The sequence below is a fragment of the Sneathia vaginalis genome (assembly GCF_000973085.1).
GTDB lineage: Bacteria > Fusobacteriota > Fusobacteriia > Fusobacteriales > Leptotrichiaceae > Sneathia > Sneathia vaginalis.
On record NZ_CP011280.1, the window covers coordinates 230,686 to 288,356 of the forward strand.

Below are 57,671 nucleotides of genomic sequence, written 5' to 3' on the forward strand. Positions count from 1 at the left end.
ATAGGGTTTGATGCTTCAAATGAAGAATATGTAGATATGATAGAAAAAGGTATATTAGATCCAGCCAAAGTAACAAGAGCAGCAATACAAAATGCCGTGTCTGCAGGTTCGGTATTCATAACTACAGAAGTAGCAATTGCAGATGTAAAAACTGAAGAAAAAAATAATGTAATGGGGTAGAACATGAAAATTTCAAGTAGAGTAAAAAATATGCAATATTCTCCAGTGAGAAAATTAGTTCCATTAGCAGATAAAGCTAGAAAAGAAGGTGTTACTGTATATGGATTTCATATAGGGCAGCCAGATGTAAAAACGCCTGATTCATTCTTTAATGGAGTAGCAAATTATCAAGAAAAAATAGTTAAATATACTAATTCACAAGGATTACCAGAACTATTAGATGCATTTTATGAATCTTATGCTAAAAGTGGTATTAATATACAAAGAGATGATATAGTAATAACTAATGGTGGGAGTGAAGCATTACAATTTGCAATAACTGTAATATGTAACGAGTCAGATGAAGTGCTAGTGCCTGAGCCATATTACTCAAATTATGATAGTTTCTTAAGAATAGCAGATGCTAAATTAGTTCCTATAGAAACTAAATTGGAAGATGGATATAGATTACCCAAAAAAGGTGAAATAACAAAGTTAATAAATTCAAAAACACGTGCTATACTTTTTTCTAATCCATGCAATCCAACAGGTGTAGTATTAAATGATGAAGAAATAGAAATGTTAAAGCAAATTGCTCTAGAATACGATTTATACTTGATATCTGATGAGGTATACAAGCAATTTATCTATGATAAATCATGTAAATTCACATCAATTATGAATGTAGAGGGGATAGAGGATAGAGCTATACTAGTAGATAGTATATCTAAACACTATAGTGCTTGTGGTGCTAGAATAGGTGTAGTTGCTTCAAGAAATAAGGAGTTTATGGCAGAAGTTCTAAAGTTATGCCAAGCAAGATTATCTGTTTCTACAATAGAACAGTATGCAACTACAAGTCTACTTAGTGGAATAGACTTATACATGAATGATGTTAGGAAGGAATATAGAAAAAGAAGGGATACCATGTGCTCTATTTTAAATAAAATAGAGGGTGTAAGTGTATGTAAACCAGATAGTGCTTTCTATGTTCTGGTAAAATTACCAGTTGATGATATAGAAAAGTTTGCTAAATGGTTACTAGAAGAGTTCAGATACAAAAATCAGACATTGATGTTTGCAACAGGGCCTGGATTTTATTCTAGAGAACATCACGATAAAGGTATACAAGAAGCAAGATTTTCATTTTGCTCATATAATCCAGATGAGATTATACGAGGAATTGATGTACTAAAACAAGCGTTAAAGGAATATAAAGGAAGAATATGAGAAGTAAAGCAAATAGTATAATAGAAAGTATAGAAATATCAAAAATAAGACAAATAGCATTGAAGATGAATAAATATTCAGACGGGATAAATTTAACCATAGGTGAACCATCACAAGATGTCCCAGATTTAGTTAAAGAAGAAATGGCAAATAGAGTATTACATGATAAGATAGGATACACACAAACAGGTGGTATGCCTGAATTAAAGCGTGCAATCGTCGCTTTCTATAACCAATACTTTGGTGGAGATTACAAGGAAGAAAATTGTCTAATAACAGTAGGATCAACAGAAGGTTTATCTACCTTTATTAGATCAATAGTAGATGAAGGCGATGAAGTAATTATGCCAACACCAACTTATCCAGGTTATGCACCAAATATTAAACTACAAAAAGGGATAGAAGTGTATCTTGATACTAGTAAGGACGATTTTAAATTAACAGCAAAGAATTTAGAAAGTGCTATAACTCCTAAAACAAGAGCAATAATATTAACTTATCCTAACAATCCATCAGGAGTTTGTATAGATGAAGATGAAATGGATAAGATAGCAGATGTAATAAGAAGACATGATGTTTTTGTCTTAAGTGATGAAATATATGCATCACTTGCATTTGAAAAGTATCATTCATTAGCAAAGTATCATGATTTAATAGATAAAGTTGTTGTAATAAATGGCTTTTCAAAATCACACTCTATGACAGGTTATAGAGTAGGATATATGTTAGCATCTAAGTACTTTATTGATAATTTCATAAAAGTAAGTCAATATACAACAACAGGTATAGCTACAATCTCACAATATGGAGGAATAAAGGCATTAGAAGTTTATCCTACAAGAGAAGAAATAGTAAAAGAAAATAGAGAAAGAATGGAATTTTTTGCAAAAGGTTTAGAAAAAATAGGTTTTCGGGTTATAAAACCAGAAGGAGCATTCTACTTATTCGCTGACTACAGAAAATTGTCAAATAAAAAATCAATAGATTTTGTTAATGAAGTAGTTGAGAATTTACATATAGGAATTGTTCCAGGAGAATGCTTTATGGTAGAAGGTTATGTTAGATTTTCAGTAACAAAAGATATACCTGAATTGCAAAAGGCATTAGATAGAATGGAGAAATATTTTAAATGAGTAAGTATATATTGTTAATAATAATAGCGTTATTAAGCATATTTAGTAAGAATAAAATAATGCTTTATGCGACACTTACAGTTTTAATATTAGCACTACTTCCATATCATGAAAAAAATCTTAATATTGCAAAGACTATGGGTATACGAATAGGGCTATACGTCATAACGGTTGCAATATTAGCACCTATTGCACTTGGTATGATAAGTTTTGATCAGTTAGGTAAGACTTTAGTTGGATATAAAGGGATAATAGCAATAATAGCAGGTATTGGTACTTCTATACTATCAACTAAAGGTATACAACTACAAGTAATTAATCCACAAATAGTAATAGCAGTTAGTATAGGAACAATAGTAGGGTTAGTTGTGTTTAAAGGGACAGCATCTGGCCCTATTATCGCAAGTGGAGCAACTTATGCAATTTTTCAATTAATAGATAAGTTTAAATAAAGAGGTAAAATAAATGAAAATGGTTTTAATAATAGTAAGCAGTAGCATAGCTTGCTATAAGGCAGTTGATGTTTGTTCTAGCTTAAAAAAACTAGGGTATAACGTTAAGGTTATTATGACAAAGAATGCTACTAAGATGATAAGTCCATTAATATTTGAAACTTTAACTAAGAATAAGGTATATGTAGATATGTTTTGCGATAAGGACTCTAATTATGTATCGCATATACAATTAGTAAAAGAAGCAAGTAAAGTGATAGTATTGCCTGCAACAGCAAATTTGATAGCAAAAATGGCAAATGGAATAGCAGATGATTTTGCAAGCACAGCACTTTTGGTTGCAAAGCCTAAGGATATTATGGTGTTTCCTGCAATGAATACAAATATGTATGAAAATTGTATAACACAAAAAAATATATCTACATTAAGAAATTATGGAATGAGTATTATTGAACCAGTAACTGGTCATTTAGCCTGTGATGATATAGGGAAAGGGAAGTTACCTGGTGTAGACTTTGTACTAGATAATATTGTATTTTTCTTAGAAAAAACAAATGAATATATGAATAAAAATATATTAATTACAGCAGGTGGAACAAGAGAAAAAATTGATCCAGTTAGATATATTACTAATAACTCTAGTGGTAAAATGGGATATAGCTTAGCTAAGATGGCAAGTTTAATGGGAGCTAATGTTACATTAGTTTCAACAAGAAGAAATTTAAAGTTACCTGTAAATTTAAAAGAAGTAATATACTGTGACAGTGCACAAGAAATGTATGATATAGTAATGAGCAAGAAAAACAATATGGACTATATTATAAAATGTGCTGCTGTATCAGATTTTAAAGTGAAAAATGTATGCGATAAGAAGATAAAAAAAGATGATATGAAAGAATTTAAGATAGACTTAGAGTTAAATAAAGATATACTTTTAGAGCTATCTAAAACAGAAAATAGACATTTTACCTTAGTAGGATTTGCTGCAGAATCAAATAATATTATGGAAAATGCAAAAAAGAAATTAAAAAAGAAAAATCTAGATTATTTAATACTAAATGATATATCCGACAAGAGTATAGGCTTTAATTCGGACTATAACGAAGTATATGTATTAAGTAAGAATGATGAAGTAAAAAAGATACAAAAGGATACAAAAGATAATATAGCAAAGAAAATATTAGAAAGTATAAAGGAGAACAACTATGAATGAAACACTATTGGAAAGATTTATTCGTTATACAAAGATAAATACAAGATCAGATGAAAGAAGTAATACAACACCAACAACAAAGGTACAAGAAGACTTTTTGTTTATGCTAAAAAAAGAATTAGAAGATTTAGGATTAAAAGACATTCATATAACTCCTGGGTGGTTTTTAACAGCAACATTGCCTGCTAATACAAAAAAGGACTATGCAAAAGTTGGATTTATCTCTCATGTGGATACAGCAGATTTTAATTCTATAGGAATAAACCCACAAGTTATACAAAACTATGATGGTAGAGATATTGTGTTAAATAAGGAAAAGAATATATGTATGACTGTTGAAAAGTTCCCTAATTTAAAAAAATATGTAGGTAAGACTCTAGTTACAACAGATGGAACAACTCTATTAGGTTCTGATGATAAGTCAGGTATTGTTGCAATATTTGATGCTATTATCTATCTATTAAAACATCCTGAAATAGAACATGGAGAAGTTAGAATAGCATTTGGACCAGATGAAGAAATAGGTAGAGGTGCAGATAGTTTTGATGTAAAGGACTTTAACTGTGATTATGCATATACATTAGATGGAGGTCCTTTAGGAGAGCTAGAATATGAAAGTTTTAATGCTGCACAAATTGAGTATACAATAGAAGGAATATCAGTTCATCCAGGAACAGCTAAAGATCAAATGGTTAATGCTAATTTAATAGCAGCCAAAATTGCAGGAATGTTCCCAGAAAAAGAAGTTCCAGAAAAGACAGAAGGATATGAAGGCTTTTATCTATTACACAATATGGAAACAAGAATAGAAGAAGCTAAGATGACATATATTATACGTGATCATGACAAACAAAAATTTGAAGCTAGAAAACAATTTTGTATAGATGTAGCAAAGAAAATAGAACAAGAATATGGTAATATTATACATTACAACCTATTTGATCAGTACTATAACATGGGAGATTTAATTAAAGATGATATGAGAAGTGTGAATATAGCGAAAAAGGCTATGGAAAACTTAGGTATATCAGTTGAAGTTAAGCCAATAAGAGGAGGAACAGATGGTTCTAAGATAACATATATGGGATTAATGTGTCCTAATCTTTTTGTTGGTGGAGAAAATTTCCATGGTCAATATGAAATAGCTTGTGTTGAAGATATGTTGAAAGCAAGAGACACAGTCTTAGAAATAGTAAGATTATCTCAAAGATAGAGGCAGTATGGAAAATAGTTTAGTAAAGAATCTGATAGAAGAAAAGAGTATAAGGTTAAAAGGTAGAATTTATCATAAATTACAAGTAGATTTTACATATAATTCTAATCATATTGAAATCAAAGAATAGGCATAAGTATTTATTGCAGTATCACATTATTTTTGTATGCAAGTATAGAAAGAAATTATTAGTGCCGAAATCAATGTCGGATGATATCAAGCAGTTTTCTTATGAGATATGCAAGAAGCATAATATAATCATAAAATATATGGAAACAGACAAAGACCATATACAATTTTGGATTGATGGATATTTTGCTTGTAGTGTAGGCAATGTTTCTGAAGAAATATTAAAGCAATACATAGAAAATCAAGGGTAGAAAGGCAGGTAAGCTAAATGTTAAAAGCATATAAATATCGGATTTATCCAAGTAAAGAGCAAGAAATACAGTTGGCAAAGACATTTGGCTGTTGCCGTTTTGTATATAATCAAACCCTTGCATATAGAAAAGATGCTTATGAAAAAGAAAAAAACTCTATCAGTAAAACAGACTGTAATAATTATTGCAATAGAGAGCTGAAAAAAGTTTATAAATGGCTGAAAGAAGTAGACAAATTTGCTTTAACAAATGCGATTTATCATATGGATAGTGCTTATAAAAAGTTTTTCAAAGAGCATGCAGGTTACCCAAAGTTTAAGAGTAAACACGATAGGCATAAATCCTACACAACTAATTTTACAAATGGGAATATAACTGTAGATTTTGATAGAGGAAGAATAAAGTTGCCAAAGTTAAAAAAGATAAAAGCAAAAATTCATAGGAATTTTGCAGGGCAAATAAAATCGGCAACTATATCACAACTGCCGAGTGGAAAGTATTATGTAGCAATCTTAGTAGAAACAGAGAATGTAAAAAAGCAGGAGACAAGAGGTAAAATAGGTTTAGATTTGGGGATAAAGGATTTGTGTATTACATCAGATGGGAGAAAATACGAAAATCCAAAGACAATAAAGAAGTATGAGAGAAATCTTACAAAATTTCAAAGACAGCTTGCACATAAAATAAAAGGGAGCAGGAACTATCAGAAAAAAAGAAAGCAAATAGCATTATGCCATGAGAAAATAACAAATACCAGAAAAGATTATCTTCATAAGATTTCAAGTGAAATAATAAGCGAAAACCAAGTGATTGTTTCAGAAAACTTGCAGATAAAAAATATGATAAAAAACCATAAATTGGCTAAGTCTATAAGTGACGTTTCATGGTATGAGCTTACAAGACAGCTAGAGTATAAAGCAAAGTGGAACAATAGAATATATGTTAAGGTAGATAGTTTTTACGCAAGTAGTCAGTTATGTTCTTGTTGTGGTTTCCAAAATAAGGAAATAAAAGATTTATCCGTAAGGCAATGGAAATGTCCAAATTGTGGGGAAATACACGATAGAGATGTCAATGCCGCAAAGAATATATTAGCAGAAGGATTAAGACAAATAGCGTAATAAAAAAATATAGGGTAGGGACTACCCGAATTAACGCCTGTGGAGATAGTAGGTTACGAGGTCAGCGAAGCAGGAAGCTCATAGGCTTTAGATTATGGGTAGTTCACATAGAATATGAGGAGTAAAAAATGTTAATAAGAAGTAAAAGAATCTGGATTGCAAATAACTTTATACCTGCAATAATAGAAGTTGAAGATAAAAAGATAAAAAGAATATTAGAGTATGATAAAGACATGAAAGTGGACTATGATTTTGAAAACAATAGAATAGTTCCAGGCTTTATTGATATACATACGCATGGAGCAGTAAATGTAGAAGCAAATGTATCAAGTTTAGAAGAAATACATAAGTGGGCAGATTACTTACCTAGTGAAGGTGTAACAGCTTTTTGTCCAACAACTGTAACTCAAACTGAGGAAGTACTAAAAAAAGCCTCAAAGACTATCTTAGAAGCTAAAGAAAGTCAAAAAAGTGGAGCTAAGATATTAGGGATAAACTTTGAGGGGCCATTTTTAGATGTAAATCATAAGGGAGCTCAACCACAAGATTGCATAGTAGAACCTGACTTAGAAAAGTTTAGTAGATTTCAAAGTGCATGTAAAGATTTAATATTAATAATGACAGTAGCAGTTGAAAAAGATAAGGATTATGCATTAACAAGACAATTATCAAGTAAAGGTGTAGTAGTTAGTGTTGGTCATAGTGGTGCAACATATGATGAAGCAATGCTAGGTATAGCAAATGGTGCTAAACTATTAACTCATACATTTAATGGTATGACAGGATTGCATCATAGAAATCCAGGTCAAGTTGGAGCTGCACTAAGAATAAGGGATGTTTATTCTGAAATAATATGTGATGGTATACATATTAGACCTGAGGTAATAAACATATTCTTTATGTCTAAAGGGCCTGATTATGCTGTTATGGTAAGTGATTCTATGTCAGCTAAAGCCTTTAAGGGTACAGACTTCTATTTAGGAGGAGAAAAGGTAATAGTTAGTGAAGATGGAAGTGCAAGAAGAGAGTCAGGAGCCTTAGCAGGGTCTATACTAAAAATAATAGACGGACTAAAAGTAGTTGTTGAAAGAGCACAAGTTCCATTTAATTATGCCATAAATGCTTGTACATCTAATCCAGCAAGACTTCTTAGAATAGACGATAGAAAAGGATATATAAAGGCAAATTATGATGCAGATTTAGTTGCTATAACAGATGACTATAAAATAATAAATACTATGGTTGAAGGAGAATTTCAAATATAATGAAAAAAATATACTTAGCAGCAGGTTGTTTTTGGGGAGCACAAGCATATTTTAAGAAAATAGATGGTGTAGTAAATACAAAGGTAGGTTATGCAAATGGTAAAACAGAGGATACAGACTACACTAGAGTTTCAAATACAGATCATGCAGAAACATTAATGGTAGAATATGATGAAAAAAGAATAAATTTAAGAAAAATACTGTTACATTACTTTCGTATAATAGATCCAACTAGTGTTAATAGACAAGGTGAGGATGTTGGAAGGCAATATAGAACAGGAATATACTATACTGATGAAAATGATAAAGATATGATAGATAATGTCTATAGATATTATGAAGATAAATTTGGTGGTATAGTTGTAGAAGTAAAGCCATTACAAAACTTTATACTAGCAGAAGACTATCATCAAGATTATCTAGATAAAAATCCTAATGGATATTGTCATGTTGATCTTAGTCTTTTAAATTTAGATGAAGAAAGCTATAGTATAATGAAGGAAAATAATACAGAAAGACCATTTTCAAGTGAGTTAAATAAGGAAAATAGGGATGGAATATATGTTGATAAACAAACAAAAGAACCTCTATTTTCATCTAAAGATAAGTTCGATGCAGGTTGTGGATGGCCAAGCTTTAGAAAGCCCATTGGTGATAGTGTTGACTATTTAGAAGATCATTCATATGGAATGGATAGAGTTGAGGTAAGAAGTAAAAGTGGAGATAACCACCTAGGTCATGTATTTAATGAAGAACAAGGACTTAGATACTGCATTAATGGTAAAAGCCTAGAATTTATACCATATGAGGACATGAAAAAAAGAGGATATGAGGAATATATGAAGTTTGTAAAATAAGGGGGTTGGACCCCCTTTTATCTTATCAACAAATCTTTTGCATTTATTGGTTTTTTAATCATCTTGTTCTTAAACATAAAATCGGCAGTTTTTTGTAAGCCTTCAATGTCCTTGTCAGATACTTTAGAATTAAAGTCGTATTGACCAAACATGGTAGTATAAGCTACATCATCAAGTTTTAATGCTTTACATACTATTTGTTTTGTATCTTCAGGCTTATTTTCCATAAATTCAAGAATTTCTTTTTGTGCCTTTAAGAAGGCGTCTATTACATCTCTATGTTCATTGTAGTATTTTTGTGTAGTTGCAACACAGATAAGAGCTTCTATATATCCTTCTCCATCAGTAATTTTATGTAATCCTGCTTTTTCTGCCTTGTATGCAGCAGGTCCACCAAGAAGTGCAACATCTATCTTTCCAGAAGAAAGTGCAGCTAGTGCATCAGGTATACTCATATTTACAAAGTTAACATCATTTGTTGTTAAGTTCTTACTCTTTAGGTATGAAACAAGTAATTCGTGTAAATTAGTTCCCATAGGACCTGCAATAGTTTTACCTTTTAAAGATTCAGGACTATTTAATGATGCATCTTTTGAAAATAGGGCAAATGCCTTTGGTGCACGTGAATATATGTCTAATATTTTAATATCAGCACCATTAGCAGCACTTGCTATTACAGAAGAACCACCAATAGCGTTTAATATTTGTACAGAACCAGATGCTAATGCTTGACTTTGGTCAGCACCACTAGTAATTTCTGCATATTTAATATCTACACCATTTAAATGTTTTTTTAGAATAGAATTTTCTTTTTCAATAATAGAAGGTACATTTAAGGGAGCTGTAACATAAGTAACTGTTAAATCTTTTGTACTAAAGTTTGATTTTGTTTTATCAGAGCATGAAAACATAAATAATGATAAAACAAATATAGTTAAAATCTTTTTCATTGAATCCTCCAAATATCATCACGGATTTTTCGTTTTAAAGTTGTAAACTCAAAATCCAATAAATCTCGTTTTTTGCTATTTATATTATATGAAGAATATATTTTTCCCTTTTTTAATACGATGATTTTATCTGCAATCGTCAACGCCTCATCTATATTATGTGTTACAAAAAGAATACCAACATTCTCTTTGTTGTATAGTTTGAGCAATTCCTCTTGCATTTTTATCCTTGTAAAATCATCTAAATTAGAAAAAGGTTCATCCATAAGCAGAAAATTAGGCTTGTATGCAAAAGCACGAGCTAAACTAACTCTACTTTTCATACCACCAGACAATTCATCTGGATATGAATTACTAAATTTTTCTAAATCCACCATACGTATCATCCTATATATTTCATCACTAGGTAAGTTGGTTATAGCTTGTATATTTTCAAAAACTGTCAACCAAGGGAATAGTCTTGGTTCTTGAAAAACATACGAAAACTTTAAGTTATTAGTATTAATACTTCCAGAATCATATTTTTCAAGGTTGCTAATAAGGCGAAGTAATGTTGTCTTACCACAACCAGATTTGCCTAGAATAACAGTAATTTTATCACTTTCTATGTCTAAATTAAGGTTATTAAACACATAATGGTCATTAAATTTTTTAATTAAATCTCTTATTTCTATCATAAATAGTTAACCTCTTAAAAATGTAGTCACAAAGATAACCCAATAGCCCTATAATCACAACACCAACAATAACTATATCAATTCTAGCCATAGACTTTGCAAAATTGATCATATATCCTAATCCTTGACTTGCTGCAATTAGTTCAGCCCCTATTATCGCACGATAGCTATAGCCTAAACCTAGTCTTAATCCAACCAAGATATCGGGAACAGCATTAGGAAGAATAATTTTAAAAAATATCTTCTTTTTGCTAAACTTAAAAACTAATCCAACTTCAATTAATTTTTTATCACAACTTGATAATCCTTTTTGAAAATTAAGATACATTGGGAAAAAGGATGCAAGAATGATAATAAGGAGCTTTGGAGCTTCACCTATTCCAAACCAAAGAATTAAAAGTGGAATAAGGCTAAGCGGTGGTATATTTCTCATAAATTGCAAGAACCAATCATAGTAAGATGAAATTCTCTTATTAATATATTCTAGTATTGTAATAGAGCATGCAAGTAAGAAAGAAATAGAAAAACCTAAAAACACTCTTTTAAGACTTATAGCTACATTAAAAAATATGCTTCTATCTTTTATGAGTTCTATAAGGCTAAAAAATATATCTTTTAGTGGAGGTAGTACATAAGGGTTATATACCTTAAATACAGTTAATAAATGATATATTAGTAAAAGAGTAACTAAAGATAATATTCCCTTCATTTTCCTATGCATTTTACACCATCTCCATTATGACAACCATTGTGACAATAAAGTCCTTCGATTAATCGTATATTTTTAATTTTTTCATTAGATATATTTTTTAAGTCTTTTTCTTCTATTGAAATACAATTTTTTTCTATAGAAGAAAAAAATCCAAAAGGTATAGGGCTATTACTTAGTTTTTCTCCTTTTGTTTTAATAGAATACTCACTACAAAATTCGTCCCATGTTAGAAAGGACGTGTTTTTAAGATTAAGAGTATTACCATAGTTCTTTAAAGCAATACAGGGCGTAATTATCCACTTGTATCCATCTTTAAGATCGATTCTACTAGATATTTCTCTTGCAATGTGAATTAAAATAGGCTCTATATTATGGAACTTAACGTTTAGACCATTTTTCTTGAAATATTCTACAATTAGTGGGCAACGTTGATCGATTATAGTGCCTTTTTCTTTAAGCATTAATTCCTTATACTTATTCTTAACAATTTCAGTGTGATTTTTTTCGGGGAAGACTAGGATGAATCCTAATCTATTGATTTCTTTTTTTAGACTAGATAAATTATATGATTTAAGTATGACGGGATTAAGTAAAATATATTTTTTCATAAACCTCCAAATAGTAAAGAAAGTATACCATAAGAAGATTTGTAAGTCAATGTATGTCAAATATATTTTACGTTAAATTAACCCTTGTTTTTAAAGGGACTGAGCATATTTTGGCACTTAATTTAGTTTGACAATAAAATTAATAAATTATATAATTAATTGTAATATTACAAAAAGAAAGGAAGATAAATATGAAATTGCTGGATATAAAGGATCTTCATGCTGAAGTTGAAGACAAAGAAATACTAAAAGGGATAAATCTAACAATTAATAAAGGTGAAATTCATGTAATAATGGGACCTAATGGTGCAGGTAAGTCAACACTTGCAAGTGTATTAGTTGGTCACCCAAATTATACTGTTACTAAGGGTGAGGTTTATCTTGAAGGGGAAAATATACTAGATTTAAGTGTAGATAAAAGAGCACGTGCTGGAATTTTTTTGTCATTCCAATATCCTGAAGAAATTCCTGGACTTACATTAGAAGACTTTTTAAGATCGGCTAAGGAAGCTGTTACAGGTAAAAAGCAATACTTTACATTTTTTCATAAATACTTAGTTGAAACAATGAAAAAATTAAACATTGATCCTTCATACTGTTCAAGACATTTAAATGTTGGTTATTCTGGAGGAGAAAAGAAGAAAAATGAAATATTACAAATGGCGATACTAGAACCTAAAGTTGCAATATTAGATGAAGCAGATTCAGGTCTTGATAGAGATGCTACAAAGACTGTATTTGAAGGTCTACGTACATTAAAAAATGATGATACATCAATGATAATAATAACTCACTATGATAAAGTTTTAGAGTACTTACAACCAGACTTTGTACACATATTGGTTGATGGACAAATAAAGAAAAATGGTGGTAAGGAATTAATAAAATATATTGAAGAAAATGGATTTGAAGAATTTAAGAAATAGGGGCTAATATGGAAAGAAAAAGAACATATGTTGCTGATATACAAAGAGGGATATATGATATTAAGGATAAGGTTGATGCAGGTTATACAACAGGTAAGGGACTTAATGAAGAAATTGTAAGAAAAATATCAAAGAAAAAAAATGAACCTCAATGGATGTTGGATATACGTCTTGAAGGGTTGAGAGTTTTTAATGAAAAGCCTATGCCTACATGGAGTGCAGACTTATCAGACCTTGATATTAACGATATCGTAAATTATCTTGAACCTAATGCAAAGCAAATGTCAGACAACTGGGACGATGTCCCTTCGTATATAAAAAACACATTCGATAGATTGGGTATACCAGAAGCTGAAAAGAAATCCTTAGGTGGTGTTGGAGCACAATATGATTCATCAGTTGTATACCATAATCTAGAAAAAGAATTAGATAAAGATGGAGTAATTTATACAGATATAGAAACAGCGGTTAAAAAGTACCCAGAAATGATAAAATCACATTTCATGAAATTAATACCAGTGAATAATCATAAGTTTTCAGCACTTCATGCTGCTGTTTGGTCTGGTGGAACATTCCTTTATGTTCCTAAGGGTGTTAAGGTTAAAAAGCCAATACAATCATACTTTAGATTAAATGCTCCAGAAGCAGGACAATATGAACATACGATAATAATAGTAGAAGATGATGCAGATGTACACTTTATAGAAGGATGTTCTGCACCGAAGTATAACAAGAATGTTGTGCATGCAGGAGCTGTTGAATTGTATGTAGGTAAACGTGCAAGACTTAGATATTCTAGTATAGAAAACTGGTCAAGAAATATGTATAACTTAAACACTAAAAAGGCTATAGTAGATGATGATGGGGTTATAGAATGGATATCAGGTTCATTTGGATCAAAGGTATCTATGCTTTATCCTTTAAGTATTTTAAAGGGTGAAGGATCAAGATCTGAATATACAGGTGTTACTTTTGCATCAGCAGGACAATATCTTGATTCAGGTTGTAAGGTAATACACGCAGCATCAAATACTAGTTCTAAAGTAAAGTCTAAGAGTATATCAAAAAATGGTGGTTGGGCTTGTTATAGAAGCTTACTTGAAGTTGTTCCAGGTGTTAAACATATTAAGGCTACAGCTGAATGTGAATCACTAATGTTAGATAACTTATCTAAATCTGATACTATACCCATGATAGTTTCAAATACAGATGATATAGATATAGGGCATGAAGCATCAATAGGAAGAATATCAGATGATGCAATATTTTATCTAATGCAAAGAGGTTTAACAAGTGATGAAGCAAGGGCTTTAATTATTCGTGGATTTGTTGAACCAATTTCAAAAGAATTACCATTAGAATATGCAGTTGAATTAAATAGATTAATTGAAATAGAACTTGAAGGAACTATAGGTTAGGAGGAAAAAATGGAAAAATATGAAGAAATGAAAAGACCATACTGGAAAAGATTAGACTACACTCCTAGTGAAACTATAGAACAAAAAGAATATATTTTAGATAACCTTAAGTTTTTGAATATGGATCAAGAAGGTATAACTATTACAAAATATTCTGACGAAAGACCACAACCATATAGGGGCTTAGGTGAATATTATGAAGTAGAAAACAAGCAAAGATTAAATCATAGTTTGAGTATAGATATATCTAAAAAAACAGAAAAGATGATAGCTATTAAGTTTGATATTTCAAAAGCATCTGACACCTTAATTAATGGTATAAATATTAATATCAAAGAAGATGCTAGTGCAAAAATACTTTTACTATATGAATCAACTGATGGTTATAATCATTATCACAATGGATATGTAAGAGTTAATCTTTCAGATAATTCAAACTTAGAACTTATTAACCTACAAAATTTAAATGGAGAATCAAAGAATTTAACTCAAACTGATTTTGTTGTAAATAGCAATGTAAATTTAGAATATTATGATTTAGAATTAGGATCAAAGGTAAATGCTGTTGCAGCAAAGGCTAGATTTTTAGGAGAAAATTCAAATGTACTTTTTGTACCAGCGTATCTTGTAGATGGGTACAGAAAAGCAGATTTTGAATACTCAATGTTATTTCATGGTAAGAAAAATGAAGGAAATATTGAAGGTAGGGGTGCAACAAAAGATCATGGTCTTAAGATATTTAGAGGTAATATATATTTCTATAGAGGATGTAGCAAATCACGTGCAAGTGAAGGGGAATTCTCTATATTATTAGATGATACTATTAAAATACACTCTATCCCTGCAATGTTATGCGATGAAGATGATGTGCTAGGAGCACATGCTGCATCTGTTGGTAAGGTTAATGAAGATAGACTATTTTATCTAATGTCAAGAGGTTTCAATTCTAAAGAAGCTAAGAAGATTATAGTAGAATCTTCATTTAGACCAATATTTGAAAGAATAGAATTTGAAGATATTAAAGAAAAAATGTTTAAAGAAATTAATAATAGGATGTTATAATGGAAAATTTAAGAGATGATTTCCCGATTTTTGATAAGAAGGATATACATTATTTGGACAGTAGTGCCACTACTCAAAGACCTAGATGTGTTATTGATAATTTGAATGAATACTATACAACATTTAATGCTAATGCAGGTCGTGGATCATACGAATTATCTATGATAAATACATCAATAGTAGAAAATACAAGAAAAAAAGTAAAGGAGTTTATAGGATCAGGTGATAATGGAGAAGTAGTATTTACTAAAAATTGTACAGAAGCAATAAACTTGGTTGCATATTCATATGGTTTATCATTTTTAAAGCCTGGTGATGAAATACTTTTATGTGTTTCAAACCACCATGCAAATATATTGCCATGGCAGTTTGTAAAAAAGGTTACTTCTTGTACTATAAAATACTTTTACTTGGATGAGTATGGACAAGTTGATATGGAAGATTTTAAGTATAAGGTTAATAAGAATACTAAAATAGTAGCACTTTCTTCTGTAGTGAATACAACAGGAATAATACAACCTTTTGAAGAAATTATTAATTATGCTCATAAATATGATGCGTTGGTATTACTTGACTGTGCTCAGTCTATACAACATTTTAAACATGAAGTTTTTAAATGGGATGTTGATTTTATGACTTTTTCTGGTCATAAGATGTATTCTAGTTTTGGTGTTGGAGTACTTTATGCTAAAAAAGAACTATTAGAAAAGATGCCTCCTTTTATTTACGGTGGAGATATGATAGAATATGTTGAAGAACAATATTCAACATATGCAAAAGTTCCAACAAAATTTGAAGGTGGAACACTAGATAGTGCAGCAATATATTCATTATCACGTGCAATAGACTATATTAACCTAATAGGCTTTAAAAAGATAGAAGATATTGAGAATAAGCTACTAGTAGAACTCTTATTCAAACTAAAGACATTAGATTTTGTTGAGACATATTATACAGAAAATGTAGATAGAGTTCCAGTGGTTGCATTTAATGTTAAAGGTGTTCATTCGCATGATACAGCCTTTATACTAGATAAATACAAGGTGTCTGTGCGTTCTGGACAACATTGTACAGCACCACTACATCAATTTATGAAGATAAATTCAACTTGTAGAGCTAGTCTTAATGTGTATAATACATCTAGTGATATAGACGCATTGATAGAAGGACTTGAAAAAGTAAAAGAGGTTTTTAAATTATGATAGAAGATATAGACAAAATTTATCAGCAAACTATACTAGAATACAATAAAAGATCAGATTTAAAAAAAGAAATTGATAAACCTACTTATGTAGAAAGAGGTCATAATCCTAGTTGTGGAGATGACTTAACCTTATTAATCAAAATTAAAGATGATAAGATTTTAGATGCGTCGTTTATAGGTTCAGGGTGTGCTATTTCAACAGCTTCTACAGCTATGTTGATAGAAGATATTAAGGGTAAGACATTAGTTGAAGCTAAGAAGATTATAGACAATTTCTTTTTAATGATGAAAGATCATAAAGATGGAGATGTTAGTCTTTTAAATGATGCAGTACTAATGGAATATGTTCGTGATATGCCAGCAAGAGTAAAATGTGCAACATTAAGTTGGCATAGTTTTGAGGTAATACTAGGAAAGGAAAATATTAAATGACTGAAAAGGAAAAATCAGAAGAAATAATTTCTTTTATAGCAAATGCTAAAAAGCAAACTCCATGTGAATTAATAACTGATGAAAATATTAGTAATACTTATTCATGTAAAGTAATAGGTAAAGACTTAAAATTTATCTATGGAGATGTTGAAGAAATAGAAAAAATTATTAAAGAAAATAGTCTTAAGAATTATCATTTAAAAAATGATAGACGTAATTCAGGTGTACCTTTATTAGACATACGAAAGGTTAATGCAAGAATAGAACCAGGTGCAATAATCCGTGATAAAGTTACTATAGAAGATAGAGCTATTATCATGATGGGTGCTGTTGTGAATATAGGGGCAAAAATTGGAGAAGCTACCATGATAGATATGGGAGTAATAATTGGTGGTAGAGTTCAAGTAGGTAAAAATTGCCATATAGGAGCTGGTACAGTCTTAGCTGGTGTTATTGAACCACCTAGTGCAAAACCTGTTGTAATAGAAGATAATGTTGTAATAGGAGCTAATGCTGTTGTATTAGAAGGTGTTAGAGTAGGTAAAGGTTCTGTTGTAGCAGCAGGAGCAGTTGTTACTGAAGATGTTCCAGAAAATGTAGTTGTTGCTGGAATGCCTGCTAAAATATTAAAACAAAAAGATAAAAAAACTGAAAGTAAGACAGAATTAGTTGATAAGCTAAGATAGTATAGGAGAACAATCATGACAAATTATGAAGAATATTTAAAATTTGGCAGTGATTCTGACAAAGAAAAACAAGTACAAATGTTAAAAGAAATAAATATATCAAGCAAGTATACAGATATTATTAAAAGTATATCAAGCGAAAAAAATCTTTTAATATTTGCAGAACCATTTTGCCCAGATTGTAGGATATTGGTTGCAATAGTTGAAAGAATTAGAGCATTAAATCCCAATGGTATTAATGTTGAATACTTATCAAGAGAAAAGAACTTTGGAAAGTTGAATATGCTATCTAGTGATAATAGGATACCTTGTGTATTTAGGGTAGATGGTATAAAGATTAAAAAGATACTAGAAGAATATCCTAGTGAATTAGAAGTTACGGATGAAGTAAAAAAAGAGTATAGAGAAGGTAAATATACAGATTTAATAATCAAGGTATTATTAAATGCATTAAAAAGTGAATAAGAGTGTCAAAAGATTTGACACTTTTATTTTTACCTGCGTATTATCCTAAAAATTCATATTTCTTATAGTGCGTATTATCCAAAAATTTAAAATTTTAAGGGTGCAGTTTTTGTACTGCACCCCTTTTTTAAAACTTATAATTAAATCCCAAACACTTATAATTAAATCTCAAACTATACTTCATAGATCTATCATAAGTAGCTCCAAATGTTACGCCATATCTATCTTTTTTACCTATTTCAACTTCTCCTCCTACTTTTAAACCACTTCTTCTATAACCTGGTATAGATAATTCATAGTAGTCTGTTACACTAGAGAATTTTGCCATATTTACTCTCTTATACAATTCATTAAGATCGTAATGATATTCTAGGTTTCCTTTAAGTGATATATGCATATCATTTTTTAATTCTATATCATACTTAGCATCTATTCCTATTCTAGGTGTTATAACAAAGTATGAATTTGGTTTTATACTTAATTTAAGTGTAGGATCTGTTAGAGCATCTTCATTAATACCAAATATCTTACCATAAGTAACATCTAAATTAGCATATGGAGTTATTCTAAAGTCTTTAGTTACATCTATATCATAACTTAGTCTATTCTTCCAGTCTATGTTATAGCTCCAGTAATTAGCATTGTACTTATACTTCATACCATTAACATTACTTACTCTATTTGTAATATGCTTATTAACCCCTAGTTCAAGTCTTGTTAAGTATTTAAGATTATCTTTTGTTCTTTGGTAATGTAGTCCAAATTTACCTGAACGCATTTCTTCACTTGAACCTAGTGAAGTTGGTCCTGTAAAGTTAAACTTAGAACAAATTAATCCAACTGAGAATCCGTACTTATTAGCCCCGTTTTCTCTATCATTTAAGTAAAGTATTCCATATGAATCTTTATCGTATGAAGAAACACCAAGAGTTTCGTCAATGTGCTTATTCTTTGAATATATTACACTAAACTTATGTACTCTATCTGTTACATTATGTGAATCTAATACCTCTTTATATGACTTATCAAATGTATTATCTACATCCAACATTCTTTCTTGTATATTAGAGTATATGTCACCCCTAATATTTGCTATTGTATCTGTAAGTTCTTTTTCTGTAGAAACATTATCTAAGTCTTTAAATATTTTAGAATATGTCGGTATAGTACTTCTTATCTCTTCTAAGCTTTTACCTAATTGTGAGTTCTTTTCACCTTTAAACATAACTGTGTATGGAATACGAACCATCATAATATCGTATGTCTTTGTATCAGGCTCAGTTTTACTGATTTTTGCTATCCATGAAGCAGATTGTGATGTAACATCACCAGCGAATTTACCAAAACCATTTTCAGATCTAGGTCTGAATACATCTTGATACACTAGCTTATTAACACGATTACCCATAGAGAAATTAGAAGTTACAATAGCAGTACCTTTTATTGAATTTGCATCTATTATTGGCTTATTATCATGTTCAAAATCTAGGTACATATTGTTAATATCAACAGTTCCATTAACCTTTATTGTACCGCCATTAACAACTTCAATATTTTTAGGGAATTTAACCTCACCATTAAATTTAATATCTATACCTGCTACATCAGCCTTTTTATTCAGTGTCTTTATTTTATCACTTGGAATATTACCAGACCCACTTATAGTAGAGTCAAATGAGTGGAATATACCTGTAGAATTAGCATCAATATTAAATGTTCCATTGTTTATTATTGTATTTTTACCATAAGCTGATATACCATATGATAGATTACTAATATTAAATGTAGCACCTTTTTCTATGGTAATTTTACCAGTTGAGTCATCATTAGTCATAATACCATAACTTCCATTTGAAACATTTATTGTACTACCATTTTCTATAGTTACATTTGAATTTCCCTTAGCAAATATACCTATAGTTTCAGGATTAGAAACATTTAAGATACCTTTGAATGTAACATCTGAATTATCAGCATAAATACCTGCAGAATTTTTCTTTTCTCCAACATTAATGTTACCAGTATATGTTAAATTACCATTTTTAGTATATATTCCTATGGCTTCACTACCAAGATTCATATTTTTGATATTAGCAGTAATAGTTCCTCTCTTATTAGAGTCGTTTAGATAATAAAGGGCATAACCTTTATCACCAACTTTAACATCTTTAGAAGTTATATTAACATTACCACTACCTTCTTTAAATATTCCAACAGCATCTTTACCAACAGTAATATCTCCACTTTGAGTAATATCTTTAGTACCTTTAGAGTATATTCCTATACTATTAGAAGTAATTTTACCAGTAGATTTTACTTCTGCTTCGTCAGAGTAGATTCCAACTGCATCTTTACCTGTAACACTAATATCACCTGTAGAACTTATTTCACCATTTTTACTTGCTAGACCTATAGCATTTTCTCCATTAATAGTTACAGTTCCATTTGAAGTAAGTTTATTATTTTCAACATAGATACCCTTAGCATTTTTATTAGTTACATTTAAACTTCCAGCATTGTTTACTTCTGCACCCTTACTATATACTCCTATACCATTCTCCAAGATAGTGGTACTAGAACCATTAAGATTAATTGTGCCTGTTCCACTCTTGTATACTCCAATAATGTCCTTATTAACTACTAAGTTGTTTTCAAAAGTAATATCTCCAGTTCCTTCAGAATATATTCCAGCAGCACCTTCTTTTCCGTTACTAATTGTCATAGCATTTGAAATAGTTACACTAGAATTTTTAGCCTTAACACCTATACCATCTTTATCACCTAATGAAATCTTAGAACCATTAAGTGTTACACTACCATCTTCAGAGTATATTCCTAGACCTTTACTAGTAATATCACCAGTTTGTGTGATATCACCTTTTATTGAATAAACACCTGCACTATTTTTACCAGTAACAGTAATCTTATCTACATTAATTTTTCCTTTACCAGTAGAATATATACCAAATGATTTAGAACCAGATATATTAAGATCTTTTGTAGTTATATTTTGATCAGCCAAGTTATATATTCCATAACTATCTGAGCCTTTAATTTGTATATCCTTAACGTCTATTCCTTTACCTGTTTCTTTTGAATAAATATATATTTGGTTTGTTTTATCAAGAGTAATATTATCATTGACTTTAAATTCCTTATTTAAACTTTCTAAAACATATGCTTTAGAGTTATCACCAGTTAGACTTACAGTAGGTAGAGTACCATTATATCCATTTTGTATGTATAGACCTAAACCTTTTTGAACATCTATTTTAAATTTGTCTATCTTACCATCATTAATATATGCACCAGTTCCACCATTTACTGTAATTGTTGTTTCTTTATCTGCAGTAATAGTTGCATTGTCAGCTCCTAAACCTAGACCACCATTTACAGTGAAATCAGCAAACTTATTTAAGGTTATATTAGCCTTATCTTTTGCATACACCCATTTTGAATTTTTACCAGCTTCAATTTTACCTTCAAAAGTTACATTTTTTTCTCCTTGTGCATAAAGGGCAAGAGAGTTTTCTTTTACAGTAATATTAGCTTTAACATTAGCTTTAGCATCCTTAAATGCTAAACCTGTACTCTTATCACCTACAGATATTTTAGAATCTCCATTTATTGTATAATTAGCATTTTGAAGTCCAACACCCTTAGAATTATTTTTTAAATTAATATCTAAATCTGAAAGGGTAATATTCTTGTTTTCATCATATTTTTCATTAAATATGAATAAACCAGTTTGATTATTTTTTTCGCCTGTAATCTTACCTACTGAATAATTTGAACCATTAGAAATATTTTCTGAATAAATACCAACAGAGTTTTCACCATTTAAAGTAATTTCTGTATTTTTAAGATTTACTTTTTTAGTTAAGTAGATACCAACACCTTTTTCCCCTATACTAATCTTATTACTTTCAACATTTACATTATCAGCATAAATACCTATATTATTTTTCATACCATCTGAAGTAATGATTTCTCCGTTATTTATTAATGTATTAGTACCAGTTCCAGTTGATTGTGCATATATTCCAGTAGCATTATCACTACCTAGAGTTATTTTACCACTAGAGGTAAATTTGTGGTCTTTATTATCTGTGTAATATAGTCCAACACCTAAAGAGTCGGTTTTAACAGAATATGAGATGTTTGAATCAACTTCTGCATTTCTAGAAATCAATAGAGTACCCATACTATTTTCACCAAATTTTAGCTTATCTCCTAATTTAAGCTTACCACCATTTTGGTATATTGCAGTTGCTTTATTTGATAAGTTCATTATAGTATTTTCATCAGTACCTATTTTTGCATCTGCAGTATTATCAACAAAAATACCTGTACCACCATCTATATTAAATGTACTATTCTTAGTAACCAAGGTACCTTTTGTAAGAATACCTATAGAATCTTTACCTGTTGTAATATTACCTGAGTAATTAACTGTTGACCCTTCACTTACAGCAATACCAATAGTATTTTTAGCTGTATTTTCAATATTAACTTTTAAATCACCTTTATATTCACTATCAGCATAAATTCCTGTGTTGTAGCTAACACCATTTTTATCTTCATGACCTTCAGTTATTTTCACATAAGCATCATTAAATGAAACTTTATTGTCTTTTAAATAGATACCTATAGAATTTTTACCATTTGCTGTATAAATTTTGCTACTTATTTCTGTATTACCTGTAGCATAAAGTGATATTAGGTTATTAGGTAATTCTCCTTCTTTAACAGTTGGTTTTATTTCAAAATCAACTTTAGAATTATTTGCATAAACGGCAACAGCATTGTCATTTGTTAGGGTTACAGAACCTAGTTTTTTAATATTACCTTTTTCTGTATTGTTTAAATATACCCCTATATTATCAGCACTAATCTTACCAGTGTTAGTAAACAGTGTTTGGTTTCCATTTACATAAACACCTACTGAATCTTTCTTTTGTGCTACAATATCTTTCTTATTATTTCCTATAGCACCATTATCTAAATACATTCCTATACTATTATTAGATACATTAATTTTACCATCATTAGTTAAAATAACCTTTTTACCAGTTTTCATACCTGCCATTGCTACAGAAGGCTTATTATCTTTATTACCTTCATTATCTACAGTAATATTTCCTGTATTTTCTGCAATTCCATCATTTACATATATAGCATGACTATCAGAACTAGTTAAGGTTAAATTGCCACTATTTGTAAATGTAGATCCATTAGCAACAAAGGCTAGAGTATTAGATGAACCTAAAGTTGCTTTAATTTCACCTTTATTTAAAACTTTAGCCTTATCTAGGTAAAGTCCTATTAGTTTTGTATCATTATCTATTGATATATTAGAAGTATTTTTACTAGATTTAGACTCTTTAAAGTATACACCAACAAGGCTATTATTCTTATCATTATCCTTATTTACAAGTTTAATACTACCCCCATTAAGGCTAGCTTCTTCTAAATATATACCTGTACCCTTAGAAGATAAATTTAGTGAATTATCACCTAAAAAAGTGATTTTACCTTTCTTACCATAAATACCTACAGCACTATTACTGCTAGATATATTTACGTTTTTTAATCTATTACTTTTTTCACTATATATTCCAACTGTATCTTGACCATTAACTTCTATATTCTTAATCTCTACTGTATTATTATCCTTTGAATAAATACCTGTAGCTTTATCTGAAACTTTAATTTTTTCACCAGTTAATTTATTGCTTTCTCCTAAATATATACCAGTAAATCCTTTACTGCTATCTTCAGATTTAATTGAAACTTCATTAGTACCTAAATTAATTTTGTTTTCACTAAGTGCAAAAATATATGTATTATGTTGTGTACCCTTAGATTTAAGTTCAGTAAAACTAGTATTATTAAATTTAGACTTATTAAATAGGTATGCAATACTATGATCTGAATTTTCTCCAAAAGTAATAGGTGTAGTTAATGTTAATTTAGTTGAATCTGTAACATTAGAGATATATGAACCTATTACATTTTTTGCATTTACATTAATATTTCCAGAAATATTTAAGTTTTTTTCACTAGAATCAAAGTATATACCTTTTCCTAATTCACTATCTAGTTGTATATTTCCATTAAGTGTAACATCACTATTATGACTTAAAATACCAAAAGATTCTTTAGAAACAGTCAAATTCTTACCTTGCTCATAAGTAATGCTACCATTATCACCATTAATACCTACACCATCTTCACTTGTAGTTATATCAGCATTAACAGTTAATGCTTTGGACTTAGTATAGTATGAGGTTATCTTTTTACCTTTTGCATCTATAACAAGGTCAGTTTCTAAGTCATTTTCAGAATAAAGACCTACATTACCACTAAGATCACCATTATTTTCAATTGTAAGTTTTTTACCACTATCTATTGTTGAAGAACCTTTTACAAATATTGCTGTACTATTATTACTATTAAATTTTATAGTCCCCAAGTCTTTTATAATAGATGAATCAGAATATATTCCTACATTTTTATCACCAAGTTCTATAATACCAGTATTAGAAACAGTTCCTTTATGTGAATAAATACCATTAGAATGTTCACCTAATGCTTTGATTGTACCAGAGTTTACAACAGTATTATCAGTAATTTCTTTATCAATATTGTTAGCATATATACCTGTAGAATTAGCTTTTTTAATTTCTATTGTTCCAGCATTAGATATATTTATCTTTCCATCACCGAATTTATCGTTTTCAGTACTATTTGTAGCTTTTCTGTGATTTTCACCTAATATACCTACAGAATTAGAACTTCCAACAGTTATCTCACCTTTATTACTAACTTCTGAACCATTTACAGCATATATACCAACTGCTTGCTTATTATCTACACTATTCTCATTTTCAACTGAAATTGTAGAAGTTTCATCTACATCTATTTTTCCATAGTTGATAAATAGACCTATTGCACCAGAACCTTTTTCAGTTCTATCAGCAATTATATTAGACTTAACTATATTAATTTGAGTTTCAGCATTAGAAGTCGCAGAAGGTGATGAACTTAATTCAAGAGCAACTACTTGATTATTGAATTTACTAGCTGCCTTATTATCTAAAATAGCAGAAATCGTACTATTGTCATGTGTAGTAGCTATTAATCTTTGTATATGTAGACGGTTATAGAATTGGAAACCGTCTTTTTTAGCTTTCTTTTCTTCTGTATCAGGCTCACCATTTATATCATCAGTAGAAACAGCAGACTTATCAAGACTACCTATTTTAATATTACCACCTTCCATAGCTGAGACCTTGTAGAATTCTCCAGGTTCTCCAGCTTTAGGTTGAGTTACAAGTTGGGTTAAATTAATATCAGGATTAGTCTTTTTAAGTTTTGTTTCTATGCGAGATATGATATGGTCTCTTATTCCACCTTTAGTATCTAAGTCACTTGAGTTTTTTAGGTTAAATAGAATTACATCATCAGATTCAGGTTTAATTCTTGTCATATTATTTAATATTACATTTTGTTCACTATTTTCATCTTGATCTACATCAAAACCTATAGCTTTTCCTTTTAGTGTAATCTTTGCATCAGATAAATTAATTTTACCTTTTCCATCTGTGTAAATTGAGTAACCTTCACCATCATAATTTAGTGTTCCACCAGTAAAATCAATGTTAGAATTATCATCACTAGCAGAAAGCCCAGCTACTATATTTTTAATATCTATTTTAGCCTTTTTAGCTTCTATAACTCCACCTTTTTTAGCTACAAGAGCAGTACCATTAGAAGGAGCATCATTTGTTATTTTAATTTTAGATTCATCTTTTAATTTAATCTTACCGTTATTTACAGCATAACCAGCAGCAACATTTTCACCACTTATATCAATATTCAAATCAGCCTTTGTTAAATCAATAGTACCAGTATCAGCATAAATAGAAACAGAGTCCTTTGATGTACTTGAAACCGTACCCTCAATTGAAATATTCTTGTTATCGGTATACACTAATTTATTTTTCTTACCAGAAGCTGTAATATCACCAACATAAGAAATCTTTCCACCATTAGTGCCATTTTTTTGAGAAAGAAGACCAATATTATCTTCTCCATCAATATCTATTTTACCTTTTGATATATGAAGTTCTCCATCGGAAGCAAATATTGCCGTACTATTTTTAGCAAATTTACCCAACTTAATATCTGTAAGCCCTATATTAGCTTTATGAGAGTTTGCATAAAATAGACCAATACTGTAGTCTACATTGTCTACACTATTGCCTTCTGTATTTCCTACATTAGGTATTACAATGTCTTTTGGTTCGGCATCTTCAGCATCATAATCTTCACCTTCTTCATTACCTGGAAATTCATCATTCCAAGTTACTTTTTCCTTATTATTCCCTTTTTCTCCAATATTAACTCTTAATTGTAGATTTTCTTCAGGAACTTTTGAAACATCACCAGGTAGAAAGACACCAACAGCTTCATCACCAAAAATATTTATGGGTTTAAGTAAATATATACCACTTTTTGTACCTAGAGTCGCAGGTCTTTTAAGACTTACACCAGTACTATGGGCACCATAAATATTAAATTCACCGTTGTTAATAAAGGCAGTTGAAAGAGCATTTTGAAATCCATTTATTCCTGATTCAGTAAAATACATTCCAATAGCATTATTACTATATATATTTATTTTACCTTTTTGTCCATTTGAATATATATATCTTTGAAAATCACTATATTTAGGAGTAGCATCTGGAGTACTATAAAATATTATTTGATTTTTAATGTCATCATCATCTTCATTTGTTGTATAATTTAGGGCTGAAATATTTCCGTTATTATTAAAAACACTTAATCTTTTATTAGAGCGCTCATCACTAAATTGGGTAGTTACTGTAACAAATTTAGCATAAGACCCTAACAGTTTTACATTAGCTTCAGAATTAAATAGAGTTATTCCAGTTGGAAAAATTTCTTTTTTAAATTCAAAAGTATCATCATCTTTTAACTTACTAAGGTCTTTATACCCCTTAATTTCGTTATATAGCTCATCATTTACTACCTTATAATTATGCAAATTTTCTAAAGTTTGTGCTGAGTTACTGTCTGTTTCCATATATATGACGGTATTAGGGTTTTTGTTGGTATAAGAATTATTAGTAGTCTCCTTTCTTGCATTAGATATATATGATATATCAACATCTTTACCGAAATATCCATAAGCAGAACTGTTTAGTCCGTAAAAAGTTCTAAATCTTTCATCGTCATATTTAACATTATATATATCTTCAGAAACTAAATAATCATCAGGATCAGCTGAGTCAAATAAACCTAAATCAAATTGTTTAGGTTCTTTTAAATAGTTATCATCATTTAGTTTTATAGGATTTTTATAGGATTCATAATCAGGATTAGAATAATAGTTAGGTATGCTATCATAATTCTTGTATGCAAAATAACATCCATCCTCATAAACATTATTAATTTTAAATGTCCCCTTAGTTATGCTAACTTGTCCAACTATACCTCTATTATATTCAGCTCTTTCACTACCAATATTCCTGTCAGGATCTAAAAGTTGATATGCTTCATTGTATATCACACTTTCAAATCCAGTATCTCCTAATTCTACTGGAGTTTTTGGTGTTGGTGGTGTAAAATCTTCAAGTTTTGGGGCTGCTACTATTCTTTTATCAAATTTGATGTCAATGTTTTGCGGGAGTATATCATTTGATATTTTTGATGGTGATATATTTGTGTATGTTGGATTTTTTGGTGTAATCTGTTCAATTTTTTCAATATGTATATCCACGTTATTTTGTAGAGTTATTGTGTCAATTGGTTTTCTATCTATTTTTTGTATGTTAATAGGATCTTTTGTTTCTGGTTTATTTTCTGGTTTATTAATTTTTTCGTCATCTACTTTTGGGTTATCAAAAGTAATGTTATTTACAGCATTAATTTTTAAAGTACTGTTTTTAGGTTCTATTAAAAAAATATTAGGTGCTTTTTTTGGAACTAAATCAGTTGAAAAGCTTACAAAATCCATATATTTTGTATTAATTTTTTTTACTCCATATGAACCAAAGTATTCATATTTATCCTTATTATCCAATGTTTCTGGATAGTCAGGATGAGAAAAGTTCTTGAGAGTGTTATCAAAATTTACATTTCTATTAAAATCACCATTAAAAAATATTTGGTGTGAATATTCATTTGCATAAGTGTATATTCCTCCAGTAATTAAAAAAGAAATAAGTAAACCCATTGAAAAGCTAATTTTTCTATTACTTTTCATACATCTTTTCAGATTTTTTTGCACGTTATATATTTTATCCATAATTCCCCCTTTTAAACGACATAGTACTTACAATATTAACATTGACAAATAAAAAAGTCAATAAATATCGTTTTTTTTTTTTTTTTTTTTGGAGAAATTTTCTACACAAAGATTAAAATATATTTGAAATAAAAAAATTGAAAAGATTGAATACTATGTGTAAGAAGATGCAGTAATATATTCCATATTTTTTTTGTATGTTACCTAGATAATATCCTAATATGAAGGTGTATGCCATTTGAATGGGATTGATGTGTAATAGTGAAAAAAGTAGTGCTTGTAATATATTTGCATACTTTGTTTTTGTTTGCAGAAATGAAAAAATATAGCCTCTAAATAGGTATTCTTCAAAAATGGGGGCTAGTATTAATATATATATTAAAGGTATGTTTTTTGTAAGTTCATACATATGATATATATATGTACTACTATTAATTGTTTTTAAGATAAAAAAAACAATTATTGAAAAAAATATAGTTTTAAAAAATTCTTTTATCATTTTATCACCTAAGATAGTATACTATATTACTGTACTTATGCCAAGGTTGATTTTTAAATGAAAAAATAGTAAAATTTAAAAGTGAAATAGAAAGGAATATTTATGAATAAATATGATGTAATTGTTGTAGGAGCAGGTCATGCAGGAATAGAAGCAAGTCTTGCTTGTGCAAGGTTAGGACTTAAGACGGGTCTTTTTACAATATATCTTAATACCATTGCTCTTATGAGTTGTAATCCATCAATAGGTGGACCTGGTAAGAGCCATCTAGTATCTGAAATAGGGATGCTAGGGGGGCAAATGGCAAAGCACATAGATAAGTACAATCTACAATTAAAAAACTTAAATCATACAAAAGGACTTGCGGCTAGAATAATACGGGCTCAAGCAGATAAGTATGACTACAGGGTTAAAATGAGAGAAGTAGTTGAGAAACAAGAAAACTTAGATGTAGTGCAAGCTCATGTAATAGATTTAATAATACAAGATGGTAAAGTTTGTGGAGTAGTAGATAATTTAGGAGTAAGCTACAGTGCAAAAGCTGTAATATTGTGTACAGGAACATTTTTAGATGGGAAGTATATAATAGGGGATGTTAAGTATAGCTCAGGTAGAGCTGGTGAAGTTTCATCTGTTAGATTAGCTAGATCACTTGAAAAAGCAGGTGTAGTTCTTGATAGATATCAAACAGCAACACCACCTAGATTGCTAGAATCGTCTATAGACTTTTCAAAGATGGAAAAATTAGAAGGTCAAGTTAAACCAAAATATTTTTCTTATGAAACTAAAGAAATACAAAAAGAAATGCAACCAACTTATCTTACATATACAACAAAAAAGACTATTGAAGTTGCAAAAGAACTATTAAAATACTCGCCTATAGTAACAGGTATAGTAAGTACAAAAGGTCCAAGACATTGTCCTTCATTAGACAGAAAGGTAATGAATTTTCCAGATAAATATGATCATCAAATATTTTTAGAAAAAGAATCAAATGAGAGTGATGAAATATATATTAATGGATTTACAACAGCGATGCCACCTTTTGCACAAGAAAAGATGCTAAAGACTATATCAGGACTTGAAAATGCAAAGATAGTAAGATATGGTTATGCAGTAGAATATGACTATATCCCAGCAAATCAAGCTAAATACACACTAGAGTCTAGAGTAGTAGAAGGCTTATACACAGCAGGGACTATAAACGGGACAAGTGGGTATGAAGAAGCAGCAGCACAAGGTCTTATAGCTGGAATAAATGCAGCAAGAAAAATACAAGGTAAAAGTCCAATAATATTAAACAGGAATGATGCGTATATAGGGGTTATGATAGATGATATTATAACAAAGACAACACCAGAACCATATAGGGTTTTACCATCAAGAGCAGAGTATAGACTAACATTAAGACAAGATAATACTTTCTTACGTTTACTTGAGGTATCAAAAGAAATAGGGTTATTACCCCAAGAAACTCTAGACTATTTAACAAAGTGTAAGGACTTAATAAATGAGGAAATATCAAGACTTAAGAGTATAAAGATATATCCAACTAAAGAAGTTAATGAAAAGTTAGATAATATTAAACATGGTGTAAGTATGTCATCACCTATGGATGCATTTTCATTTTTAGCAAGACAAGAAATAGATTATGCTAATCTTTGTCAGTTCATAGATACCAAAGACTTAGATGATATAGTTATAGAGCAAGTAGAGATAAATGCTAAGTACAGTGTCTTTATAGATCGTGAAAAAAAACAAATAGAAGAGTATAAGAAGCTAGAAAATATGAAAATACCTGAAGATATAGACTATACTAATATACAAGGATTGAGTAATATAGCAAAATCAAATCTTAATTATCAAAAACCTTCTAGTATAGCAAAAGCAACACGTATTAGTGGGGTGACATATAACGATATAGCAATACTTGTGGGGTATATTAATGGAATATTTAAAAACTAAATATGTTTTAAAATACAATATTAAGGATGTATATATAAATATATTAAAAACAAGAAAAGAAATAGTTTTTAGAAATAGTAGACTAATAGAAGTGTACTTAAAAGAAGATAAGTATAATAAGATATCGTACTTTATGGAAGATAGATACAAAAAGATAACAGTTGAGGTATTTTTAAAAGCAATTGATGATTTTACCACAAGTGTTGAGATAGCTTGTGAGTATAAAAGAAGATCGGTAGTATTAGATGTATTTTCGTTTTTAACAATAAATGTAAAAAATGAAATAGATGAATATATATTAAAACTAAAAAAGGAGTTGAAGTCAATGAAATTTGATTACAAATATACTAAAAATGAAATAGTAGAACATGAAATTGATGCATTAAGACCATTTGCTAAAACAGCTATGGAGATATTAGAAGAAGGTAAAGGACAAGGGAATGACTTTTTAGGTTGGATAGACTTACCTAAAGATTATGACAAAGAAGAATTTGAAAGAATAAAAAAAGCTAGTGAAAAGATAAGAAGCGATAGTCAAGCATTAGTTGTAATAGGTATAGGAGGATCATATTTAGGTGCAAGAGCAGCTATTGAATTTCTATTACCAACTTACTACAATCAAGTTAAAAAACCTGAAATATACTTTGTTGGAACAAGCATAAGTCCTAACTATTTACATGATATAGTAGAATTGGTAAAAGATAAAGACTTCTCAGTAAATGTAATATCTAAATCAGGAACAACAACAGAACCAGCAATTGCATTTAGAGTATTTAAGAAAATGTTGGAAGAAAAATATGGATTAGAAGGAGCTGCAAAGAGGATATATGCAACAACAGATAAGAAAAAAGGTGCATTAAAAACATTAGCAGACAAGAAAGGTTATGAAACATTTGTTGTACCAGATAATGTAGGTGGAAGATTTTCAGTATTAACAGCAGTTGGTCTATTACCTATTGCAGCAGCTGGTATAGATATAGATATGTTAATGAAGGGTGCATATGATGCAAGTGTTGATTACAAGAAAGAAAATAACGATGCAATGACTTATGCAATAATTAGAAACATCCTATATAGAAAAGGTAAGACTATGGAAATATTTGTAAACTATGAACCAAGATTACACTATGTTTCTGAATGGTTAAAACAATTATTTGCAGAATCAGAAGGTAAGGACTTTAAAGGAATTTACCCAACATCAGCAGACTTTTCTACTGACTTACACTCAATAGGACAATCTATACAAGAAGGTAGAAGACAAATGTTTGAAACTGTAATTTCAATTAATACACCTGAACATGATGTGTTAATTGAAAAAGATGAAGAAGACTTAGATGGATTAAACTATTTAGCAGGTAAATCTATGGACTATGTTAATAAGATGGCATGTAAAGGAGTTACATTAGCACACTTTGACGGAGATGTACCAGTAATAGATATACAAATAGAAAAAGCAGATGCATATAACCTAGGATATTTATTCTACTTCTTTGAAAAAGCAGTTGGAATTTCAGGATACATGAATGGTATAAATCCATTTAATCAACCTGGTGTAGAAGCGTATAAGAGAAATATGTTTGCATTACTAAAAAAACCAGGATATGAAGAACAAACTAATGCAATATTTAAAAGATTAGACGAGGAGTAAATTAATGCAGTTGTACATTCTAAAGGAAAATAAGCCGTATAAGCAAATAGAGCTAAAGGGTAATAATGGAATATATGTGTATAAGGCTGAAAAAATTGAGGGAGGATCATATTCATTTTACATTAATGATGGAATGAAAACTTTAAGTGTGGTTTATTCTCACACTGCTCCATTTGTAAATATATTTGAAGCATATCTACAAGAAAATACAAGACCTAAACCAATAACAGGGTTTTGGCGTGGTATGGATGTATTGATAACAATAGATATAAATAATTTAAAGTTCAAATTAAAAAAGACTAAATTTACACGGTTTGTAACAAAGTTTGGTGAAAAGATAAACGATGTAGCAATAGCTGGTACTTTTAATAATTGGACACCAGAAACAAATTCCAGTGTTATTAAAAGTGATACAGAGGTAGAAACTGTACTAGATTTAGATAACGGATATTATGAGTATAAGTTCTTAATTAATGGAAAATTTGAAAGTGGTGATAATAGAAAATTAATAGTTGGAGAAAATGGTAATCTTTTCCCTAAAGGACAATTAGGAACAGGTGTTTTCTCATTCTTACCTATAGAAAATATTTCCAATATTAAAGCTATTTCTTATGATATTAACAAGATATCAAATATTGAATATGAATTTACTCTAAGAACACAGTTAATGGATGTACAAAGAGCATATATATGCTTAAAAGATAAAGAAACTAAGTTAGAACTAGTAAAAGAGTTAGAAAGATTTAGTGATTACACAAATCATTTTGACTTCTTTAAAAGACTAATAACTTTTAGTGATGATCTATTTAAGTATGATCTAGTTTTTATACTAGAAGATGGGCCTAAAAAAGCCTACTTTGATGGTAAAACATTAGAGTATAAAAGAAAAGAAGAAAATATATTATTCACTAAAAATACTGTAACTAATTTTTTCTATATCCCATCATGGACGAAAGAAGCTATATGGTATAACATATTCCCAGAAAGATTCTATAATGGTGATACCTATAACGACCCAATATTTAATGAGTTGGGTCCAGAAAGTTTTTCTATAAACAATCTGCATGAGTATAAGTTTGAAAAGGAATATAAGTGGAGAAAAAATAACATACAATTATCTAAGTTTGATAGAAATAGATGGACTTCAGACTTTAGTGATAAAACAAGATGGGAAAAAATAGGAGAGCAAGACTTATCATATGATTTAAAATATGCTCGTATGTATGGTGGAGATTTACAAGGAATAAAAGAAAAGATACCGTATTTAAAAGATTTAGGTATAAATGCTATTTGGTTAAATCCAGTATTTTATTCATATCAAAATCATAAATATGGAGCAAATGATTTTAGACATATATCACCTGATTTTGGAACAATTAGAACTACTGGATCAAAACATGGTGTGTTTGTTAGTGATAATCAAAAAACATATGTTGAAATCTTAGGAATAAACGCAAAACACAATTCAGAATTAAAATTACTTGAAGTAAATTTAGTTGGTGAGAATAAAGGTATGAATGGATATCTTGAAACAGATGATCCATCAAGTTGGGTCTGGACAGAGTCAGACTTAATAATGGTAGATTTAATAAAAGAATTACATAAAAATGGAATCAGAGTAATATTTGATGGTGTATTTAATCATAGTAGTGAAAGGCACTGGAGTTTTAATTTAGCTATGGCACAAGGACCTGATTCAAAGTATGCTAAGTGGTATAAGAATATTGACTTTACAAACTATAAACCCATAACAGATGATATGAGTGAAGAAGAAGCATACAAGACATTGATGTATAATAAGGATAATTTATCATACACTTGTTGGGCAGGATTTAAAACTTTACCAGAATTTGATTCATTTAATGTTGAATACAAAGAATACATATTCAATATTGTAATGAAGTGGATGCTAGGACCTGATGGAAAGGCTGATGATGACTTTACAGTTGATGATGGTATAGATGGATTTAGATTAGATGTACCAGGTTGCCTTGAAAATCAAGACTTTTGGAAGGAATTTAGACAAGTAGTTAAGGGTTGTAAAAAAGATTCATACATTACTGGAGAAGTTTGGAATAATGCAGGAGATGATGTGTCTAGTGGTGAAAAATTTGATGCTGTAATGAACTATGAATGGTTAAAAGCAGTTATTGGATTTTTCATAAATCAATCAGATGTAGGTGGTCCAAGTTATAGACTAAAACCTACAGACTTTTTCAATGAATTAAGAGAAAAAAGAACATGGTATCCATATCAAGCATTACAAGCTATGCAAAATTTAAATGGTTCTCATGATACTGATAGACTTTATTCAAGAATTGTAAATGATAGAATAGGACGTGACCTTGAAGAAGGAAAACAACTAGAAAAAGGATATAATGGTATAAGACCAGACTTGGCATCTAATTATCATCCTAATACGACTATAGATTGGTTGCATTCTAAAATTAAACCAAAACAAATACTAAAATTAATCTCAGTATTCCAAATGACTTATGTTGGAGCTCCAATGATATATTATGGAGATGAAGTTGGAATGTGGGGAGCTACAGACCCTTATTGTAGAAAGCCTATGTTATGGGATGAATATATGTATGATGATGAAAAGAATCCTTCATATATTAATAAGGGTGAAGTATATGAACAAAAACCAGACTTAGAGTTATTTGGTTGGTATAAGAAGATTATTGCAATAAGAAATAATAATAAGGTTTTAGTTTATGGTAAGTTTAAGGAACTTTTAGTTCTAGATGAACAAAATATAATAGGCTATGAAAGATATGATAAAAAAGTTTCTATTATAACAGTAATAAATAATTCATTTGAAAAGCAAAAAGTAGAATTTAAAACTTATCACAAAAATCAAGAATTTTTAGACTTACTAACAAATAATAAGATAAAGACAAAACTAGAAGGTGAAATGGAATTAGAACTTCTTCCAAAAACAGCTGTAATACTTAAATTAAATAAGGAGTTAAATATATGATAAATAAACAAGAAATAAGAAATGATCTATATCACGCAGTAAACGGACAATGGTTAAAAACAGCCAAAATACCTAATGATAGACCAACTACAGGTGGATTTATGGATTTAGTTTTAGATATAGAAGACAAATTAATAAAAGATTTTGATAATCTTCAACCTAAAACAAAGGGTATGGAACAATTTATAAAATACTATAACATGACAAAAGATTTTGAAACACGTAATAAAAATGGTATAAGTGATGTAAAAAAATATATAGAAAAACTAGAAAGCATAAAGAACTTAAAAGATTTAGAAAATATAAACAAAGAATGGATTTTTAAAGGTTTACCTCTACCATATTCATTTTACGTTACAGCCGATATGGCAGATGCTACAAGAAATGTACTTTGGCTTGATATACCAAGTATAATATTACCTGAAAAGGGATATTATGAAGAAGGTAATGAAGAAGCAAAAAGATTATTAGACATATATGGTAAAATGCTATATAAGTTACTAGATATATTTGGTTATTCTAAAGAAGAACAAGATAAATTAGTAGATGATACATTTAAATTCGATAGAATGATGGCACAATATATTAAAACTTCTGTAGAATTAGCTGATTATCCAAAGAGTAATAATCCAAGAACACAAGAAGAAGTAAATAAGTATTCTGAATTTTTAAATTTTGAAAAGATTGTTAATGATATTATAGGTCAAACACCAGATAAAATAGTAGTTTGTGAACCTAAATTCTATGAAAACTATAATCTTTTCTTAAATGAACAAAATATTGAACTAATAAGAAGCTGGTTAATAACAAGATTAATAGTTTCACTTAAGTCTTATCTGACAGAAGATATACGTCAAATAGGAGGTATGTATAAGAGGGCCTTATCAGGAACTAAGGAAGAAATGAGTGTTGCTAAATATGCATATTATCTATCAACAGATATGTTCTCAGAAATAGTAAGTGTATACTATGGTGAAAAATACTTTGGTAAAAAAGCCAAAGAAGATGTATACAATATGGTTAAAAGTATGATATCTGTATATGAAAAAAGACTTAAAGAAAATACATGGTTAGAAGACGAAACAAAAAAATATGCAGTTAAGAAGTTAGAAACATTAAATATATTAGTAGGATACCCAGATAAATATGATGAAGTTTATGATAAATTAGTTGTAGATGAAAAAGAAAGTTTCTTTAGTAATACAATGAGATTTTCAAAAATTATGGCAGAGCATGAATATGCTAAGTGGAATACAACTGTTAAAAAACTAGAATGGGGTATGAGTTCTAATACTGTAAATGCATACTATAACCCATCTGTAAATCATATATGTTTCCCAGCAGCAATACTTCAAGCCCCATTTTATAGCCTAACTCAAACAAAGAGTGAAAATTATGGTGGTATAGGTGCTGTTATAGGTCATGAAATATCACATGCTTTTGATAATAACGGAAGTCAATTTGATGAAAATGGTAATTTAAAGAATTGGTGGACAAAAAAAGACTATGAAACTTTTGATAAAAAAGCAAAAGCAATGATAGACTTATTTGATGGAATAGAGTTTTCTGGTGGTAAGATAAATGGTAAGTTAACTGTATCTGAAAATATAGCAGATGCAGGAGGGTTAAGCTGTGCATTAGAAGCTTTAAAAAATGGTGGAGAGTATAACTTGGAAGAATTTTTCATAAATTGGGCTAAAATATGGAGAATAAAGGCTAAAAAAGAATACTTAGACTATGTTATAAAAGTAGATGTACATGCACCAGGAGAATTAAGAGCTAATATACAACCTAGAAATTTAGATGACTTTTATAAGACATTTAATGTAGAAGAAAATGATAAAATGTATTTAGATAAGAAAAAAAGAGTTAATATTTGGTAAGGAGATGTATGGATTTATTAGAAGCTATTAAAAATAGGAAGTCTATAAGAAAGTTTACTGATGAGAGTATAAAAAAAGAAGATTTAGAAGAAATAATAGAAGTAGCAAGAAGAGCTCCAAGTTCAGTTAATGGACAACAAATAAGCTTGGTATATACTACTGATAAAAATATAATAGAAAAAATTGCACATTTAAGTGGAGGTCAAGCACAAATAAGAGACTGTTCGTGCTTTATAACCCTAATAGGGGATTACTATAGAGACAAAGTTTATCTAGAATCTGTTGGCAAAGAATTAACAGAGGATATACAAAGATTACGTGAAGTTGCTATGGTAGATGCAGGTATTATGGCTTTAACAATTAACTATGTTGCGATGGCAAAGGGTTATGGTTGCACTATTATAGGTGGAGTTAAAGATAATCCTGAACAAATTGCAGAGTTGTTAAATTTACCTAAAAATACTATAGTAGCATTAGGTATAACAATAGGTGTACCAACAAAAGAAAGTTTAGAAGGTACATTAAAACCAAGAATAAAAAAAGAAGCTTTTGCTATGGAAGATAAGTATAATAAAGAAGTACAAGTAAATGCTGTTAAAGATTATGAAAAAGTTTTAGATAAATGGTTTAAGGATATAAATGTTGAACAACCACTTTTTGGTGATGTAATTAGTAGATTTTATTCTAAATAGAAAGGTTTAAAATGCAAGAAAGATACGAATTGAACAAAAATTTAGCACAAATGCTAAAGGGTGGAGTAATAATGGATGTATCTACTCCAGAACAAGCAAAAATTGCAGAAAGGGCTGGAGCTTGTGCTGTAATGGCATTAGAAAGAATACCAGCAGATATACGTGCAGTTGGTGGAGTAGCTCGTATGAGTGATCCATATATGATAAAAGGGATTCAAGAAGCCGTTTCAATACCTGTAATGGCTAAGGCTAGAATTGGACATTTTGTAGAAGCACAAATATTAGAAGCAATAGAAATAGACTATATTGATGAAAGTGAAGTTCTATCACCAGCAGATGATAGATTGCATATAAACAAGAGAAAGTTTAATGTTCCTTTTGTTTGTGGTGCAAAAGATTTAGGTGAAGCATTAAGAAGAATAAATGAAGGTGCTTCAATGATAAGAACTAAAGGAGAACCTGGTACAGGAGATGTTATACAAGCTGTAAGACATATGAGAAAGATGAATGAAGATATAAGAAGAATACAAGGTATGACAGAAGATGAACTATACTTTGCAGCAAAAGAATTAGAAGTGCCATATGACTTAGTAGAATACGTACATAAAAATGGTAAGTTACCAGTAGTAAACTTTGCTGCAGGTGGAATAGCAACACCAGCAGATGCTGCACTTATGATGCAATTAGGAGCAGAAGGTGTCTTTGTTGGATCAGGAATATTTAAATCAGGAGATCCAGAAAAAAGAGCTAAGGCTATAGTTGAAGCTGTTACAAATTATGATAAACCAGAGATATTAGCTAAAATATCTGAAAATTTAGGACAAGCAATGGTAGGTATAAACGAAGAAGAAATAAAGGTATTAATGGCTGAAAGAGGTAAATAGAATGGTAATAGCAGTATTAAGCCTTCAAGGTGCATTTATAGAACATGAAAATATGTTAAAAAAAATAGGTGTAGATTGTTTTGAAATAAGAAACAAGCAAGACCTATCAAGACATTTTGATGGCTTAATTTTACCTGGTGGTGAAAGCACTACCATGGGTAAATTATTACATGATTTAGATTTATTTGATACATTGAAAAAAAGAATAGAAGATGGATTATGTGTTTTTGGAACTTGTGCTGGAATGATACTTTTAGCTAGAAAGATAAATAATGATACAAGAGTTCATTTTGGCTTAATGGATATTGAAGTTAAAAGAAATGCATACGGTAGACAATTAGGTAGCTTTAAAACAGTTGAAGAATTTAAAGGTATAGGTAAGGTACCTATGGTATTTATCAGAGGACCGTATGTAGAAAGAGTTAGTGAAAATGTAGAAGTTTTATCTACAGTTAATAATAATATTGTTGCAGTTAAGCAAAACAATATGTTAGTAACTGCATATCATCCAGAATTAACAGATGATACAAGAGTACACGAGTACTTTATTTCTATGATTAAGAAAACAAAAAATGGAGATGAAAAATTAAAATGAAGAAGTTTATTTTAGCTTTGTTTTTAGCTTTTCAAATTTTTTCATATTCAAAAGAATTTAGAATTATGACATATAACATATATGGAGGGAGATTAACTAATCCTAAGGAAATATCAGATGGTATAAAAAAATATGAACCAGACTATATTGCACTGCAAGAAGTTGATAAAAATACTATAAGAAGTAGCTTTAAAGATTTTACTAAAGAAATGGCAGATAATTTGGGGTATAAGTATTACTATTTCCAAAAAGCATTGGATTATCAAAATGGAGAATTTGGAATATCAGTTATTTCAAAGTACCCTATAAAAAATCTATATATTCATGAATTACCATCAACTGGAGCTGAAAAAAGACAAGTGATAGTTACTAAACTTAATGATTCATTATGTATAGTAAATACACATTTGGGCTTTGGTGATGATAATAAGAAACAAGTTTTAGACTTATTAAAAGTAATAGACTATGTTCCTGGTGAAGAAAAGATTGTATGTGGTGATTTCAATTTAACACCAGATACACAGGAGTATAATGAAATCTGCAAGGAATATATTGACACATATAATGAAAAATCTGAAAAAAGAATAGACTATATTTTTCTAAAAAAAGGTGAAAATATAAGCATAGATGAAGCAAAATTTGTGAATGTAAAAAATGACAAAGGAGAAGAATTATCAGACCACAGACCATATATCGTTAAGTTAGATATGAAACAAGATATTGATAAAAAATCAACAGAAATAAACAAACACTAAAAAAAATATAAAAAAATACTATTGAAATACCATACACTTTTATGCTAAAATTATCTCACATAACTAAATTAGGGGGTAATGATTTGAAAAAGTTTTTTAAAAGTGCTATGGTATTTTCTTTAATAACATTAGCAATATCATGTGGACCTGGTAAGAGAAGATCAGAATTAGGTCTACAAAAACAAGAATTTAAGTTCCCACAAATTTATGAGTCTAAAGAAAAGGCAATAAAAGGTGGAACATATAAAGTGGCAGTAGTTAGCCAATCGCCTATGAATGGAATATTCTATGGTCTATTAATTGATTATGTTACAGATTCATATTTTGAAGGACCTATGGCAGCACCTTTATTCGTAAATGACCATGACTTTATGACAGGAGATAGAGGACTTGCTAAAACTAATATTGATGTGGATAATAAGGTGGTTACAGTCACTTTAAGAGATAATTTAAAGTGGGATGATGGACAACCATTAACTATTGATGACTACATTTTCACATATGAAGTTATAGGTAGCAAAGAATATACTGGTACAAGATATGATGATAGTTTAAGACAAGTAATAGGTATGGAAGAATATCACCAAGGTAAGGCAGATAAAATTTCTGGATTAGAAAAAGTTAATGATACAACTTTAAAAATTCACTTAAAGGAAGTAAGTCCATCTGTATACTATAGTGGTGGAGGTATATTACAAGGTATTATGCCAAAACATCATTTACAAGATGTAGCAGTAAAAGATTTAATGAAGTCTGAAAAAGTTAGATTACATCCAGTTGGAGCAGGACAATACAAGGTTAAACAAGTAATACCTGGTGAAAGTGTTGAATACGTTCCAAATGAAAATTACTATAAAAAAGAGGATATACCTCAAGTTAATAATATGATAATTAAAATATTACCTGATTCAGCAGTATTAGCATCAATGAAAGCAGGAGAATATGATTCATATATTCAAGTATCACCAGATCTATATACAGAATACAAAGATTTAAACAATCTAGTTATTTTAGGTAGACCAGCTATATCTTATTCATATTTAGGATTTAATTTAGGACATTTTGATCCTAAAAAAGGTGAAAATATAACTAATACAAATGCTAAGTTATATGATATTAATTTAAGAAAAGCTATAGGATATTCTATTAATGCAGAAGAAATTATATCAAGCTTCTATAATGGACTAAAAGAACGTGCAAACGGTGTAATACCTCCAGCATTTGAAAAAGTATATGAAAAGAAAGCAAGATATACATACAATCCAGAAAAGGCAAAAGAAATACTAGATAAAGCAGGATACAAAGATGTTGATGGAGATGGAATTAGAGAAGATAAGAATGGTAAACCATTAGAAATACACCTAGCAATGGCAGCAAGTGGTGAAATAGCAGAACCATTAGCACAAAAAGTTATACAAGACTGGAAAAAAGTAGGATTAAACGTTACTTTATCTGGAGGAAGATTAATAGAAGGAAATAGCTTCTTTGAAAAGATTAAGGCTAATGATAAAGATATAGATATGTGGCTTGCAGGATGGTCAGTAGGAACAACATTAGACTTAAATGGAATATATTCAAGAAAATCACCATTTAATGTTGCTCGTATATCAACACCTGAGAATGATGAATTAATCTTAAAGACAAATTCATTACAAGCAACAAAAGATCCTAACTTTAGAATACAAGCTATAAGAGAATGGGAAGAAAATTATATGAACAATGTATTAGGATATTTCCCATTATGGGTAGGATATGAATTATTCCCAATTAATAAGAGAGTTAAATATTCAAATTGTCTATATGATGATAGTGGAATAAAAACACCTCATCCAACAGCACTAACAACAATGGAAACTATCTCAGCAAAATAAGCATCAAATTGATGCTTTTTTTTTATACATTAATTTTACTTATGTAAACATAAAAAAAATATATTTTACAAAAATAAAAAAAGGTGTATAATGGTTCTATATAAGCATTAGGAGGAAGATATATGAATAAGAGAGGTTTTAAATTAGCAGCAGCGATGCTTGCGTGTATATTAAGTGTGGTAGCATGTGGACCAGGTCAAAGAAAATCAGATAAAGCTTTTAATGGACCAGATGAATCTAAATTTCCATTAACGTATGAATCAAAGGATAAAGAAATTAAAGGTGGAGTATATAAAGTTGGTGTATCAAATCCAAATCCTATTAAAGGAATATTCTCACCAGTATTGCAAAATGATGAAGTTGACTTTTATTTTTCAACATACTTTGATGCACCGTTATTTGAAAATGACGAAAACTTTGATGTAACAGATAAAGGATTAGCAAAATTAGATATTGATACAGATAATAAGACAGTTACTGTAACTTTAAAAGACAATTTAAAATGGGATGACGGACAACCTATGACTATAGATGACTATATTTACACTTATGAAGTAGTAGGTAATAAAGACTATACAGGTGTTAGATACGATAATGGTATGGCAAAGATTGTAGGTATGGAAGATTACCATGAAGGTAAGGCAGACTCTATAAAAGGATTAGAAAAACTAAGCGATACAGCTGTTAAAATACATTTTGAAGAAATGTCACCAGTTATGAGAAAAGGTCTAGGTGGATTATGTAGTAATATTATACCAAAACATATATTAAGTAAAATACCAATAAAAGACTTAGAAAAATCAGATCCTGTAAGATTACACCCAGTTGGTGCAGGTCCATTTAAGGTAGTTAATGTAGTTCCAGGTGAAAGTATAGAATGTGTACCAAATCCATACTACTACAGAAAAGATGATATGCCAAAAGTTGACAAATTAATAGTTAAAGTTGTTCCAACTTCATCAGTATTATCATCAATGAAAAATGGTGAATATGATCAATATAAGGGAGTAACTGAAGATATATATACAGAATATAAAGACTTTGATAACCTAGTAACTTTAGGTAGACCAGCTCTATATTATCAATACTTAGGATTCAACCTTGGAACATGGGATAAACAAAAAGGTGAATGTGTTCCAGATAAGAATGCAAAGATGTATGATATTAATTTAAGAAAAGCTATGGCTTATGCACTAGATATGGATACAGTAACAAAGAGCTTCTATAATGGTCTAAGAACAAGAGCAAATGGTGTTATCCCACCTATATTTAAAGATGTTTATGATCCAACTCCTACATATACATATAACCCTGAAAAGGCAAAAGAAATACTAGATAAAGCAGGATATAAAGATGTAAATGGAGATGGAATTAGAGAAGATAAGAATGGTAAACCATTAGAAATATTCTTTGGTATGCCAGCAAGTAGTGATTCTGCAGAACCTATGGCACAAAAATATATCCAAGACTGGAAAGCAGTTGGACTTAAAGTTAGCTTATCTGGAGGAAGATTAATAGAAGGAAATAGCTTCTTTGATAGATTACAAGCAAACGATAAGGGTATCGATATATGGCTTGCAGCATGGGGAGTTGGAACAGCAATGGACTTAAATGGTACATATAGTATTAAATCACAATTTAACTTCTCACGTTATTCAACACCTGAAAATGAAGAATTAATAAATAAGGTAAGCTCATTAGAAGGACTAAAAGACCCAGAATATAGAGTTAAATCTATTAGAGAATGGCATAAAAACTACATGAATAATGTATTAGGATTCTTACCAGTAGCATTTAAGTTTGAATTAACTCCATATAATAAGAGAGTTAAGTTTGCTACTATGTCAATAGACCCTAAGGTATCTGAAGGTAAAGTAATGGCAGTAACAGCACAACAACCATATAAATCAACTAAATAAGCTAAAAAAATGTGGAGTTTATCCACATTTTTTTGTAGACAAAACTTTTTAATTGTGTTATCATTAATGTAATTAGATAGAGGCGCACTTTTTATAAGTATACTGTGGAGATGGCAATCAATGAAGTAGTAAAAAGGAAACGGTGCCGAAACACTAGTAAGGCATTACTAGGAGTTGGGTATATAGAGAATATCTATGTAACTGTCATAATATTATGATGTGCTATCAGTATATATAAAATATACCACTGATAGCTAATCTATCAGTTTTTTTATAGGAGATGATTAGCTTGAAAAAAATTATTTTAAGTTTTCTTTTATTCCTTGCTACTTTATCATGTGGTACAGATAATAGAAAAGTTTTAAAAGTAGGAATGGAAGTAGGGTACGCACCTTTTAACTGGTTTCAAGAATCAGGTGAAAATGGTGCAGTAAAGATATCTTCAGGATATGCTGGAGGATATGACGTAGAAATTGCAAAGATAATTGCAGATAAACTTGATATGAAATTAGAAATTGTACCAAGTGACTGGGATTCATTATTAGGGCCAGCAGTTAATTCTGGTAAAGTCGATCTTGTTATAGCTGGTATGTCACCAACTGATGAAAGAAAGAAAAGTCTAGATTTTACAAAATCATATTATGATTCAGATATAGTGGTTGTAGTAAAAAAAGATGGTAAATTTAAAGATGCAAAGACATTAAATGATTTCAAAGGAGCTAGAATAACAGGACAATTAAATACTATACACTATGACTTGATTAATCAATTAAATGGTGTAAAGAAAATGCCAGCAATGGATAATTTTCCTAGCATGGTTGTAGCATTGAATTCAGATAAGATAGACGGATATATGGCTGAAAAACCAAGTGCATTATCTGCAAAGTTTTCTGATCCATCAATTACATATGCTAATGTTGAAGGATTTAAGTACAATAAAGATGAAGTTAATGTTGCTATTGGTATAAAAAAGGGTAATAAAGAACTTGTAAATAAGGTTAATGAAGCATTAGATGGAATAAGTAAAGAAAAAAGAGAAAAATTAATGGAATTTGCTATTAAGCATCAACCTTTAGGTAAAGATGTAAAGAGAAGCTTTATTGGTTGGATAGTAGAAATATTAACTACATACAGCAGTAAGTTTTTAATGGGTACATTGGTTACAATATTCTTAGCAATATTTGGAACTTTTGTAGGTGGACTAATAGGTATGATAGTAGCATTAGTTAATACAAGTAAGAAAAATAGGGTACTAAAGGTTATAAACTACATTTATGTGTTGGTATTTAGGGGAACACCGATGATAGTACAAGCAATGATATTTTACTATGGATTAGGGCAAATATTTGGTATTAACTTAAAACCATTAGTTGCTGCTATGATAATAATCTCAATAAATACAGGTGCATATTTATCAGAAATATTCAGAGGTGGAATAATTTCTATAGATACAGGTCAGTATGAAGCAGCAATATCATTAGGATTTACTCACAGACAAGCTATGGAATATGTAGTTTTACCACAAGCATTTAGAAATGTATTGCCAGCAATAGGAAATGAATTTATAGTAAATATAAAGGACTCATCAGTTCTTTTTGCGATAGGTGTAACAGAACTATATACAGTATCAAAACAAATTGCAGGAACAAACTTTAGATATTATGAAGTATTTATCATTACTTGTGTAATATACTTCATATTAACAACTGTATTTAGTCGTTTAGTAGCATATATGGAACAAAGATTAGATGGGTGATAAAAATGATATTAAAAATAGAGGATTTAAAGAAAAAATATAAGGATAAAGAAGTTTTAAAGGGTATAAACTTTAGTGTTGAAAAAGGTGAGGTTATAAGCATAATAGGACCATCTGGAGGTGGAAAATCTACACTTTTACGTTGTATAAATTTACTTGAAACACCTACTAGTGGTAATATATATTTTAAAGATGAAAAGATAAGTGCAACTGAAAAGTATAGACAACAAGTAGGAATGGTATTCCAAAACTTTAATTTATTTAATAATCTAACAGTTATAGAAAATTGCATATTAGCACCTAAAAAATTATTAAATTTAAGTGATAAAGAAGCAAGAGATCAAGCAAAAAGATATTTAGAAAAGGTTGGTATGCTAGACTTTATTAACGCAAGACCTAAAAGTTTATCTGGTGGTCAAAAACAAAGAGTCGCAATAGCAAGAGCATTATGTATGAAGCCAGAGATTCTATTATTCGATGAACCAACATCAGCACTAGATCCAGAAATGGTATCAGAAGTATTAAAAATCATTGTTTCACTAGCAAAAGAAGGTATGACAATGTTAGTTGTTACTCATGAAATGAGCTTTTCAAAGAATGTATCTGATAGAATATTATTCATGCAAAATGGAGTGATCGCAGCAGATATTAAACCTAGCGAAGTGGAAAAGAATGAAAGAGTAAGAGAGTTTATGGAAAAAGATTAAAGACAAAAGCACTTAATTTTTTAAGTGCTTTTTGCTTATACTACACTTTTTTTCATAGCCATTACACCATATTTGGCTATGAAAAATCAATAATAGCGAGATTATACAAATAAAAAAGTGCCAAAGTAATTTGACACTTTTTCTTTATAGTTAACTATTCGTTTGCACCATATTTTTTCATTAATTCATTCATTTCTGATTTTTGTTCGTTTTCTTTAACTCTTTTTTCAGAAAGGATGATAGATGATTTCTTTTCATTTGAATCGATTATAGTTGCTGTTATTGTATCACCAACTTTGTAATCACCAACAACTTCTCTTTGAGGTATTAAACCTTTAAATCTTTCAGTTAATTCAACTAATAGACCACCTTCAAGTTTATCTGTAACAGTTAAATCTAGAACTTGTCCAACCTTGTATTGTTCCATAGCTTCAACCCAAGGTGAGATGTACATTTCTTTTATAGAACCAGATATTTTCTTGTTTTCTTTGTCTATATCTATAATTCTAAATTCAATTTCATCATTTTCGTTGAATACAGTTAATTCACTCTTAGTCCATGCATATTCATTTCTACGAATAAATGCTTCTAATCTATTATCCATTTCAACAAACATTCCATAGTCTTGAGCAAATAGGACTTTACCTTTAACTATATCTCCTATACTGATAATATCATCAATGTTTTCCCATAATTCATCTAAAATAGCTTTTGCACTAAGAGATATTCTTTGTTTTTCATCATTTAATTGTTCAATAACAAAAGTAATTTTATCTCCAACTTTAAAGTTTTTATCTAGTTTAAAGAATTTTCTGTAATTAATATCAGAGATGTGCATGAATCCTTCATCATTTGTACCATCTATGTTAATTACTAAACCAAAATCAAGTATTTCTTTTACTACTCCAGTTCTCTTTTCTCCTACCTTGTATTTTTCTCTAGTTGTAAGCCAAGGATCTGGTGTTAATTGCTTTATACTAAATTTAATTTTAGCTTTTTCTTTATTTAATTCAATAATTTTAACTTCTACTTCTTGTCCAACTGAAAGAACAGATTTAATATCTTTTGTTTGTCCCCAACTTAGTTCAGATATGTGTAATAGACCTGTAGTAGGACCTAATTCAAGTATAGCACCAAAATCAAGTATTTCTTTTACTTTAGCCTTAACAACATCACCAAGTTGTAAAGTGTTAATGAAGTCTAAAACTTCTTTTCTCGCTAGGTCAGTTCTAGATAATGTGATTCCCTTCTTTGTTTTTTCTTTAATTAAGAAATCAAAAGTTTTACCTACAATTTCATTTCCTTTTGCACCTGAAAGTGAAAGTGGTAAGAAGGCATTAACATTCTTAACCTTTACGTTATATCCACCCTTGATTTGTTTAATAACAGTTCCTGAAACTACATCTGAAACATTGTAATTTTCAAGTTCACGAACTCTATCAAGAGCTAATTTAGATACTATTACGAAGTCTTCCTCAGTTCTGATGACTTGTACAGAAACTTTATCACCAACATTCAAGTCGCTTATTTCAAATGATCTGATTCTCCCTTCTAGTTTACTACTAATATCTAGAAAAGAATAATCAACATCCTTTCTTGTAATAGTAGCTTCAACTACTGCTCCAGATTTATAGTCCCCTGGAAGGTAGTCGTTTAATAGTTGTTCAAAACTCATATCGCTCATAAAATAATTCTCCTTACTCATTGAATTTCAAGACTTCTACTAGATTCTTCAATTTACTTAAAATATCAATTTCATCTTTTTCATTTCCAGTTATAGAATTGGCTTCTACAACAAACTCATCGCCTAAACCTAATGATAAAAGCATAAGACCCATAATATTTTTACCGTCCACCCTTTCACCGTTAGCGATTACTGATATATCTCCATTGAAATTTTCGGTAAAATTAACAAATTTAGTTGATGGTCTTGCGTGAAGACCTTGTTCGTTCTTAATTTTTAATTTAATACTTTTCATAACTTCACCTTAAATAACATTATATACTAAAATAGTATAAAATGCAATTTATAATTTATTTTTTGTGTGGTATAATAGGGTTACTAAAAATAAGGAGGTAAATCATGTTTGGTTTAATTTTGATTTATGTAGGGCTAGTTTTAATAAATAATGGATTAGCAGGAGTAATAGGGTTTGATAAAAAAGCAACAGCTGTATTAAACTTAATTTGTGGTTGTATAATATTTTTCTTTAATGTAGTATCAGCCGTACTTTTAGTAACAAGTGGAGCACAAAGTACTTCATTTTTCGGACCAGCAGTAGGATTCTTATTCGCAATAACATACTTTTTCCTATTTGCAAATACAGTATTTTCATTAGATGTAAGACCATTTGGATATTTTTGCCTATTCGTATGTATTAACGCATTAATAGCAGCATATCTTGATAAAGCAAATTTATATGCACTTTTAATATGGATAGCTTGGGCATTCTTCTGGTTCTTAGGTTTTGTTGAATGTAGTTTGAATAAGAGTTTAGGTAAGTTTTCATCATATGTTGCAATAGCTGAAGGTATATTTACAGGATGGCTTCCAGGATTATTAATCTTATTAGGTTTATGGAGTTGGTAATAGATGAATGATTATGAATTAGAATATTTTGTTGCAACAGAAGAGTTAAAACATAGATATATAGATAGTGAAACTTTAAAAAAAGTAAGAAAAGTTAGAAGCAGAATACTTAGAAATGCACTATTAATATATACAGTTCTTTTGGTTATAATAGTCTTTATTTTATTTCACGTATTAATACGTATACCTAATGAAACAGTAAGCCTTATTTTAGGTATTATAGTTTTAATTTTGATTATAGCTCTTCAAAGACCTTGTGTAGATAAAATGTATAGATTTTTAATGAAGAAAAAGTATAAAAAATACTTGAGCAAAGAGTTTGTAGAAAGGCTAAAAAATGAACATAAATATTACGAAGATTGATGCCATAGGTTTAGGATATGGTGAATTAGTTTTAAAAGGTAAAAATAGAGGTACATTTGAGAGAAACATAAAGAAAAGACTTAAGAATAAATTAAATAATTTATCTTTTGAAACTACTTTATCAAATGATATGTCAAAAGAGTTTATACTTTTCCCTAAGGGTAATGCAAAAGAAGTATTGGAAGCAATAAAGAATGTATTTGGTATAAACAGCCTATTTTTAACTGAAAAAGTAGAAAAAGATATAGATAAAATAAAGGAAAAAGTCTTAGAAGTAGCAAATGAAGTATACGATAATGGAGCAAAGAATTTTAAAGTAGAAGTAAATAGAGCAGATAAGACTTTTCCAATAAACTCTATAGATTTTGCAAAAGAATTAGGTGGTCATATATTAGTAAATTCAAAATTTACTGATGTAAAAATGAAAGATCCAGACCTATTAATCTATGTAGATATTAGAAAAGATGTATATGTATATACAGAAAAAAGAAAAGCCTATGGAGGTTTACCACTAGGAAGTGCAGGACATGGACTATCGCTTATCTCAGGAGGTATAGATAGTCCAGTTGCCTCATTTTTAATGGCAAAAAGAGGAATGAAAATGTCTTATGTAACTTTTCATAGCTTCCCATTTACATCACAAAAGGCATTAGATAAGATAGAAGAATTAGTGCGTATATTAACACAATATAATGGGGCTAGTGCATTTTTCAAGATGAACATATTAAAAATGCAAGATGCTATAAAAAAATATACGAATGTAGACTATACTACTATTTTAACAAGAAGATGTATGATGAAGTTAGCACAAAGACTGGCAAATGAAAATGAATATAAGGCATTGGTTACAGGTGAAAGTTTGGGACAAGTAGCATCACAAACATTGTGTGGACTTACATGTACTAATGCTAGTGTAGACTTACCAGTATTTAGACCATTAATAGGACAAGATAAGATAGAAATAATGGAAAAAGCTAGTGAAATAGGGACATATGAAAAGTCAATAGAACCTTATGAAGATTCATGTAGTATGTTTGCACCAAAACATCCTGTTACTAATCCTAAAATAGAAGATGTTTTAAGAGAAGAAGCAAAAATAGAAAATTATGATGAAATAATGAATGAAATATACATGAATAAAGAAATGGTAATAGTTAGATAGGTGTAGAAATGAAAAAGATTATTAAGTCATTATCGAGAAATTTTGTTAATGCAAAAATAGGGGATTTAGCAACGAATTTAACATATGTTTCTTTCATTTCTATATTCCCCCTAGTTGCTGTTGTTATGGGACTATCAAAAGGATTTGGACTAGATAGACTCTTAGTTAATAGGTTAAAAGAATATGTACCAAGTTCTGAAACACAGTTGAACTATATACTAGAAGTTGCAGAAAAGTTGATAAACTCATTAAATTCTAGTGTATTATCAGGTGTTGGTTTGGTTATTATATTATGGTCAGTAATTAATTTGTTGATGATATTAGAAAAATCAATAAATATTGTATGGCAAGTTAGGGAAAATAGAAATCTATCAAGAAGGATAATAAACTACATTGCAATAATATTTATTATTCCCATAGTACTATTACTACTAATAGGTACAAATGATAAAATATTACAAATTCTATCATCATTTAGTAAAATAGGGATTTTTACTATAGTTATAATGAACATATTAAAACTTTTAATTATGATAAGTATAGTAACCTTTATGTATTACGCAGTACCTAATACCTATGTAAGTTTAAAATCTTCTGTTATATCTGCAACAACAGTAATATTAACCTTATTAGTACTTAGTAATTTTTATGGTTTCGTACAAAATAGCATATCAAAATACAATGCAATATATGGAAGTTTGGCATTTGTACCACTATTTCTTGTTTGGGTCAGATATTTATGGATAATAGTTCTAACAGGTGTACAATTAACATATATTTTAGATAGTAAAGATTTTAGCTTTGAGAATAAGATAAATATCTTGAGCAAAAAAAGCCTATGTATACAGGTATATGCTTTAATAGTAAGTAGATTCTTTGAGAATAAGAATCCATATTCTGTAAAGCAAATAAGTGATAAATTGGGTATAAACATACAATTGATTTTACACACACTTAGATGCCTTGAAAATATGGGATATGTTGTTAAGCTTGAAAGAAGAACGCTCTTTTATCAAGTAAATATTAATCCAGAAAATATTACTATAAAAGACGTATTAGAAAAATTTGAAAAGAAAGATTCTAAAACTCTTACAAATATACAACTTTATCAGGAATATCCAGTTGATACTTTAATAAAAGATGTATGGAAGGAGAAAAATGCTAATAATTAGCTTGATGCTTTTCGTTGTAATTTTACTTTTAGCATATTTAATATATATCAATAGTAAGAAGGACTTAAAGTATGAGATAACAGAAAAAATAGTCGATAAGAACAATGAAATAAAAGAAGGAATAACTAAAAATATTTTTGATAATAAAAAGGATATTATAGAACAACTGAATTTATTCAAAGATAATGCTAGAGAAACTATTGATAATAATATGGATAATCTTACAAAAAAATTAGAAGATAAATTAAAAGATTCTAATAGTATAAGTCTTGATATAGTTAAAAATATGACTACTTTTAAAGAAGATATACATAAGAATATCGATGAATTGATAAATAAGAATATTGAAAAGTTAGATACAAATTCAAAAAATATTACAAGTTTTAAAGAAGAAATACGTAATGAGATATATAAGAACTTAGATATACTTCTAAAAAGAGTAGAGGAGAAATTAGAACAAAGTAATAAACTAGATAAAAATACTAAGGATAGTATAAATAATTTTAAAGAGATAGTAAGTTTAAAATTAGAAGAAAGTCTAAAAGAAGGATTTAAAAAATCTAATGAAACTTTCGCATCAGTTTTAGAACGTTTATCTAAAATAGATGAAGCACAGAAAAATATAGATAAATTATCACAAAATGTTTTAGAATTACAAAAAGTTCTGACTGATAAGAAACTTAGAGGTAATTTTGGTGAAGTTCAACTATCACAAATTCTATACAATGTATTTGGTGAAAAGGGAAAACTATATGATCTACAATACGCAATGAAAGAAAAAAAGGTTGTAGATGCTATTATCTTTTCTAAAGAACCTCTAGGGTTATTACCAATAGATTCTAAGTTTCCATTGGAAAATTTTAATAGAATACAAGAAGGGCTTGATGCTAGAAAGAGTTTTGTGGATGATGTAAAAAAACATATAGATGATATATCTAATAAATACGTTGTAATTCAAAACTTAAATCAAGCTATTATGTTTATACCTTCTGAGGCAGTATACATATATATTTTATCTAGTTGCCCAGAGCTTATTAACTATTCATATGAAAAGAAAGTGTGGATAGCATCGCCAACAACATTAATGGCAATAGCTACAACAATACAGTTGTCTATAATAAATATAGAAAAGAATGAAAATGCTGAAAATCTCTATGAAAGTTTGAGAATTTTAGCACCAGAATTTAAAAGATACAAAGAACGTTGGACTACCCTTATAAAAGATTTTGAAAAAATAGAAAAAGATATGAAGGAGTTAAGTACAACAAGTAAGAAAATAGGAGATAAATTTGAAAAAATTAACACAGCACAATAAAATTTCATTATTTAAAATTTTTGTAAGTTTACTTAAAATTAATACTTTTACCTTTGGTGGAGGTTACACAATAGTCCCTATTATAAAACAAGAATTTGTAGAGAACTTAAATGCTATGAGTGAAGAAGAGATGATGAGTTGTGTATCATTATCAGCTAGTGTTCCAGGAGCTCTTGCAATATCTACATCATATTTGGTAGGGTATAAGTTAAGAGGAATATTAGGTGGTATTACTGCAGTATTAGCTTCTGTTTTACCATGTCTTGTAATTATTTCGTTGATTTCAATAGCTTATCATAGCTTTATAACCAATATATACATAAAAGCAATATTACAAGCAGTGGGTGCTATGGTTAGTGCAATACTGGTAGTTACTGTAATTAAGATGATAAAAAAAGTGGAATATAAGTTTATTCCCTTACTAGTAATAATGTTTATTCTAAGCTATTTCTTTAAAATTAAGCTTGCAATATTATTAGTAGTGTCAGCAGTAATAGGTTTAATAGAAGGGATTAGAAGATGTTAATATATTTACAACTATATTTCGTTTTTTTTGAAATAGGATTATTTGCCTTTGGTGGTGGTTATGCAGCACTACCATTAATACAAGAATATATTGTTAATAAACATGGGTGGATAAATGCAAAAACCATGTTGGACATTGTATCTATTTCTCAAATGACACCAGGTCCTATTGCGATAAATTCAGCAACATTTGTGGGATTGACTATTGGAAAACTACCAGGTGCTATAATAGCAACATTAGGTGTTGTAACACCACAAATAATAATATTAACAATATTTTTAAAAGTTATAGGTACAGATAACAAATATGTTAAGTTTATGTTAAAAGGTATATCAATAACAATAGTTGCTCTAATAGCAGTAACAAGTATAGACTTAGCAAGATCAGCTGTTTTTGAAAATATTAATGTTATTACAATATTAGTATTTGTACTAGGTTTAATTTTGTACTACAAGGGAGTTAATTTAATAAAATTAATTGTTTTTTCAGGGATTATAGGTTTTTTAGGAGTATTAATTCATGCTTAAAATAATAGTGGCAACAGGTAAAAATAGAGAGATAGGTAAAGATAATAAGTTATTATGGCATTTACCAGAGGACTTGAAACATTTTAAAAATTTAACTAAAAATTCAACTGTAATTATGGGATATAATACATATCTTAGCATAGGTAGACCTCTACCAAATAGAAAAAATATAGTGATTTGTGACAAGGATATTGAAATTGAAGGTGTCATAATATATAACGATTTAAAAAAATGCTTATCTGAAAATACAGATGCATATATTATAGGTGGACAAAGTATTTATGAACAAACACTAGATTATGTATCTGAGTTACATATTAGCTATATAGATAAAGCATATGAAGATGCAGACACATATTTTCCAGAATATGAGGATAAGTTTAAATTAAAATATAGTGAGAAAAAAACAGGCTTTGAGTATAGAGTATATGAAAAAATGGAGTAGTTATGAGAAAAAATGTAAATAAAAGAATTTCATCATATATTTTTAGATCTTTTGTAACTCCATTTTCAACTATACTTTTTTGTTTGGCATTGCTTTCATCTTTAACGCAAAAAATCTTCTTATTCTTAGTCATACTATTAAGTGGACTAATACATTTTACTCAAGAATTAAGAGCAAAGATAATAACAGACAAGTTATTAAAGTTAGTTAATACAAAAGTTAAAGTATTAAAAGATGATAAGGTTATAGAAATAAGTTCGGAGCAACTAAAATTAGATGATAAGATTGTATTAGAAGCAGGGGATAGAATACCAGCTGATGTAAAATTGTTAGAAACATCAGACTTTTTTGTGTCCCAGTCCGTTATAACTGGTGAGAGTGGCATAGTAGAAAAAAGGGCTACTAATACAGCTTTTTCAGGTACTAGTGTAGTTGGAGGTAGAGCAGTAGCCAAGGTTATTGCCCTAGGTAAGTCTACAGTATATGGGAACTTAGCTATTAATAATGTAGTTAAGAAAAGACGTTTTGACGAAGGTGCAAAATCAATCTCTATAGTACTAGTAAAATTTATGGCAATATTGCTACCAATAGTTTTTCTTATTCTAGGTATAACTAAGGGTCTTTGGTTAAGAGCATTTGTATTTTCATTATCTGTTGCTATAGGATTGACACCAGAATTACTTCCTATGGTAATATCTGCTTGTTTAGCAAAGGCAAGTAGTAGCTTATACAAGAAAAAAACTATAGTTAAAAATATAAATGCAATGCAGGCTTTAGGGAGTATGGATGTATTGTGTGTAGATAAGACTGGTACTCTAACAAAAGATGAAGTTATACTTGAATATTATCTAGATATTTTAGGTAATGAATCACAAAAAGTATTAGACTTTGCATATTTAAATAGTTACTATCATACGGGTGCAAAAAATCATTTAGATAGAGCAGTCTTAAAGTGTGAGAATGCATATTTAAAAAAATTAGTTAATGAGTATAATAAGATAGATGAAATCCCTTTTAATAATGAGAAAAAATATGCTAGTGTGCAAGTAAATGACTTGATAATTTTAAAAGGGGCATATAAGGAAATACTAAAAAAATGTTCATATATCGAATATAAAGGTAAAATAATCAAAATTGAAGATGATAAGCAAGAAAGCGTAAGACATATAGTAGATGAGATGACAGAAGATGGAATGAGAGTCTTAGCTATTTGCTATAAAAAAACAAATAAAACATACATAGATGATGAGGATGATTACATATTGTTAGGATATATTTCATTCTTTGATGCTCCAAAAAGTAGTGCAACTAGTTCCATATCTAAACTAAATAATTTAAATATAGATATTAGAATCTTAACGGGTGATAATAAAGGGACAACCATAGCAGTATGCAAAAGAATAGGTATAAAATGTAATAAGGTACTAACAGGAGAACAGATAGATAAGCTAGAGGGTGATGATGTATATACTACAATAGAATCTACTAATATTTTCGTAGAATTAAGCCCTAAACATAAGGCAAAAATAGTGGAAATTTTACAAAAAAATGGACACTTTGTAGGATTTTTAGGAGATGGTATGAATGATTTACCAGCTCAGTTGAAGGCTAATGTAAGTATATCTGTGGATAATGCTGTAACAGCTTTAAAAGATAGTGCAGATATTGTGTTGTTGAAAAAGGACTTAAATATATTAGAAGATAGTATAATAGAAGGAAGAAAAGCCTTTGTAAATATGGTTAAATATATTAAGATAACAGCATCATCTAATTTTGGAAATATTTGTGCGATAGTTTGTGCTAGTATATTTTTACCATTTTACCCCATAACTTCTGTGCAAATTCTTTTAGTTAATACATTATATGACATACTATGCTTAATTCTACCTTGGGATAATGTAGATAAAGAATTAATCAAAAGGCCACTAGAATGGTCTGGTAAGACATTAGAAAGATTTATGATATATTTTGGGCCTTTAAGTTTGATATTTGATATATTAACTTTCTTCTTCTTATACAAAATATTAGCACCAAGTGTAGCAGGAACTAATTACAAACAAGTTGTAAGTATATGTCAAACTGGATGGTTTTTAGAAACATTATGGACACAGGTTTTAATATTACATCTTTTAAGAACAGAAAAAATACCATTTATTCAAAGTAAACCATCAAAATTAGCAATGTTTACAACAATAAGTGGATTAATATTACTAAGTCTATTAACTATAAGTCCTTTGGGTAATTTGATAGGATTTACTACATTGCCACTTAGTTATTACATATTCTTAGCAGTAATAGTTTTATCATATATGATTTTAGTAACCATTTTTAAAATCTTTTATGTAAGAAAATACAAGAAGTTATTATAGGAGGACTTATGAAAAAAAATATAGAACATTTAATAATAGATAGTCTAACTATAGAAAAAATAATTGAAGAATATGAAAATACCAATGTATTAACAGAGTCTCTAAAAAACCTATTATCCGAAGATATACAAATGTTGGTTATTGAAAAAAAGGATAGCGAAAAAAGAAATAATGGTGTAATACAGATACAGGACCTATCTATTTACCCTATAGCAAGAAAGATATTAAAAAAAGATGAAGAAATATTTTTAACACCTAAGGAATTTGATATACTATTATTCCTAGCTAAAAATAGGGGAGAAGTTTTTACAAAAGAACAAATATATACAGCAGTTTGGGCTGATGACTATTTAATGGATGATAGTAATATAATGGCATTTATACGGAAAATAAGGAAGAAAATAGAAGATAATCCTGATAATCCTAAGTACATTTTAACTATTTGGGGTATAGGTTACAAATTTAATGAAAAGTAAGAAAATAGCAAGAATTTAGCCATAACATATTTCTTGCTTTTTTTGTACAATATGAGTGTAATAGAAA

49 protein-coding genes and 1 riboswitch (2 of these 50 only partly in view) are annotated in these 57,671 nt (G+C 29.3%); of the genes, 41 read left to right on the forward strand and 8 right to left on the reverse strand.

Going from position 1 to position 57,671, the window contains the following annotated elements:
- The 11 genes from groL to msrA all read left to right on the forward strand — a co-directional run.
- Positions 1-180, forward strand: the 3' end of a protein-coding gene (gene groL / locus VC03_RS01160; RefSeq protein WP_046328291.1) for a chaperonin GroEL. 1,416 nt of this gene lie to the left of the window's left edge; only the last 180 of its 1,596 coding nucleotides appear in the window; its start codon lies beyond the left edge, outside the window; its stop codon occupies positions 178-180.
- 3 nt (positions 181-183) lie between these two features.
- Positions 184-1,389, forward strand: a complete 1,206-nt coding sequence (locus VC03_RS01165) for a pyridoxal phosphate-dependent aminotransferase (RefSeq protein ID WP_046328292.1) — start codon at positions 184-186, stop codon at positions 1,387-1,389.
- Positions 1,386-2,522, forward strand: a complete 1,137-nt coding sequence (locus VC03_RS01170; RefSeq protein WP_046328293.1) for a pyridoxal phosphate-dependent aminotransferase — start codon at positions 1,386-1,388, stop codon at positions 2,520-2,522. Before VC03_RS01165 ends, VC03_RS01170 begins: the two co-directional genes overlap by 4 nt.
- Positions 2,519-2,974: a DUF441 domain-containing protein gene (locus VC03_RS01175; RefSeq protein ID WP_046328294.1), complete on the forward strand. Its 456-nt coding sequence runs from the start codon at positions 2,519-2,521 to the stop codon at positions 2,972-2,974. The genes VC03_RS01170 and VC03_RS01175 overlap by 4 nt, the downstream gene beginning before the upstream one ends.
- Before the next feature lie 13 nt (positions 2,975-2,987).
- The gene (gene coaBC, locus VC03_RS01180) at positions 2,988-4,187 is read left to right on the forward strand and encodes a bifunctional phosphopantothenoylcysteine decarboxylase/phosphopantothenate--cysteine ligase CoaBC (RefSeq protein WP_046328295.1); all 1,200 of its coding nucleotides are present in this window, start codon (positions 2,988-2,990) and stop codon (positions 4,185-4,187) included.
- Entirely contained in the window at positions 4,180-5,400 is a 1,221-nt protein-coding gene (gene pepT / locus VC03_RS01185) for a peptidase T (protein WP_046328296.1), read from the forward strand. The genes coaBC and pepT overlap by 8 nt, the downstream gene beginning before the upstream one ends.
- 7 nt (positions 5,401-5,407) lie before the next feature.
- The gene (locus VC03_RS06845; RefSeq protein WP_257719621.1) at positions 5,408-5,530 is read left to right on the forward strand and encodes a hypothetical protein; all 123 of its coding nucleotides are present in this window, start codon (positions 5,408-5,410) and stop codon (positions 5,528-5,530) included.
- Positions 5,508-5,780, forward strand: a complete 273-nt coding sequence (locus VC03_RS01190) for a transposase (protein WP_084710331.1) — start codon at positions 5,508-5,510, stop codon at positions 5,778-5,780. The genes VC03_RS06845 and VC03_RS01190 overlap by 23 nt, the downstream gene beginning before the upstream one ends.
- 17 nt (positions 5,781-5,797) lie before the next feature.
- The gene (tnpB, locus tag VC03_RS01195; protein WP_046328298.1) at positions 5,798-6,901 is read left to right on the forward strand and encodes an IS200/IS605 family element RNA-guided endonuclease TnpB; all 1,104 of its coding nucleotides are present in this window, start codon (positions 5,798-5,800) and stop codon (positions 6,899-6,901) included.
- Positions 6,902-7,029: 128 nt separating this feature from the next.
- Entirely contained in the window at positions 7,030-8,166 is a 1,137-nt protein-coding gene (gene nagA / locus VC03_RS01200) for an N-acetylglucosamine-6-phosphate deacetylase (protein WP_046328299.1), read from the forward strand.
- Complete coding sequence (gene msrA, locus VC03_RS01205) at positions 8,166-9,023, forward strand: peptide-methionine (S)-S-oxide reductase MsrA (protein WP_046328300.1); 858 nt, start codon at positions 8,166-8,168, stop codon at positions 9,021-9,023. Before nagA ends, msrA begins: the two co-directional genes overlap by 1 nt.
- Before the next feature lie 17 nt (positions 9,024-9,040).
- Here the strand turns inward: msrA and VC03_RS01210 are convergent, their stop codons facing one another.
- From VC03_RS01210 to VC03_RS01225, 4 genes are read right to left on the reverse strand one after another with little or no spacing between them, the layout of a single operon-like run.
- Positions 9,041-9,973 carry an ABC transporter substrate-binding protein gene (locus VC03_RS01210; RefSeq protein WP_046328301.1) on the reverse strand — a complete coding sequence of 311 codons (933 nt, stop codon included), beginning with the start codon at positions 9,971-9,973 and terminating at the stop codon, positions 9,041-9,043.
- Positions 9,970-10,650: an ABC transporter ATP-binding protein gene (locus tag VC03_RS01215; RefSeq protein ID WP_046328302.1), complete on the reverse strand. Its 681-nt coding sequence runs from the start codon at positions 10,648-10,650 to the stop codon at positions 9,970-9,972. The genes VC03_RS01210 and VC03_RS01215 overlap by 4 nt, the downstream gene beginning before the upstream one ends.
- Positions 10,625-11,371: an ABC transporter permease gene (locus VC03_RS01220; RefSeq protein WP_046328303.1), complete on the reverse strand. Its 747-nt coding sequence runs from the start codon at positions 11,369-11,371 to the stop codon at positions 10,625-10,627. The genes VC03_RS01215 and VC03_RS01220 overlap by 26 nt, the downstream gene beginning before the upstream one ends.
- Positions 11,356-11,970 (reverse strand): hypothetical protein, encoded by a 615-nt coding sequence (locus VC03_RS01225; protein ID WP_046328304.1) that lies wholly within the window; start codon positions 11,968-11,970, stop codon positions 11,356-11,358. Before VC03_RS01225 ends, VC03_RS01220 begins: the two co-directional genes overlap by 16 nt.
- A 191-nt stretch (positions 11,971-12,161) precedes the next feature.
- Here VC03_RS01225 and sufC point away from each other — a divergent pair, with 191 nt between their 5' ends.
- The 7 genes from sufC to VC03_RS01260 are packed head-to-tail and all read left to right on the forward strand — an operon-like array spanning position 12,162 to position 18,163.
- Entirely contained in the window at positions 12,162-12,896 is a 735-nt protein-coding gene (sufC, locus tag VC03_RS01230) for a Fe-S cluster assembly ATPase SufC (protein ID WP_046328305.1), read from the forward strand.
- 8 nt (positions 12,897-12,904) lie between these two features.
- Complete coding sequence (sufB, locus tag VC03_RS01235) at positions 12,905-14,314, forward strand: Fe-S cluster assembly protein SufB (protein ID WP_046328306.1); 1,410 nt, start codon at positions 12,905-12,907, stop codon at positions 14,312-14,314.
- Between the two features lie 9 nt (positions 14,315-14,323).
- Positions 14,324-15,376, forward strand: a complete 1,053-nt coding sequence (locus VC03_RS01240) for a SufD family Fe-S cluster assembly protein (protein WP_046328307.1) — start codon at positions 14,324-14,326, stop codon at positions 15,374-15,376.
- Positions 15,376-16,578 carry a SufS family cysteine desulfurase gene (locus VC03_RS01245; protein WP_046328308.1) on the forward strand — a complete coding sequence of 401 codons (1,203 nt, stop codon included), beginning with the start codon at positions 15,376-15,378 and terminating at the stop codon, positions 16,576-16,578. The genes VC03_RS01240 and VC03_RS01245 overlap by 1 nt, the downstream gene beginning before the upstream one ends.
- Complete coding sequence (gene sufU / locus VC03_RS01250; RefSeq protein WP_046328309.1) at positions 16,575-17,012, forward strand: Fe-S cluster assembly sulfur transfer protein SufU; 438 nt, start codon at positions 16,575-16,577, stop codon at positions 17,010-17,012. The genes VC03_RS01245 and sufU overlap by 4 nt, the downstream gene beginning before the upstream one ends.
- Positions 17,009-17,698 (forward strand): 2,3,4,5-tetrahydropyridine-2,6-dicarboxylate N-acetyltransferase, encoded by a 690-nt coding sequence (gene dapD, locus VC03_RS01255; protein ID WP_046328310.1) that lies wholly within the window; start codon positions 17,009-17,011, stop codon positions 17,696-17,698. Before sufU ends, dapD begins: the two co-directional genes overlap by 4 nt.
- Positions 17,699-17,713: 15 nt before the next feature.
- The gene (locus VC03_RS01260; RefSeq protein ID WP_046328311.1) at positions 17,714-18,163 is read left to right on the forward strand and encodes a thioredoxin family protein; all 450 of its coding nucleotides are present in this window, start codon (positions 17,714-17,716) and stop codon (positions 18,161-18,163) included.
- A gap of 127 nt (positions 18,164-18,290) precedes the next feature.
- Here VC03_RS01260 and VC03_RS01265 read toward each other — a convergent pair whose 3' ends face one another.
- Both VC03_RS01265 and VC03_RS06910 read right to left on the reverse strand, forming a co-directional pair.
- A complete protein-coding gene (locus VC03_RS01265; RefSeq protein WP_046328312.1) occupies positions 18,291-28,499 on the reverse strand; it encodes an autotransporter domain-containing protein in 10,209 nt (3,402 codons plus the stop codon).
- A 112-nt stretch (positions 28,500-28,611) separates the two neighbouring features.
- On the reverse strand, positions 28,612-28,998 hold the full coding sequence (locus VC03_RS06910) for a CPBP family intramembrane glutamic endopeptidase (RefSeq protein WP_052727646.1): 387 nt from the start codon (positions 28,996-28,998) through the stop codon (positions 28,612-28,614).
- A 102-nt stretch (positions 28,999-29,100) separates the two neighbouring features.
- Between VC03_RS06910 and mnmG the strand changes: the two genes are divergently transcribed.
- From mnmG to VC03_RS01330, 12 genes are all read left to right on the forward strand, one after another.
- On the forward strand, positions 29,101-30,963 hold the full coding sequence (gene mnmG, locus VC03_RS01275) for a tRNA uridine-5-carboxymethylaminomethyl(34) synthesis enzyme MnmG (protein ID WP_046328313.1): 1,863 nt from the start codon (positions 29,101-29,103) through the stop codon (positions 30,961-30,963).
- Positions 30,964-31,279: 316 nt separating this feature from the next.
- Positions 31,280-32,611 carry a glucose-6-phosphate isomerase gene (locus VC03_RS01280; RefSeq protein ID WP_420804483.1) on the forward strand — a complete coding sequence of 444 codons (1,332 nt, stop codon included), beginning with the start codon at positions 31,280-31,282 and terminating at the stop codon, positions 32,609-32,611.
- A 4-nt stretch (positions 32,612-32,615) separates the two neighbouring features.
- Positions 32,616-35,597, forward strand: coding sequence for an alpha-amylase family glycosyl hydrolase (locus tag VC03_RS01285; RefSeq protein WP_046328314.1), 2,982 nt, complete (start codon positions 32,616-32,618; stop codon positions 35,595-35,597).
- Positions 35,594-37,480, forward strand: coding sequence for a M13 family metallopeptidase (locus tag VC03_RS01290; protein ID WP_046328315.1), 1,887 nt, complete (start codon positions 35,594-35,596; stop codon positions 37,478-37,480). The genes VC03_RS01285 and VC03_RS01290 overlap by 4 nt, the downstream gene beginning before the upstream one ends.
- An 8-nt stretch (positions 37,481-37,488) precedes the next feature.
- Positions 37,489-38,172, forward strand: a complete 684-nt coding sequence (locus VC03_RS01295; RefSeq protein WP_046328316.1) for a nitroreductase family protein — start codon at positions 37,489-37,491, stop codon at positions 38,170-38,172.
- Between the two features lie 11 nt (positions 38,173-38,183).
- Positions 38,184-39,056, forward strand: a complete 873-nt coding sequence (gene pdxS / locus VC03_RS01300; RefSeq protein ID WP_046328317.1) for a pyridoxal 5'-phosphate synthase lyase subunit PdxS — start codon at positions 38,184-38,186, stop codon at positions 39,054-39,056.
- A 1-nt stretch (position 39,057) separates the two neighbouring features.
- Entirely contained in the window at positions 39,058-39,651 is a 594-nt protein-coding gene (gene pdxT, locus VC03_RS01305) for a pyridoxal 5'-phosphate synthase glutaminase subunit PdxT (protein WP_046328318.1), read from the forward strand.
- A complete protein-coding gene (locus tag VC03_RS01310) occupies positions 39,648-40,406 on the forward strand; it encodes an endonuclease/exonuclease/phosphatase family protein (RefSeq protein WP_046328319.1) in 759 nt (252 codons plus the stop codon). Before pdxT ends, VC03_RS01310 begins: the two co-directional genes overlap by 4 nt.
- Positions 40,407-40,489: 83 nt before the next feature.
- Positions 40,490-42,277 carry an oligopeptide ABC transporter substrate-binding protein gene (locus VC03_RS01315; RefSeq protein WP_052727647.1) on the forward strand — a complete coding sequence of 596 codons (1,788 nt, stop codon included), beginning with the start codon at positions 40,490-40,492 and terminating at the stop codon, positions 42,275-42,277.
- A gap of 122 nt (positions 42,278-42,399) precedes the next feature.
- A complete protein-coding gene (locus tag VC03_RS01320) occupies positions 42,400-44,196 on the forward strand; it encodes an oligopeptide ABC transporter substrate-binding protein (protein WP_046328320.1) in 1,797 nt (598 codons plus the stop codon).
- Positions 44,197-44,265: 69 nt separating this feature from the next.
- Positions 44,266-44,429, forward strand: a riboswitch (Lysine riboswitch).
- 47 nt (positions 44,430-44,476) lie between these two features.
- On the forward strand, positions 44,477-45,952 hold the full coding sequence (locus tag VC03_RS01325) for an ABC transporter substrate-binding protein/permease (RefSeq protein ID WP_046328321.1): 1,476 nt from the start codon (positions 44,477-44,479) through the stop codon (positions 45,950-45,952).
- A 5-nt stretch (positions 45,953-45,957) separates the two neighbouring features.
- A complete protein-coding gene (locus VC03_RS01330) occupies positions 45,958-46,659 on the forward strand; it encodes an amino acid ABC transporter ATP-binding protein (protein ID WP_046328322.1) in 702 nt (233 codons plus the stop codon).
- 154 nt (positions 46,660-46,813) lie between these two features.
- On the opposite strand, the gene VC03_RS01335 is transcribed toward VC03_RS01330, so the two are convergent.
- Entirely contained in the window at positions 46,814-48,343 is a 1,530-nt protein-coding gene (locus VC03_RS01335; RefSeq protein WP_046328323.1) for a S1 RNA-binding domain-containing protein, read from the reverse strand.
- A 13-nt stretch (positions 48,344-48,356) separates the two neighbouring features.
- Positions 48,357-48,638, reverse strand: coding sequence for an HPr family phosphocarrier protein (locus VC03_RS01340; RefSeq protein ID WP_046328324.1), 282 nt, complete (start codon positions 48,636-48,638; stop codon positions 48,357-48,359).
- Positions 48,639-48,742: 104 nt separating this feature from the next.
- On the opposite strand from VC03_RS01340, the gene VC03_RS01345 reads away from it, so the two are divergent.
- The 11 genes in view from VC03_RS01345 to mgtA (VC03_RS01395) are tightly spaced (at most 51 nt apart) and all read left to right on the forward strand, a layout consistent with a single transcriptional unit that may run on beyond the window.
- On the forward strand, positions 48,743-49,249 hold the full coding sequence (locus tag VC03_RS01345) for an AmiS/UreI family transporter (protein WP_046328325.1): 507 nt from the start codon (positions 48,743-48,745) through the stop codon (positions 49,247-49,249).
- A gap of 3 nt (positions 49,250-49,252) precedes the next feature.
- Positions 49,253-49,612, forward strand: coding sequence for a hypothetical protein (locus VC03_RS01350; protein ID WP_046328326.1), 360 nt, complete (start codon positions 49,253-49,255; stop codon positions 49,610-49,612).
- Entirely contained in the window at positions 49,587-50,774 is a 1,188-nt protein-coding gene (thiI, locus tag VC03_RS01355) for a tRNA uracil 4-sulfurtransferase ThiI (RefSeq protein WP_046328327.1), read from the forward strand. The genes VC03_RS01350 and thiI overlap by 26 nt, the downstream gene beginning before the upstream one ends.
- 8 nt (positions 50,775-50,782) lie before the next feature.
- Positions 50,783-51,946: a YhjD/YihY/BrkB family envelope integrity protein gene (locus tag VC03_RS01360; RefSeq protein ID WP_046328328.1), complete on the forward strand. Its 1,164-nt coding sequence runs from the start codon at positions 50,783-50,785 to the stop codon at positions 51,944-51,946.
- Positions 51,933-53,261 (forward strand): DNA recombination protein RmuC, encoded by a 1,329-nt coding sequence (locus VC03_RS01365; protein WP_046328329.1) that lies wholly within the window; start codon positions 51,933-51,935, stop codon positions 53,259-53,261. Before VC03_RS01360 ends, VC03_RS01365 begins: the two co-directional genes overlap by 14 nt.
- Entirely contained in the window at positions 53,236-53,787 is a 552-nt protein-coding gene (locus VC03_RS01370; RefSeq protein WP_046328330.1) for a chromate transporter, read from the forward strand. Before VC03_RS01365 ends, VC03_RS01370 begins: the two co-directional genes overlap by 26 nt.
- Positions 53,781-54,314, forward strand: coding sequence for a chromate transporter (locus VC03_RS01375; protein ID WP_046328331.1), 534 nt, complete (start codon positions 53,781-53,783; stop codon positions 54,312-54,314). Before VC03_RS01370 ends, VC03_RS01375 begins: the two co-directional genes overlap by 7 nt.
- Positions 54,307-54,759: a dihydrofolate reductase gene (locus VC03_RS01380; RefSeq protein WP_046328332.1), complete on the forward strand. Its 453-nt coding sequence runs from the start codon at positions 54,307-54,309 to the stop codon at positions 54,757-54,759. Before VC03_RS01375 ends, VC03_RS01380 begins: the two co-directional genes overlap by 8 nt.
- A 2-nt stretch (positions 54,760-54,761) precedes the next feature.
- Positions 54,762-57,128 (forward strand): magnesium-translocating P-type ATPase, encoded by a 2,367-nt coding sequence (gene mgtA, locus VC03_RS01385; protein WP_046328333.1) that lies wholly within the window; start codon positions 54,762-54,764, stop codon positions 57,126-57,128.
- Positions 57,129-57,136: 8 nt separating this feature from the next.
- Positions 57,137-57,604: a winged helix-turn-helix domain-containing protein gene (locus VC03_RS01390; protein ID WP_046328334.1), complete on the forward strand. Its 468-nt coding sequence runs from the start codon at positions 57,137-57,139 to the stop codon at positions 57,602-57,604.
- Positions 57,605-57,655: 51 nt separating this feature from the next.
- Positions 57,656-57,671: the beginning of a magnesium-translocating P-type ATPase gene (gene mgtA, locus VC03_RS01395; RefSeq protein WP_046329232.1), read on the forward strand. Its footprint extends 2,711 nt past the window's final position; the window shows 16 of its 2,727 coding nt (coding positions 1-16); its start codon is at positions 57,656-57,658; its stop codon lies beyond the right edge, outside the window.

Excerpts from the sequence above, each read along its gene's own strand:
- VC03_RS01165 (WP_046328292.1), top strand. The coding sequence starts at position 184 with ATGAAAATTTCAAGTAGAGTAAAAAATATGCAATATTCTCCAGTGAGA.
- VC03_RS01170 (WP_046328293.1), top strand. The coding sequence starts at position 1,386 with ATGAGAAGTAAAGCAAATAGTATAATAGAAAGTATAGAAATATCAAAA.
- VC03_RS01175 (WP_046328294.1), top strand. The coding sequence starts at position 2,519 with ATGAGTAAGTATATATTGTTAATAATAATAGCGTTATTAAGCATATTT.
- coaBC (WP_046328295.1), top strand. The coding sequence starts at position 2,988 with ATGAAAATGGTTTTAATAATAGTAAGCAGTAGCATAGCTTGCTATAAG.
- pepT (WP_046328296.1), top strand. The coding sequence starts at position 4,180 with ATGAATGAAACACTATTGGAAAGATTTATTCGTTATACAAAGATAAAT.
- VC03_RS06845 (WP_257719621.1), top strand. The coding sequence starts at position 5,408 with ATGGAAAATAGTTTAGTAAAGAATCTGATAGAAGAAAAGAGTATAAGG.
- tnpB (WP_046328298.1), top strand. The coding sequence starts at position 5,798 with ATGTTAAAAGCATATAAATATCGGATTTATCCAAGTAAAGAGCAAGAA.
- nagA (WP_046328299.1), top strand. The coding sequence starts at position 7,030 with ATGTTAATAAGAAGTAAAAGAATCTGGATTGCAAATAACTTTATACCT.
- msrA (WP_046328300.1), top strand. The coding sequence starts at position 8,166 with ATGAAAAAAATATACTTAGCAGCAGGTTGTTTTTGGGGAGCACAAGCA.
- VC03_RS01210 (WP_046328301.1), bottom strand. The coding sequence starts at position 9,973 with ATGAAAAAGATTTTAACTATATTTGTTTTATCATTATTTATGTTTTCA.
- VC03_RS01215 (WP_046328302.1), bottom strand. The coding sequence starts at position 10,650 with ATGATAGAAATAAGAGATTTAATTAAAAAATTTAATGACCATTATGTG.
- VC03_RS01220 (WP_046328303.1), bottom strand. The coding sequence starts at position 11,371 with ATGCATAGGAAAATGAAGGGAATATTATCTTTAGTTACTCTTTTACTA.
- VC03_RS01225 (WP_046328304.1), bottom strand. The coding sequence starts at position 11,970 with ATGAAAAAATATATTTTACTTAATCCCGTCATACTTAAATCATATAAT.
- sufC (WP_046328305.1), top strand. The coding sequence starts at position 12,162 with ATGAAATTGCTGGATATAAAGGATCTTCATGCTGAAGTTGAAGACAAA.
- sufB (WP_046328306.1), top strand. The coding sequence starts at position 12,905 with ATGGAAAGAAAAAGAACATATGTTGCTGATATACAAAGAGGGATATAT.
- VC03_RS01240 (WP_046328307.1), top strand. The coding sequence starts at position 14,324 with ATGGAAAAATATGAAGAAATGAAAAGACCATACTGGAAAAGATTAGAC.
- VC03_RS01245 (WP_046328308.1), top strand. The coding sequence starts at position 15,376 with ATGGAAAATTTAAGAGATGATTTCCCGATTTTTGATAAGAAGGATATA.
- sufU (WP_046328309.1), top strand. The coding sequence starts at position 16,575 with ATGATAGAAGATATAGACAAAATTTATCAGCAAACTATACTAGAATAC.
- dapD (WP_046328310.1), top strand. The coding sequence starts at position 17,009 with ATGACTGAAAAGGAAAAATCAGAAGAAATAATTTCTTTTATAGCAAAT.
- VC03_RS01260 (WP_046328311.1), top strand. The coding sequence starts at position 17,714 with ATGACAAATTATGAAGAATATTTAAAATTTGGCAGTGATTCTGACAAA.
- VC03_RS01265 (WP_046328312.1), bottom strand. The coding sequence starts at position 28,499 with ATGGATAAAATATATAACGTGCAAAAAAATCTGAAAAGATGTATGAAA.
- VC03_RS06910 (WP_052727646.1), bottom strand. The coding sequence starts at position 28,998 with ATGATAAAAGAATTTTTTAAAACTATATTTTTTTCAATAATTGTTTTT.
- mnmG (WP_046328313.1), top strand. The coding sequence starts at position 29,101 with ATGAATAAATATGATGTAATTGTTGTAGGAGCAGGTCATGCAGGAATA.
- VC03_RS01285 (WP_046328314.1), top strand. The coding sequence starts at position 32,616 with ATGCAGTTGTACATTCTAAAGGAAAATAAGCCGTATAAGCAAATAGAG.
- VC03_RS01290 (WP_046328315.1), top strand. The coding sequence starts at position 35,594 with ATGATAAATAAACAAGAAATAAGAAATGATCTATATCACGCAGTAAAC.
- VC03_RS01295 (WP_046328316.1), top strand. The coding sequence starts at position 37,489 with ATGGATTTATTAGAAGCTATTAAAAATAGGAAGTCTATAAGAAAGTTT.
- pdxS (WP_046328317.1), top strand. The coding sequence starts at position 38,184 with ATGCAAGAAAGATACGAATTGAACAAAAATTTAGCACAAATGCTAAAG.
- pdxT (WP_046328318.1), top strand. The coding sequence starts at position 39,058 with ATGGTAATAGCAGTATTAAGCCTTCAAGGTGCATTTATAGAACATGAA.
- VC03_RS01310 (WP_046328319.1), top strand. The coding sequence starts at position 39,648 with ATGAAGAAGTTTATTTTAGCTTTGTTTTTAGCTTTTCAAATTTTTTCA.
- VC03_RS01320 (WP_046328320.1), top strand. The coding sequence starts at position 42,400 with ATGAATAAGAGAGGTTTTAAATTAGCAGCAGCGATGCTTGCGTGTATA.
- VC03_RS01325 (WP_046328321.1), top strand. The coding sequence starts at position 44,477 with ATGATTAGCTTGAAAAAAATTATTTTAAGTTTTCTTTTATTCCTTGCT.
- VC03_RS01330 (WP_046328322.1), top strand. The coding sequence starts at position 45,958 with ATGATATTAAAAATAGAGGATTTAAAGAAAAAATATAAGGATAAAGAA.
- VC03_RS01335 (WP_046328323.1), bottom strand. The coding sequence starts at position 48,343 with ATGAGCGATATGAGTTTTGAACAACTATTAAACGACTACCTTCCAGGG.
- VC03_RS01340 (WP_046328324.1), bottom strand. The coding sequence starts at position 48,638 with ATGAAAAGTATTAAATTAAAAATTAAGAACGAACAAGGTCTTCACGCA.
- VC03_RS01345 (WP_046328325.1), top strand. The coding sequence starts at position 48,743 with ATGTTTGGTTTAATTTTGATTTATGTAGGGCTAGTTTTAATAAATAAT.
- VC03_RS01350 (WP_046328326.1), top strand. The coding sequence starts at position 49,253 with ATGAATGATTATGAATTAGAATATTTTGTTGCAACAGAAGAGTTAAAA.
- thiI (WP_046328327.1), top strand. The coding sequence starts at position 49,587 with ATGAACATAAATATTACGAAGATTGATGCCATAGGTTTAGGATATGGT.
- VC03_RS01360 (WP_046328328.1), top strand. The coding sequence starts at position 50,783 with ATGAAAAAGATTATTAAGTCATTATCGAGAAATTTTGTTAATGCAAAA.
- VC03_RS01365 (WP_046328329.1), top strand. The coding sequence starts at position 51,933 with ATGCTAATAATTAGCTTGATGCTTTTCGTTGTAATTTTACTTTTAGCA.
- VC03_RS01375 (WP_046328331.1), top strand. The coding sequence starts at position 53,781 with ATGTTAATATATTTACAACTATATTTCGTTTTTTTTGAAATAGGATTA.
- VC03_RS01380 (WP_046328332.1), top strand. The coding sequence starts at position 54,307 with ATGCTTAAAATAATAGTGGCAACAGGTAAAAATAGAGAGATAGGTAAA.
- mgtA (WP_046328333.1), top strand. The coding sequence starts at position 54,762 with ATGAGAAAAAATGTAAATAAAAGAATTTCATCATATATTTTTAGATCT.
- VC03_RS01390 (WP_046328334.1), top strand. The coding sequence starts at position 57,137 with ATGAAAAAAAATATAGAACATTTAATAATAGATAGTCTAACTATAGAA.